Source organism: Streptomyces sp. NPDC026673 (assembly GCF_040638135.1).
Taxonomy (GTDB): Bacteria; Actinomycetota; Actinomycetes; order Streptomycetales; family Streptomycetaceae; genus Actinacidiphila.
In genome coordinates this window covers 1-56,996 of record NZ_JBEZXR010000041.1, presented here as the reverse complement: position 1 = coordinate 56,996, position 56,996 = coordinate 1, and the positions used below count along the sequence as shown (strand labels likewise).

Genomic DNA, 56,996 nt, shown 5'->3' with positions numbered 1-56,996 from the left:
GGGTCCGCAAGGCCACGCCGAGCCGCGGCGCCCCACCCGGGGATCGGCCGGGGCGCCGGCACGCGTGGGGCCCGAGTGCCCGGTCAGCCTCCCGGCGCGACACGGCCGCGCCAGGCCCCGGTCTCGCTGCCGCGTTCCTCGATGAAGTGCTTGAAGCGCCGCAGGTCGCCCCGCGCCCGCCGGTCCACGACGCCGAGCGCGTCAGCCGCCTTCTCCGCGAGGCCGGAGGTCTCGAGCTCCATGGCCAGGTTCACCCGGGTGTGCGAGGCGTCCAGCTCCTGGAAGGTCACGACACCGCGCTGGCGTACGTCACCGGTGATGGTGCGCCATGCGACCCGCTCGTCCGGCAACTGGTCGACGATCTCCGTGTCGAATTCGCGGCGGGCACCGGCGACATTCGTCACCCAGTGGTTGTGCCGGTCGTCGACCTGGGTCACCTGTTCCACGCCCTCCATGAAATTCGGGAATTCCTCGAATTGCGTCCACTGGTTGTATGCCGTGTGCAGCGGGACGTCGACGTCGACGGTTTCGCTGATCGTGCCCATGAGTTCTCTCCTTCCGAGGAATCGTCGCTGGGTCGGCTTCCCGATGGCGATGTCCCTAACCGTCCCGATCCGCCGGGGCCGACCCCGCGCGGCGTCCACCCGGCGAGGGGATTGTGCGATGCTCGCAGAGTGAGCCACGACGGAGCCGTTTCCGCGCCCGGTGGCCGGCCGGAGGAGCGTTCCGCCGCCGACCAGCTGGCTCGCACCGTCGCCAGGCTGCGGGCCGAACTGGACGAGCAGCGGCTCGCCGCGCCCGGCCGGGCCGCGGTGGAACAGGCCAAGGGCGTGCTCATGGAACGTCTCGGGCTGGCCCCCGGAACGGCCCGCGAGGAACTGGAGCGGCGGGCGAACAGGGCCGGACGCGGCGTGCTGGAGGAGGCCTGGGCGCTGCTGGGCGAGATGCCCACCGGACGCCCCCCGTCCGCCGCGCCGCGCGGGGAACCCGACGCCGAGACCACGATCGGGACCGGCGTCCGCCCGGTCGCACCGGGCGCGGACATGCGCTCCGTCTTCACTTCCTCCCGCTACACCTCCCGCTACACCTCCCGCTACACCTCCCGGTACCGCCGCGCCGCGCCGAACCCCCGCGGACTCGGCGGCGTCCTCGCCGCGGCGGGAACCTCGGAGGAACTGGCCTGGCTGCTGGTGGAGCAGCTGGGGGAGACGGCGGACGTCGATGCCGTCCTGCTCTACGCCGGGGCACCCGCGGGCGGACTGGACCTCGTCGCGCACGCCGGAGTCGACGCGGGCACCGCGGCCGCCTGGGGCCATGTGCCGCCGCTGTCCGGACTGGCACCCGTGGAGGCGGCGCGCCTCGGCCTGCCGGTGTGGCTCCGCGGCCTCGACGAGGACGGTGCCGACCGAGCCCTCCTCGGCGACCGTTCCGGCATGTGGGCCTCCCGGGCCTGGCTGCCGCTGCGTCGCGGCGAGGACGTCGTGGGCGTGGCCGGCTTCCTGCGCCGATGTCCGGACGACTTCGGCACCGCCGACCGCGCCCTGCTCACCGCCGCCGCACGGGCCTGCGCCACCTGCCTGTCGCCCGCCCCCGCCGCCGCGTGGTCGGCGACCGTCCAGGCCGTACTCGACACGCTGTACGAGGCGGCCGTCCTGCTGGTCCCCGTACGCGGCATCGAGGGCGAGGTCACCGACTTCCGCGTCGAGGCGGCGTCCCCGGCGTCGGTGGACGTGGCGGGCCGCACGGGACGCGAACTGGTGGGCCGGCGCGTCCTGGAGTGCTACCCGACCGTGGCCGGCACCCCGCTGTGGCAGGGGTACCTCGACGCGCTGGCGACCGGAGAGCCGTACGAGAGCGAGCCCTTCGAGTACCACGAGGTGGCGGCGGGCGTCCCGCGCAGCTCGACGTACTCGGTGGCCGCGGTGCGCCTCGGCGACGCGCTGGTCGTCTCCTGGCTGCGGCACGACACCGCCGACCGCGAGGCGGCGTGGCTGCGCCGGCTCCAGCACCTGGGCAACCTCGGATGGGCCGACTGGGATCTGGCCTCCGACACCCTGAGCTGGTCGCCGCAGGTCTACACGGTCTTCGACCGCGACCCGGCGCTCGGGCCGATGCCGCTCGACGAACTGCCGCAGCACCTCTTCCCCGACGACGTGCCCGCCGTCGGCGCCGCCGTACGGGCGCTGCTGGAGCGGGGCGAGCCGGTCGACGTGCCGTTCCGGATCCGCACCGGCCACGGCACCCGCCACCTGAGGATGGTCGGCGAGGCCGTCGCCGACGCCGAGGGCACCCCGGTGGTCGTGCACGGCTTCTTCCAGGACCTGACCGCCCTGCGGCACGGGCAGATCGCCCTCGACGAGGCCCAGCGGGCGTTCAGCTCGCAGCAGCGGACCCTGAACGCCGAGCACATCCTGGCGCGGCGGCTGCAGCGCGCACTGCTGCCCGTCCCCGAGGAACCCTTCCGGCTGCGCGGCGTGAGCTGCGACGTCTCCTACCTCCCGGCCGAGGGCACCATCCAGATCGGCGGCGACTGGTTCACCGCGGTCGAACTGCCCGACGACTCCGTACTGCTCGGGGTGGGCGACGTCGCCGGCCACGGCGTCGAGGCGGCCGCCTCGATGGCCGGGCTCCGCTACGGCGCGGAGGCCATGGCCCTGAGCGGCACACCCCCGCACCGCCTGCTGGAGCGGCTCAACCAGGTGCTCATGAACACCGGCTCCGCCACCGCCACCATGGTGCTGGCCCACTACCGCCCCGCCGACGGCGCCCTCACCTGGGCACAGGCCGGGCACCTCCCGGTACTCCACCTGCGCGACGGCCGCGCCGACTACCTCGAGCGGCCCGAGGGGCGGATCCTCGGCGCGGACCGCGAGAGCCGCTACGGCCTGTGCGAGACCCGGCTCCGCCCCGGCGACCGGCTCTTCCTCTTCACCGACGGCCTCATCGAGCGCCGCGGCCAGGACCTCGACGCCGGTCTGGAGGACCTCGCGCGCGTCGCCGAGCGGGTCGCCTCCGAGGACTGCACGACGGTGGCCGCCGTGCTCACCCACGCCCTGGGTCCCGCCAACCCGCGCGACGACACCTGCCTGCTCTGCATCCGGATCTGCGACTGACGGGCCGGGCGCGGGTGGCCGGGACGGGGCGGCCGGATACCGCCTGCGTCGGCGGACCCTGTAGGTTCTTGCGCTGTGGAGGAGCTGGACAGGCAGATCGTGGAACTTCTCGTGGCCGACGGGCGCATGAGCTACACCGACCTGGGCAAGGCCACCGGCCTGTCCACCTCCGCGGTGCACCAGCGCGTCAGGCGCCTGGAGCAGCGCGGGGTGATCCGCGGGTACGCGGCGATCGTGGACCCGGAGTCGGTGGGACTGTCGCTGACGGCCTTCATCTCGGTGAAGCCGTTCGACCCCAGCGCCCCGGACGACATCGCCGACCGCCTCGCCGAGGTCCCCGAGATCGAGGCCTGCCACAGCGTGGCGGGCGAGGAGAACTACATCCTCAAGGTCCGGGTCGCGACCCCGATCGAGCTGGAGCACCTGCTCGCCAAGATCCGCACCCTGGCCGGTGTCTCGACCCGCACCACGGTCGTCCTCTCCACCCCGTACGAGGCGCGCCCACCACGCGTCTGAGGCCCCCGCGGCCCCGACCCACCGCACCACCCCGTCCCCTCGCCCCCACCGGGGCCACGGACGGGCCCACCATCACATCGCGAGGCGAAACCCAGTGCCGCACACCACGAACGAGCCGACCACCAGCGGATCCGGCGCGAGCCGCACCGTGCTGCTGCGCGGCGGCAACGTCTACAGCCCCGCCGACCCCTTCGCGACGGCCATGGTCGTCGAGGGCGGCACGGTCGCCTGGCTCGGCTCCGAGGGCGCCGCGGACTCCTTCGTGGCCGGCGTCGACGAGGTCGTCGACCTCGCCGGGGCGCTCGTCACCCCCGCCTTCACCGACGCCCACGTGCACACCACCGCCACCGGCCTGGCCCTCACCGGCCTCGACCTGGCCCCCGCCCGGGACCTCGCCGACGCCCTCGCCCGGGTCAGCGCGTACGCGCACGCCAACCCCGGAAACCGGGTGCTACTCGGCCACGGCTGGGACGAGAGCCGCTGGCCCGGCCGGCGCCCGCCGACCCGCGCCGAGCTCGACACGGCCACCGGCGGCCGCCCTCTGTACCTGACCCGCGCCGATGTCCACTCGGCGGTCGTGACCACCGCCCTGCTGGCGCTGGTCCCCGGTGTCGAGGGCCTGGCCGGCCACCACCCCGACGAGCCGCTCACCCGCGACGCCCACCACGCGGTCCGGCGCGCCGCGTACGCCGCGGTCACCCCCGAGCAGCGGGCCGCCGCCCAGCGTGCCGCCCTGGCCCACGCCGCCTCCCTCGGCATCGGCGCCGTCCACGAGTGCGCGGGCCCGGAGATCTCGTCCGAGGACGACCTCACCGCGCTGCTGCGGCTCGCGGAGGCCGAGCCCGGCCCGCGCGTCTTCGGCTACTGGGCCGAGGCCGTCACCGGCGCCGGGGACCTCGAGCGGATCCGGGACCTGGGCGCCGTCGGCGCGGGCGGCGACCTCTTCGTCGACGGCTCCATCGGCTCCCACACGGCCTGTCTGCACGCCCCGTACACCGATGCGCCCGCCGGCAGCGGCACGGCCTACCTGGACGCGGCCGCGATCGCCGACCATGTGGCCCTGTGCACCGAGGCCGGTGTGCAGGCCGGTTTCCACGCCATCGGCGACGCCGCCGTGTCCGCGGTCGCCGAGGGGGTGCGCGAGGCCGCCCGCCGGGTGGGCCTGGACCGGGTGCGCGCGCTGCGGCACCGCGTCGAGCACGCCGAGATGATGACCCCGCAGACCGTCGCCGCCTTCGCCGAGCTGGGCCTGGTCGCGTCCGTGCAGCCCGCCTTCGACGCCGCGTGGGGCGGCGAGGACGGCATGTACGCGCAACGTCTCGGCGCCGCGCGGGCCCGCACCCTCAATCCGTTCGCCGCCATGACCCGCGCCGGTGTGCCCCTCGCCCTGGGGTCCGACAGCCCTGTCACGCCGCTGGACCCCTGGGGCACGGTGCGCGCCGCCGCCTTCCACCGCACCCTGGAGCACCGCATCTCCGCGCGCGGGGCGTTCAACGCCCACACCCGCGGCGGCTGGCGCGCCGTGGGCCGCGACGAGGCGGGCGTCCTCGTCCCCGGCGCCCCCGCCGACTACGTGGTGTGGCAGGCCGGTGACCTCGTCGTCCAGGCCCCCGACGAGCGGGTCGCCAACTGGTCCACCGATCCGCGCTCCGGCACGCCCGGCCTGCCCGACCTGACCCCCGGCCTCCCGCTGCCGACGGCCCTGCGCACGGTGGTCGGCGGCCGTACGGTCTTCGCGCGGCCGAAGGAGTGACGGGTCAACCGCCGATGCCTCCGAACGGTTCTCCGTCGGGATGGCGTGGAACTTTCCCCGGCCTCGCGTTGACCTGCTGATTTGGTCAATCGGCGCAGGTCAAGCGGGTGTTGACAGGCGGCGGTCGGGGGCGAGTAGGTTCGGCCGGGTCCACCACCGGACGTCCGACCGGATTTCCGTGCGCCGACGGCCGCAGCTGGGCCACGGGGCGTCGCGCCGCACGGCGCGCGCCACTGGCAGCCAGGTCCAGCGCTCGCGGCACGGAACGCGGTCCGCCTCCCCGAGAGGCTCCGCCCGGTCGGCAGGTGTGACCCGGGAGGGGCCCGGACGCCCAGTAGACAACGGCCTTGTCGCCGATCCGCAGCCAGCGGGTCCCAGGTCGGCCCGAAGGGCGTTCCGGGCCCCGAGCAGTCCCCCGATCGGCCCCGAAGCGCACGCCGCGACCGCCGCACCCGCGACCGGGCACACGGGGGTACGACCCCCCGGGGGTACGCGAACGCCCCCGTCCCCGTGGCGAAAAGGGGCCCGGGGGCGGCCGAAAGGCGCGGCCCGGAACGCCGCCCCGGCACGCCCCACGACCACCGCCCGGACGCATCCCGCCCGCGGCGCGAGGTCCCGGCCGGGGCGGCTCAAGGGCCGGCGCCCGCGCGGCAGCGGCCCGCCGCCGTGCGGCGAGCGGTCCCGGCGTCCAGGCTTTGCCCGCCCGGGGTCCGCAGGTGGGGCCGTTAGAGGTACGGTCACTCTCACACAGTGACCACCTGCAGGAAGGCCGCGAACCTTGCGACCGCGCTCCGACGCCGCACCGGCTCCCGCCGCGCCGCCGGCGACGTCCGAAGAACCGCTGCCGCCCCCCGCCCCCCGGCCCGGTCGTGCGGCGCGCACGCTGGGCGCCGTGCGGGCCAACGCGCGGCGGTCGGCGCTCGCCGCGCTGTGCGGTCTGGCACTGGCGGCCGCGTTCCCCCCGTACGGGGTGTGGCCGCTGTCGATCGCGGCCGTGGCCGGACTCGCGCTGCTGACCCGGGGCCGCACCGCCCGTCAGGGCGCCTGGCTGGGCTTCGCCTTCGGGCTGCCGTTCTTCGTGTGGCTCCTGGTGTGGCTGCGGGTCATCGGCTGGGACGCCGTCGTGGGCCTGTCGGTCATCGAGGCGCTGTTCGTCGCCGTCCTCGGCGCGGGCCTCGCGGTCACCTCGCGGCTGCGCGCCTGGCCGCTGTGGGGCGCCTGCCTGTGGGTGGCGGAGGAACTCGCCCGCGACCGGCTGCCGTTCGGCGGCTTCCCGTGGGGCCGGCTGGCCTTCGCGAACACCACCACGCCGTTCACCCCGCTCGCCGCGCTGGGCGGCGCGCCGCTGGTGACCTTCGCCGTGGCGCTGTGCGGTTCGCTGCTGGCCGCGTTCGCGGTCGCCGTGTGGCGGCTGCGCAAGGGCCCGGTCGTGTTCGGCAGGCGCCGCTTCGTGCCCGCCGCGGGGGCCGCGGTCCTGGCCGTCGCGACCTGCGCCGCGGGCTACGCCGTGCCGGTGCCCACCAAGGCCGACGACACCGTCCGGGTCGCCATCGTGCAGGGCAACGTCCAGCAACCGGGCATGCACTTCCTCGGGCGGCCCCTGAAGATCCTCAACAACCACGTCGAGGCGACCCTCAAGCTCGCCGAGGACGTCAAGGCGGGCCGCACGCCCAAGCCCGATCTGGTGATCTGGCCGGAGAACTCCTCCGACATGGACCCGTTCGCCGAGCCGCAGGCCTACGCCCTGATCACCAAGGCGGTCCAGGCCGTCGGCGTCCCCGTCCTCGTCGGAGCGCTGGTCGACGGCCCGGACGAGGACCATGTGCAGAACGAGGGCATCGTCTGGGATCCGCAGACCGGCCCCGGCGACCACTACACCAAGCAGCACCCGGTGCCCTTCGGCGAGTACGTGCCCTTCCGCAAGCAGCTCACCAAGGTCATCAAGCGGCTCGACCAGGTCCCGCGCGACTTCTACCCCGGCAAGGGCAGCGGCGTCCTGCAGATCGGCCCGGCGAAGCTCGGTGACGTCATCTGCTTCGAGGTGGCGTACGACGGCATCGTCCACGACACCGTGACCGCCGGCGCCCGCGCCCTCATCATCCAGACCAACAACGCCACCTACGGCCGCACGGGCCAGCCCGAGCAGCAGCTGGCCATGTCGCAGCTGCGCGCCGTGGAGCACGGCCGCGCCGTGGTGACGGCCGCGACGAGCGGCATCACCGCGGTCGTGGCCCCGGACGGCCGGATCGAGCAGCGCACGCGGGAGTTCACACAGGACGTGCTCAGCGCGCGGCTCCCGCTCCGCGACGATCTGACGGTCGCCGACCGCGTCGGCTCCGCGCCGGAATGGACCCTCGCTATGGTGGGCCTCCTGTCCTGGGCCGCGGCGATCGCGCTCGGCAGGCGAGGACGCACACAGACGAAGGAGCAGCAGTGAGCGATGGCGGTGGGGTGACCCGTGGCACGGCCCAGGATCGGGCTTTCGGGCCGCTCGGCACGGTTCTCGTGATCATCCCGACGTACAACGAGGCCGACAACGTCAAGCCGATCGTCGCCCGGGTCCGGGCGGCCGTGCCCGAGGCGCACATCCTCGTCGCCGACGACAACAGCCCCGACGGGACCGGCAAGCTCGCCGACGAACTGGCCGCCACCGACGACCACGTCCACGTGCTGCACCGCAAGGGCAAGGAGGGCCTCGGCGCCGCCTACCTGGCGGGCTTCCGCTGGGGCATCGAGCACGACTACGGCGTGCTCGTGGAGATGGACGCCGACGGCTCGCACCAGCCGGAGGAACTGCCGCGCCTGCTCACCGCGCTCAAGGGCGCCGACGTGGTGCTGGGCTCCCGGTGGATCCCCGGCGGCCGGGTGGTGAACTGGCCCAAGTCCCGCGAGTTCCTGTCACGGGGCGGCAGCACCTACTCGCGGCTGCTGCTCGACGTGCCGCTGCGCGACGTCACCGGCGGCTACCGCGCGTTCCGCCGGGAGACGCTGCAGGGCCTTGGCATGGACGAGGTGGCCTCCCAGGGCTACTGCTTCCAGGTCGACCTCGCGTGGCGCGCGGTGAAGTCCGGCTTCCACGTCGTCGAGGTCCCGATCACCTTCGTCGAGCGGGAGCGCGGCGACAGCAAGATGAGCCGGGACATCGTCGTGGAGGCGCTGTGGCGGGTCACCGCCTGGGGCGTCGGCTCGCGCGTGAAGCGCCTGACCGCCGGCCGGCGCCGGGGCTGACCGCCCCTCGGGACTCCGGCGGGGAGCAGGCACAATGGTGCTTATGACGATCAGCTCCCCGCCACCGGCCGGTCCGCGGCAACCGGGCGGCGACCCGCGCCGGCGGCGGCGCTCACGCGCCGGAACATGGATACCGCTCGGTGTGGCCGCCTACGCGCTGCTGGAGATCTGGCTGCTCATCCTGGTGGCCGGGGCGGCCGGCGGACTGACCGTCCTCCTGCTGCTCGTGGCCGGCTTCGCGGGCGGGGCCCTGGCCGTGCGGCACGCCGGCCGCAGCGCCTGGCGTGCGCTGAACGCCGCGATGCGCTCCGGGGGGCCGGAGCAGGAGCGGGAACGCGGCGCTTCCGGCGGCGAGAACGGCGGCGGAGCGGCGCCGGTCATGTTCGGCGGACTGCTGCTGATGGTGCCCGGACTGATCTCCGACCTGGCCGGGCTGCTGCTGCTCTTCCGGCCGACCCGGTCCCTGCTGACCAGGGCGGGCGGACGGTTCCTGGACCGCAAGGCCGCGGCCCCGCGCGAGCAGGGCTCGCTCGGCGACCTCTTCGCCCAGGCGCGCGCCGCCGACCAGCAGATCCGCATCCACCGCCCCGACGGCAAGGTCATCCGGGGCGAGGTGGTCGACCCCGCCCCGGAGCGGGACGACGAAAACCCCGGGCCGCGGCACTGAGGCCACGCTCGCCCGGGGCGCACGTCTGAACGGGCCCGCCCCTCACGGGCCCACTTCCTTCTGTCAGGCGGTCTTGCGGTTGTCGCGCGGATGCACCGCGATGTTCATGGCGCCGGAGCGCAGGACGGCCAGCCGCTCGGCCAGCACTTCCTCCAGCTCCTCGAGCGTGCGCCGCTCCATGAGCATGTCCCAGTGCGTACGCGCGGGCTTGCTCGTCTTCTCCTCCGGGCCCTCTCCGTCGACCAGGAGCGCGATCTGGCCGCAGGCGCGGCACTCCCACTCCGGCGGAATCTCGGCCTCCACCGAGAACGGCATCTCGAATCGATGTCCGTTCCGGCATGCGTACTCAACGGTCTGGCGCGGTGCCAGATCGATGCCGCGGTCGGTCTCGTAGCTTGTCGCCCCGAGTCGCGTGCCGCGGAGAGCTCGCTCACTCATGAATCGTGCCTCCCGGGCTGTGTCGCCCACAGGACAGGTGTCGCTGTCGTCGTCATCCGGTCAACGTCCGGTCGGCGGTGAAGATTCCCGTAGTCGGGAGGTGCGTCGCCCGTCGTGCCGCCCCTTTTTGTACCCATCGACGCCCGTTTTGTCACATCTAGCGAGAGATGTCACCCTGCGTTCTGGTATCTTTAGCGCGCAGTAACGGTCCATCCGACGGCCAACGGCGTACACTACCGCGCCGCGCCCATTCGCACTAAATCGTCTCGGGGACCGGATTGCCCGCGGCCGCCACCGCCCGCCGCATCGGCACCCTCGCCAACAGCACGAAGCCGATCACGAAGAACGCCACCAGCGACACGATCGCGTACCGGTAGCTCCCGGTCAGCTGGTACGTCAGGCCGAACAGCAGCGGCCCCAGCCAACTGGTGCCCCGGTCGCTGACCTCGTACACCGAGTAGTACTCGGCCTCCTTCCCGCGCGGGATGAGGTGCGAGAACAGCGAGCGCGACAGCGCCTGGCTGCCGCCCAGGACCATGCCGATGGCCGCGGCCAGACAGTAGAACGCCACCGGTTCGCCGGCCGGGAGGAAGAAGCCGGCCCCGATCGTCAGCGTCCACGCCACCAGGGAACCCAGCACCGTCCGGCGCGCCCCGTACCGCGCGGCCAGCCGGCCCAGCAGCAGGGCGCCGAACACGGCCAGCACCTGCACCAGGAGGATCGCGCCGATCAGTGCTGTCTCGTCCAGCTCCAGTTCCTTCGAGCCGTAGAGCGAGGCCTGGGAGATCACGGTCTGGATGCCGTCGTTGTAGATGAGGTATGCCAGCAGGAAGCCGAGGGTGAGCGGATGGCGGCGCATGTCCCGCAACGTGTCGGCGAGTTGGCGCCAGCCCTGGCGGAGCGACCCCCGGCGCCCGGTGGCGTTCCCGGTGGCGTGCCCGCCTGGCGCCCTGTCGCGCAGCCGTATGAGGGGGACAAGCGTGAAGGCGGCCCACCACAGGCCGGCCGAGGCCAGGCAGATCCGCACCGCCATGCCCTTGGAGATCCCGACGGCGTCATGGCCGAGGAACAGCGCCAGGTTGGCGACCAGCATCAGCGCCCCTGCGGCGTATCCGAAGGCCCAGCCGCGTGACGAGACCGCGTCCCGCTCGTGGGGTTCGGCGATCTCCGGAAGGAAGGCGTTGTAGAGGACCATGGCCGCCGCGAAGGCGACGTTGGCGACGATCAGCAGGGCGCCGCCGAGGAGATAGCGGTCCCCGGTCACGAAGAACATCGCCGTCGTCGCCGCCGCGCCGAGATACGCGAACGCCCCGAGGAGCGCCTTCTTGCGCCCCGTCCGGTCGGCGATCGCCCCGGCGAGCGGCATCACCAGCACCGACAGCAGGACGGAGGCGGACACCACGTACGCGAAGTACGCCCCGGCACGCACCGGGATCCCGAGCGGGTGGACATAGCCGTCCGGACCCGCGGCGGTCTCGGCGATGTCGGTGAGGTACGGGCCCAGGAAGACCGTGATCACACTGGTGGAGAAGACCGAGTTGGCCCAGTCGTAGAAGTACCAGCCGCGCTGTGCGCGCCGCCGCTCGTGGGCCGGGGTGGCGGTACCGCCGTGCACCGCCATGTCCTGCGCCTCACCCGTGGTCACCCGTTGTTCCCGCCGATCCGTGTCCGTGCGCCGTGCCGATGTGATCGGTCATGATGCCATCCGCGGCCGGAGCGGGGGAGAGGGATGATCCGCTTGGTTCGTCCGTTCATCCGGCGGACGCCTTCCGTCCGCCTTTCCCGCGCAGGGGACTGCCCCCGGGCGCCGCGCGGGCGGCCCGGGGGCAGTGCGTTGTCTCACTTGTATCGCGTGTATCGCGGAAGCCCGCGAGGATCAGGCCTTGCCGCCGTTCGCACGCCGGCGACGCAGCATGTAGACGCCGCCACCGGCACCGGCGACCAGGAGCGAGGCGCCGAGCAGGGTCTCCGGGGCGTTCATGCCGATCGAACCACCGAAGCCGGTGTCGGGGCCGCCGCCGTTGCCGCCGCCGCCGCCACCGCCGCCGCCGTTGCCGCCACCGCCGCCGCCGTTGCCGCCGCCGTAGCCACCACCGCCGCCGCCACCGCCGTGGCCGCCCTTGCAGCCCTTGTTGCCGCGGCCGTAGCCACCGCCGTTGTCACCGCCGCGACCGCCGCCGCTGCCCCACGAGTCGTCCATGTTGCGGCCGTCGTCGGACGAGGAGCCGAAGCTCTGGGCGGTCAGGTCGTCGTTGTTGTCGTTGTTGCTGTTGCCGTTGCTGTTGTTCCCGTTGCCGTTCTCGTTGTTGCCGTTGCCCTCACGGTCGTTGCCGCCGCCGCCGTTGCCGCCGCCGTTGTCACCGCCGCGACCGCCGCCACCGCCGCCGCCGTTGTCGCCTCCACGACCGCCGCCACCGCCGCCGCCGTTGTCGCCTCCACGACCGCCGCCGCCGTTGTCACCGCCGCCGTAGCCGCCGCCACCGCCGCCGTGGTCGTCGTCGCCCTTGTCGCCCCACCACGACTCGCAGCGGTCGTCGCCGCCGTAGCCACCGTGGCCGCGGCCGTAACCGCCGTGGCCGCCCTTGTTCCCGTGGCCGCCGCCGTAGCCGCCCCCACCGCCGTAGCCGCCACCGCCGCCGTGTTCGCCACCGCGACCCTCACCGTCACGGCCTTCGCCGTCACGGCCCTCGCCGTTGCCGTCAACGCTGACGATCACGGACTTTGTGACAGAGTTGGGGCTGGTGGTGCCCGCCGGCTCCGTGCAGGTCAGCTTGACCTCGTAGGTACCCGCTGGCGTGTTCTCATCCACCAGGAGTCGGAATTTGGTGGCCGAGGCCGAGCCCACCGGTGCCGCATCCGGAAGGGTGGTCACGTAGGTCGGCGCTTCGATGCAGCCGGCGAGCGTGAAGGTGACGACATCGCCCGGTGTGACACGGCCGTTGTCGGAGACGGAGACGATCGGCTCTGCGGCCGCCACACTTGCCGGCAGGACGACGGCGGCAACCGTCATCGCCGCCGCTGCGAGAATGCGTGAACCACGCATGGGGGGAACCTCCTTGCGGACGGGGCAGGCGGGATTGGCTTTCCCTCGACACGAACTGCGACCGCGTCCTTGAGATCCATGGCACGAGGGCGGGGATCTTCACGCACCTCGGAAACTGCACATGCCATCCTCCGGACGGAGGATCAGAGATCCGGCCGGAATGGCGTTGTCGCAGGTCGGAGCCATACCCGCGGCCGCGTCAGAAAAATGTGAAGAGCTCGTCAAACGGGTGACCCACCGTCACGGGCAATCCGGGGTCGACGATGGCGGACGGATCGTCAGCCGATGCTCAGTCAGCCGCCGACCCATCAGGAGAAATGCCGTCAGCACCCGTCTGCTGCGGGGTGGCGACCGTGCACGTGGAGGTCGCGACACCTGAGAGGCGCGTATGAGTGTGGTCACCTCGCAGGAACGCCGGATTTTCAAGGGACATCTCACGCCGATTCACGAGAACGGCCCTACGAGGAAATTGACGCACCCCCTACTCGCGCAACGCGTTCACGCGGGCCTCCCATGGGCCGGGCCGTCCGGATGGTGCCGACGAACGCGACCGTCCATGCCGGGCCGGTGCTCCGCATCAGGCGGTTCAGGGTGCCGATGGTGAGGTCCGGTCGAAGGCGTGCAGGCCCGCCAGGGTGCCGGACCGCGTTCGTCTGCCGGCTCACCGCCACGCCCGGCGCAGGGGCGCGCCGCTCCACTCCACGTGTCCCCGCGCGTTGAGCCGCACCGCCGGCAGTACGGGGCGGGCGACCCGGGCGAACGCTGAACCGCACGCCTGCGGAGCGGTGTTGGCCAGATGCGCTCGCGCGGGCCGGCGCGCCCAGGAAGCCGCTCGGCAGCCACGGGGCGTGCGCGCGGTACACGACGACCGCGGTGGCGGCCAGCGCGTACGGGCCGTCGAGGTCCGGCGCGCACGAATGGTGAGGGTCCATCAGGCCACGGTCGGCATCATCGGCGCTCCATTTCGGCAACGCAGCGCCGGATTGCCTCCGCTGCCGCAGCGGCTCCACTCGATCGGGTGAGGAGTACATTGCCTGCCTGGCGCTGATCCGTCCGCGGTTGACGCATACTTCCGTTTAACATCATTTATGACGGACTGTCACTCATGACCGACCGGTCGGAGCTGAAGGACTGCGATGCTGCGAAACTCCGGGGATCACACCACCCCCGTGCCCTGGTACGGACAGCCCGACGCCTGGTACGGGCAGCCCGACCCCTGGTTCGGCCAGCCGTTCGTGCCCGGGCACACCGCCGACGCGGCACGGGCGCCCGGCCGGCCGGGCCGTACGCCCCAGCCGCCGGCCCGTGCCCGGCCCGCACCCGCCCCTGCCCCCGTGGAGAAGGCCGGAGCCGCGGCGAAGGGGAAGGCGAAACGGAAGCCGAAGGCCAAGGGGAAGCCGGCGCCGAAGGGGCAGACCCCGGCGGGCACCGCGGCGCAGGCCCCCGCGCAGGCCCCCGCGCAGGCCCCCGCGCCGGCCCCGGCCGGGGCGCCCCCGAAAGCTCCCCCGAAAGCCCTCCCGAAGGCGCCCCCCAAGGCGCCTCCCAAGGCCCCTCCGAGCACCCCGGCCCGGCCTCCGGCCAAGGAGGTTCGTCCGGCCGTCGGCACGGCTCCGGCCCGGGGCGGTGCCGCGGCGCGCGCCCGGCGGCAGCCGGCGCGTCCGCCCGGCCGTCCGGGAACCGGTGGCGCCGTCCGTCCCGCCGCCGGGCGGACGGGACAGGTGACGCTCACACGGCGCGGCCGTGGTGCCGTCGGGGTGCTCGTGTGCTCGGTCCTCGTGACCGGGGTGGTGCTGACCTTCCACGGCTTCATCGGTGGCGACGGTCCTCCCCAGCCGTCCGCCGCCTCCGCGGCGCTCCCCGACGGGGCCGCCGGGTCCATCAAGGTGCCGCCACCGCTGCCGCCCGCCCAGCCGACCCGCATCCGCGTCGGCTCCGTCAGCATCGACGCGCCGATCATGAACGTGGGCCTGGACAGCCGCGGCATCATCGCGGCGCCGCCGCCCGAGAAGGCGAGTGAGGCGGCCTGGTTCAAGGACTCGGTCAGCCCGGGGGCCCGGGGCGCCTCCGTCATCGTCGGGCACGTCGACAACGAGAGCGGCCCGGCGGTCTTCTACAGCCTCGGGGCGCTGAAGAAGGGCTCGACCATCGACGTCGTCCGCGACGACGGTTCCACGGCGACCTTCACCATCTACGGCATCGAGGTGTTCACCAAGGCCGAGTTCCCCGCCAAGCGGGTGTACGGGGACACCAAGGACCCCGAGCTGCGCGTCATCACCTGCGGCGGCACCTACAGCAGGGACGCCGGCTACTCCGGCAACGTCGTCGTCTTCGCGCGGCTGTCCAAGACCAAGACCGCCAAGGTGTGACGGGTGCCGGCCGGGGCCGGCGGCCCCGGCCGTCAGGTCCAGGCCCCGCGCGCGGTGTACACCTCGCGCAGGGCCTCCAGGCGGTCGGTCATGATCCCGTCCACGCCGAGGTCGAGCAGCGCGTGCATACGGGACTCGTCGTTGATCGTCCACACGTGCACCTGCAGACCCAGCCGGTGCGCCGTCGCGAGGAAGGCGGGGTCGACGACCCGGATGCCGTACGCCCGCTCGGGGACCTGCACGCACACCGCTCCACGCCGCCGCGCCGTGCGGAGGAGCAGCCATTCGGCCGCACGGCCGCCGCGGGACAGCAGGCGCAGATCGGCCACGCCCCGGGTGCCCAGCGACGTGGCCAGCCGGCTTCCGCCCAGTGCGCGCGCCCGGACCAGTCGGGGCTCGGAGAACGACCCCACGCACACCCGCTCCCATGCGCCGGCCCGGCGCACCGCCTCCACGAGCGGTTCGACCGCGGCGTCCACCTTGGCGTCCACGTTCCAGCGGACGTCGGGGAAGGCGTCCAGCAGTTCCTCGAACAGCGGCACCGGCTCGCGGCCGGCCACGCGGGCCCGGCTCACCTCGCTCCACGGCAGCTCGGCGATCCGCCCGCGGGCGTCGGTGACCCGGTCCAGGGACTCGTCGTGGAAGGCCGCCAGCACGCCGTCCGAGGTCAGATGGACGTCGGTCTCCATGTAGCGGTAGCCGAGGTCCGCGGCCCGCCGGAAGGCCCAGGCGGTGTTCTCCAGGCCGTCCGCCGTGCCGCCGCGGTGGGCGAAGGCGATGGGGGCCGGGCTGTCCAGATAGGGATGGCGTATGGCGCTCACTCCGGCAGTATGGCGCGACCGTCCGCGGCGTCCGCCACCGGCCGCCCCCCGCGGGTGACGACCACCGAGTCGTCCTCCGGCCGCGGCCGCGGCAGCTCGAAGACCCGCAGGAAGAACTGGGCCAGCGGGCCGATCGACACCGCGTAGACGACCGTGCCGATGCCGACACTGCCGCCCAGCACGAAGCCGATCGCCAGCACCGTCACCTCGATCGCGGTGCGCACCAGACGGATGGAGCGGCCCGTTCGGCGTTGCAGGCCGGTCATCAGGCCGTCCCGCGGGCCCGGGCCGTAGCGGGCGGTGATGTAGAGGCCGGTCGCCACGCCGTTGAGCACCACGCCCGCCACCAGCAGCGGGATCCGCGCGCCGAGGCCGTGCGGCTCGGGCAGCAGGGCGAGCGTGGCGTCCATCGACAGGCCGACGACGAAGACGTTGGAGACCGTGCCGAGGCCGGGGCGCTGGCGCAGCGGCCACCACAGCAGCAGGACGACCGCGCCGACGACGACCGAGACCAGGCCGATGCTGATGCCCGTGTGCCGTGAGATGCCCTGGTGGAGGACGTCCCAGGGGTCGAGGCCCAGCGCCGCGCGCACCTGCAGCGCCGCGCTCGCCCCGTAGAGGGCCAGTCCGGCGTAGAGGTGCAACAGGCGTCGTGCGGTGGTGGATTGGCCCTCCACGGGACCCCCCTCTGGCCATGACGAGTGGATGCGCGACACTATGTGGCATGGTCCTGGAGGAAATCCATGGCCAATATGCGAAAGGTGGACCGGAAACCATGTCGCAGTGGACCGCAACGGTAGGGGTCACTCATCTCGCCCGGCTCCTGGAGCCCCGCCCGCAGCGCGCCACCGGTCGCCGCGTCCCGGCCTACCGGGGGCTCGCCGACGGCATCCGGGTCCTGGTACTGGAGGGGCGGGTGCCGGTGGCCGCACGGCTCCCCGCAGAACGCGAGCTGGCGCTCGCCCTGGCCGTGAGCCGCACCACCGTCGCCGCCGCATACGAGGCGCTACGCGCCGAGGGGTTCGCCCGCTCGCGGCGCGGTGCGGGCACCTGGACCGCCGTCCCCGAGGGGCACGCCCTGCCGACCCGCGGACTGGAGCCGCTGCCCCCGGACGCCGCGGGCACCGTCATCGACCTGGGTTGCGCCGCGCTGCCCGCCCCCGAGCCCTGGCTGTCGCGCGCCGTCGAGGGCGCCCTCGCCGACCTGCCCTCCTACTCGGCGACCCACGGCGACTTCCCCGCCGGGCTGCCCGTCCTGCGCGAGGCCATCGCGGCGCGCTACACCGCCCGCGGCATCCCCACCCTCCCCGAGCAGATCATGGTGACCACCGGCGCCATGGGCGCCATCGCCGCCGCCGTACGCCGTCTCGGCGCGCCCGGTGAGCGCGTCGCCGTCGAGTCGCCGAGCTACGCCAACGTCCTGGAACTGCTGCGGGAGAGCGGCGCCCGGCTCGTCCCCGTCGCCATGCGCGAGGGTCTGGGCGGCTGGGACCTCGACGCCTGGAAGCGGGTGCTGCGCGACGCGGCACCGCGCATGGCCTACGTCATGCCCGACTTCCACAACCCCACCGGCACCCTCGTCCCCGACGACCAGCGCCGCGCCCTCGTCGAGGCCGCCCGGGCCGCCGGGACGGTCCTCGTCGCCGACGAGACCATGGCGGAACTGTCGTTGGACGGCGCGGCCGGACCGGCGCCGCGCCCGATGGCCGCCTTCGACCGCGGCGGCAGCGTCATCACCGTCGGCTCCGCGAGCAAGGCGATCTGGGCCGGGCTGCGCATCGGCTGGGTCCGCGCCGCGCCCGACGTCGTACGGCGGCTGGTCAGCGCCCGCGCCTACCTCGATCTCGGCTCGCCCGTCGTCGACCAGCTCGCCGTGGCCTGGCTGCTGCGCACGGGGGCCTGGGACGACGCCGTGGCCGCCCGCCGCGAACGTGCGCGCGCCCACCGGGACGACCTGGTCGACGCCCTCCGCGACCGCCTGCCGGACTGGGAGTTCGCCGTCCCCTCGGGTGGCATGACCATGTGGGTGCGCACCGCCGACGTGTCCGGGTCACGGCTCGCCGTGGCGGGTGAGCGCCTGGGCGTCCGCGTCCCCTCCGGTCCGCGCTTCGGCGTCGACGGCGCCTTCGAGGGCTACATCCGGCTGCCCTTCACCGTCGGCGGACCCGTGGCCCGCGACGCCGTCGACCGACTGGCCGCGGCCGCCCAGTCCGTCCGTGACGGGGGCGGCTCCGAGGGCGAGGGCGCGGGGCTGTTCGTGGCCTGAGGTCAGCGCCGCCCGGGCCCATCGAGGGAGAGCTCGATGCGGCGGCGCTCGAGGTCGACGTCGATCAGGGTCACCCGGACCTCGTCCCCGGCCGCGAGCCCGTCGCCGGCGCCCTCCCCGCCGGGGACGAGGCCCTCGATCCCCTTCGCCAGGCGGACGAACCTCCCGAACGGGACCTCCCGCGTCACCACACCGGACACCGTCGTGCCGACCGCGTGGGCGTCGGCGTACCTCTGCCAGGGATCGGGGAGCAGCGCCTTCGACGACAGGGCCACCTGCTCCCAGGCGTGGTCGACGTGGAGGACCACGGCCCGGATCTCCCGGCCCACCGGCGCGACGTCGTCGACCGAGTCGAACCACTCCCAGGACATCTCGGGGACGCGGAGGAACCCCAGGCCGCGGCCGAGGGGATGGTCGAGGTCGACGTGCACGCCGACGTCGTCGAGCCCGCTCGCCACGACGCCGCCGACGACGTCCCCGATCCGCAGGGAGTGGAGGAAGGCGCGGCGTTCCTCGGCAGGGGTCGGGTCCGTTCGCCAGCGGGCGCGCAGCACTCCGTCGGGATCCGGCGACACCGCCGCGAGCGGGGGACGGCGGTCAGCGGGTCCCAGCGGGACGAGCGCGGCGCGGTGGCCGGGCCCGGACGGGATCTCGGGATTCGGCACATCGGCCCGGCTCATCCGCGGTTCCGCGACGCGTTCGCGGTGGAATCCGCCGCCGGGGTACTGCCGCACGAGCAGCGCCGGACGTTCGTCGCGCAGGACGGCCGCGCGGACCGCCTCCGCGTCCTCGGTGAGATCCGGCCACACCGCCAGCCGTGCCCGCGGGGTCAGACGCCGGCGCACCTCGCGGACGTCGGCGGCCGAGGTGGGGCGGTGCCAGCGGTAGGCGTGGCCGACGGGGCGTTCCTCCAGCAGGACCCCGCCGTCGCGCCCGACGAGGGCCTCGACCTCGGCCCAGAAGGCGCCGTCGGCGGGCCGCTGCGGCTCGGTCGTGTCGAGCGCCGGGTCGTACGGGGACCGCTCGGCGCGCTCGACGAAGAGTCCCAGGCCCCGCGCACGGGCCACGGATCCGCCGTCGTGGTGGTCGGCCCCCACGTAGACGTCGTCCTGGGTTCCGACATGGACGAAGAAGCCGTTGTCCGCGTGCAGCCGGCACCACGGGCCGTGCCGCAGCACCATCGTCCGCACGAGCGCGAGACCGGTGGCGAGCGGCACGCGCGCCCCGTCGTGGTAGCCGTCCAGGTCGTGCGGGAAGAGCCCGTCGAGCCCTCCGGTTCCGCGGCCCTTCCTGACGGAGAAGGAGAAGAACCCCTCGGTCATGGGATTGTCGATCGTCAGCCGGGACACGCCCGCCGCCTGGGCGAAGTCCGCCACCGCCGCCGCGCAGGCCATCGCGGCGGTCTCCCGGGAGCAGAACGGGATGCGTGTGTCGCAGGGGCCGGGTTCCCCGGCCCCGTCGCCGGGATCGTACGGGGTGAGGCGGTGGACGACGAGGGGCATGTCAGTACCCCCGGCGGCTCGAAGTCGCCCTGGGGGCCGGTCGCGGGTGGACGGGGGAATCGGTCACCGGCGCAGCCTAGCCGTCGCGGCGGGCCGGACAGGAGGACGGGACGGCTTGCCGGGCAAGCCGTCCCGGGCGTCTCGACGCCGGTCGTTCAGCGGCCGTCGGGGAGCTCCGTGAGGCGGAGACGGAGTTCGACTTCCTGGTCGCCGGAGACCGAGCCCTGCTCCTCCAGGCGGAAGGAGTCGCTGAGCACCTTCTTGACCTCGCGCACGTGGCGCGGCCCGCCGGACAGGTCCGCGGTCAGGGCGCCGTCGAGGTGGACGGGTCCCAGTTCGTGCCCGTGGCTGCGGGTGTCGATGGAGGCGGCCCACACGGTCGGGTGGGCGGATCCGGGGCGGGGCTCGACGGCCTCGGTGAGCGATTCGCCGGGACGCGTCGGGAAGGCGGCCTCCAGCGCGCCGAGCACGGCTCCGGCGTCCTGACGCTCGCAGTCGGTGAGGAGGACGTCGACGTGGGAATTGGTGTGGTGATTGCTCATCAGCGGTTCTCCTCTCGCCGGAGGCCCGGCACGGTGCGGTGCCACCGCTCGCCGCGCCCCCTCTTCAGCGTAGGCCGGTGACGGGGTACCCGCAGCGGGCGCCGCCGGGGCCGGACTCGCGGGCGTCACCGGGGTCGGCCCGGCCCGCGGCGGGCGGTCGATCCCCGGGCGGGTTCGGCGGGCGCGGTGTCCGGGGTGCTCAGCCGTGGGAACAGCCGACGGCGACGGTTTCCCGCGTGCGCAACAGACGGCGCCCGCGGTATTCCGCCGGCGACCCCCGGGCGGGGCGGGGGCCGCCGGCGCGGGGATGGCTAGAAGGTCAGCTTCCAGCTGTTGATGTAGCCGGTGTCCTGGGCGGCGACGTCCTGCACGCGCAGTTTCCAGGTCCCGTTGGCGACCTCGCTCGAGGCGTTGACCGTGTAGGTGGCGATGACGTTGTCCGCGGAGTCGCCGCTGCTGGAGTTCTTCAGCCGGTAGGCGCTTCCGTCCGGGGCGACGAGGTCGACGACGAGGTCGCCGCGCCAGGTGTGCCGGATGTCGACGCCGACCGAGAGGGCAGCGGGGGCGTTGCCGCTGACGCCGCTGACGGTGATCGAGGAGGTCACGGCCGCGCCGTTGTCGGGGATGCTGACGTCGGCGGTGTTCTCGAAGACCGTGCCCGGCGGGGGAGTGGCGGCGGTGCCCAGGGTCCAGATCGCGTTGGCGATGGCGTCGCTGTTGTTGTCCAGCGCGGTGTCGTTGATGTTCGACGTCGTGTCGCAGGAGGAGTGGTAGCAGCGGTCGAAGGCCTGCCCCGCCGTGCCGCCCCACTTCTGCGCCTGGGCCGTGGTCTTGGTGTAGTCGGCGCCGGAGAACAGCCCGCCGACCGGGACGCCCGCGTTCTTGAAGGGCGCGTGGTCGGAGCGGCCGTCGCCCTCGGTCTCGATCTCGGTCGCGATCCCCCTGGCGGTGAAGAAGTCCTTGAAGACCTTCTCCAGCGCGGTGTTGTCGTCGTAGACGAAGTAGCCGGGGTTGGGCGAGCCGATCATGTCGAAGTTCAGATAGCCGTCGATCTTGGCCCGGTCGGTGGAGGCCAGGCCGTTGACGTACGCCTTGGAGCCGACCATGCCCAGCTCCTCCGCGCCCCACCAGCCGAAGCGCAGGTGCTTGGTGGGCTGCAGGTTCTCGCGCGCGACGGCCAGGGCGGTCTCCAGGACCGCGGCCGAGCCGGACCCGTTGTCGTTGATGCCGGGCCCCGCGGTGACCGAGTCGAGGTGGGCGCCCGCCATGATCACATGGTTGGTGTCACCGCCGGGCCAGTCGGCGATCAGGTTCCAGCCGGTGGCGCCGCTCGAGGTGAACTGCTGGAGCACGGTGGTGTAGCCGGCGGCGTCCAGCTTGGCCTTCACGTAGTCGATGGAGGCTCTGTAGCCGGCCCTGCCGTGGGCGCGGTTGCCGCCGTTGGCGGTGGCGATCGACTGGAGCTGGCTCAGGTGCGCCTTGACGTTCGCCACGGGGATGTCGGGTGCGGCGGCGAGCGCGGCGGGCCGTGCGGAGACGGGTGTCGCGGTGGCGGGTGTCGCCGACGCGGATGTCGCGGATGCGGTGAGCAGGGCCGCCGCGAGCGCGGTGGCGGCCCCGGCCGCGACGATCTTGAATGCGGGCACAGGTCACTCCGGTGTGTGGGGGATGGAGTTGCGCGGGACTGTGCTGGGACGGCGCGCACGCTTGACGTGTGCATGCCTGGGCGCATCCTGTGGCTCGCGGAGCCTTCCGTCAAGAGCGCATACCGGACGCCGCGTTCCGGGAACCGGGCGCGCTAAGGTCGTGACATGGCTGACGACGAGGGCCCCGTGCGGGTCGACGCCTGGATCTGGTCCGTACGGCTCACCAAGACGCGCTCCATGGCGGCCACCGCCTGCCGCGGCGGGCACGTGCGGGTCAACGGCGAGCGCGTCAAGCCCGCGCAGGCGGTCCGCCCGGGCGACGAGGTGCGACTGCGGGGTGTCGGCCGCGAACGGATCGTCGTCGTCACGCGCCTGGTGCGGAAGCGGGTCGGTGCCGCCGTCGCCGCGGAGTGCTTCGTCGACAACAGTCCTCCGCCGCCCGCCCCCGAGGAGACGCCGGCGCCCGTCATCCGCGACCGAGGCGCGGGCCGGCCGACGAAGCGGGAGCGGCGGGACATGGAGCGGCTGCGCGGCACGCGCTGAGGCGCACGCGTGCGCGGCCGGGCCACGGCCGGCCGTCCGCATCGGCGAGCGCCACCGCGCCCAGGCGGAGCCGGTACGGCCTGCGCCACTGGATGCCGCTGCTCGCTCAGCACGATGAGGGCCGCCTCGAACTCCCGGACCGCCGCGCCGTGGTCGTCCGGCAGGAGGAGCGGACAGCCGGGGTCCCGGCGGGCGTCGGCGGTCCCCGACCCGTCGTCAGGCGCCGCGAACAGGCGTGCCTCGGTACGGTGACGGGCCCGCGAGGTCTCCGAGTCTCCCCCTTGCGGGGCTCCGCGACGCGTCCGGGGCTCATGCGGCACCGCGATTGCGGGAAGGTGTCCCCGGGTCGCCGCCTCACATGCCCCGCGACCTCGGCGCCGTCGGTCGGGCCGGTGGCCCCGGTGCGTGGTCGCAGGGGGTCCGCGGCGGGGAAGGGGTCCGGGGTGGCGCGGCCGCGACGGGCGCCGTCGGCCCCGTACGGTGGCCCCTCCTGCCCCTCCTGCCCCTCCTGCCCCTCCTGCCGCTCGGCCTGGTCCTGAGCGCCGTGGCCCCGACCGCCCGCCGGACCCGGGCGGGTTCCCCGGTCCGGGCGGACGGGCGCCCGAGCCCAGTCCGGCGCGCGGGCATCCCGGAAAGCACCGCCCCGTCCGGCGGCGTGTGGCGGGGCAGCCTGCGCGTGCGGCCCACCGCCGGCTTCGGCCTGCTGTTCCTCGTCGCCGCCACCGACGTGCCCGCCGGCTCGCCGAGGGGGTGTGGCTGCTGCGCCCCGCCCGCGCCCGGGACATCGCGGACAGCCTGTGCGGGGCGGGTACCGGGCCCGCGTCCCCGGGCCGCTGAACGCGCCCGCGGGTCAGACGGGGTCCCCGGCCGGCACGCGTTCCGCCGGGGCGATGTGCCGGCGCCGGGGCAGCAGGAAGACGGTGCCCAGGATGAGCACCCCGGCGGCGGCGATGGCCGTCCGGAGACCGGCGAGGGTGGCGAGCAGGCCCCAACAGGCCGTCAGGGCCGCGATGGTGGCGCTGCTGGTGACGGACCACGCGGACAGGACCCGGGCGACCTGGTCCGCCGGGGTGTGTTCGAGCCGGTACGTCGCGAAGACGGGGTTGAAGACGCCCACGCACGTGATCAGGCCGAACTCGACGAGGACGAGGAACACCAGCCCCCACGGGCCGGGACGGACGAAGGCCAGGCCCAGCGGCCAGCAGGCCCGCAGGGCCCCGCCGACGACCATCACGCGCCGCTGCCCGTACCGGACGACCAGCCGCCGTGCCAGCCGCGAGCCGACGAGCCCGCCGAGGCACGGCACGCCGAAGGCCAGTCCGTACTGCCACGGCGTCAAACCCAGGTCGCGCAGGAGGAGCACGGCCAGCAGCGGCGCGGTCGCCATGATCAGGCCGTTGACCAGGGCGGTGTTGAAGAACAGCGCGCGCAGCGCGGGGTGGCCGAGGATGTGCCGCCAGCCGGCGACGAGATCCCCGGCGCGCAGCGGCCTTCCCGGCTTCGGCCGCGGTTCCCCGCCCGTCATCGCCCTGATCCCGAGCGCCGACAGCAGGAAGCTCGCAGCGTTCACCACGGTGGTCGCCATCGGCCCGAAGACCCCGACGGCCACGCCGCCCGACGGCGGCCCCAGCGCGGTCGCCGTCCACATGGTCGACTCGAACCGCCCGTTGGCCCGCAGCAGATCCTCCGGGGCCACCAATGCCTTGAGGTTGGCCCCGCTCGCCGCGGTGAACACCACGTTGGCGGAAGCGACGACCGTCGACACCAGGACGAGTTGAAGGAACGTCAGCCTTCCCGTCGCGTAGGCCACCGGGATCGTGAGCAGCGCCACGAACCGGAGCAGGTCCGTACCGATCATGACCGGCCGCTTGCGGCGGCGGTCCACCCACGGCCCGAGGGGGACGGCGATGAGCGCGGCTCCGGCCAGGCCCGCCGCGGACAGCAGGGACACCTGCGCCGGACTGCTGTGCAGCACACGGACGGCGATCAGCGGGAACGCGTCGAGCGCGAACCACGTCCCCATGGTGCTCGCGGCGTACGCCGCCCACAGCCACCCGAACTCCCGCCCCAGCGAACCCCTGCGCCCCACGACCTCTTCCCCGCTCCTCGTTCCCGACCGCAACCCGGTGTACCGGCGGGCTCAGGGCAGGGGTGCCACGTAGACCCACGCGCCCTCGTGGCGGATGAAGCGGCTGTGCTCCTCCATCGCGTCGTGTTCGCCGCGCAGGCTGTAGTGCGCGCGGAAGGCCACCGTGCCCTCGCTGTGGAAGGCGCTGCCGTCCGTCGTGGAGAGGATCTCCAGCCGCTCCCAGCGCAGGTGGCGGTCGAGGTCCAGATCCGCGGGCCGGGTCTCGGGATGCCAGGTGCGGAGCACATACGCGGCGTCGCGCACCGCGTAGGCGCTGTACCGGGAGCGCATCAGGGCCTCGGCGGTGGGGGCCTCGGCGTGGCCGGAGTGGTAGCGGCCGCAGCAGTCGCCGTAGGCGGCGGGCAGCCCGCACGGGCAGGGCGCGCCGGGGGAGTGCGGCACGGGCTGGGAGTGGGGGCGCGGGGCGGAGCGGCGGCCGGGGCGGGACTTGGGCATGCCGCCATTGTGCACGGTGGCCACGGGGGCATCGGGAGCCCCGGTGACCACCGGCGATTCCGCCGGGTAGCCTGCGACGCGAGCCGTCAGCCCGACCCCGAGGAGTCATCGTGCCGCAGCCGAGGATCGCCCTGGTGACGACCGCGCGCCTTCCGGAGGGCGCTGTCGACCGGGATCTGCCCCTGCTGCGGGACGCCGTCGTCGCCGCGGGCGCCGAGGCCGCGATCGCGCACTGGGACGACCCGGCCGTGGACTGGTCGGGATTCGACCTGGTGGTCATCCGCTCCACCTGGGACTACACCTGGCGCACCGAGCAGTTCCTGGCCTGGGCCGACCATTGCGGCGTCGTCACGACCCTGCTCAACCCGCCCGCGGTCGTGCGCTGGAACGCCGACAAGCGCTATCTGGGCGAGCTGGCCGCCCTCGGCGTACCGGCCGTCGCCACCCGCTATTTGCCGCCGGGCGTCACCGACGGGCTTCCCGGCGACCACGAGTACGTGATCAAGCCCGCCGCCGGCGCGGGCGCCCGCTATGCCGCGCGCTACCGCCCCGAGCAGCGGGAGGAGGCGCTGGCGCACGTGGCACGGATGCACGGCGAGGGCATCACCGCGATGATCCAGCCGTACATGCCCCGTATCGACAGCACCGGCGAACGTGCCCTGGTCTTCCTCGGCGGCCGCTTCCTGCACGCCATCGCCAAGAACGCCGTACTGTCCCCGGACACGCGGTACGACCAGCGCAAGGTCGCTCACCCCGGGGTACGTCCCTGGACCCCGACCGAGGCCGAACTGGCCACCGCCGAGCGGGCGCTGGAGGCGGTGCCGGGCAGGCCGGAGCTGCTCTACGCCCGGGTGGACCTGGTGGACGCCGAGGACGGCACCCCGCGCGTGATGGAACTGGAGCTGATCGAGCCCAATCTGTTTCTGACGGACCACCCCGACTCGCTGCCCGCGGTGGCCGGGGCGATCGTCGGCGCCGCGCGCTGAGACTCAGCGCGTCGCCGGCAGCCCGGCCCGCGCGGCCGCGGTCGCCAGGACGTCGCGCAGCATGGCGGGGGTGAGCCGGCCGGTGAAGGTGTTCTGCTGGCTGACGTGGTAGCAGCCGAACAGGTGCAGCGGCGGCTCTCCTTCGGTGGGCGGCGCCAGCTCCACGTGCGCGCCGTGCCCGAACCGGGGCAGCGGTCGCGGCAGCCGGTACCCCGCGCCGCCGAGTACGGGCAGCAGCGCCTGCCAGCCGAAGGCGCCGAGGACGACGATCGCCCGCAACGTCGGCCGCAGAAGCTCCAGTTCACGCACCAGCCACGGGCGGCAGGTCAGCCGTTCCTGCGGGGTCGGCTTGTTGGCGGGCGGCGCGCAGTGGACGGGCGCGGTGACCCGCACCCCGTACAGTTCCAGGCCGTCGCCGCGCTCGGTCGAGGTGGGCTGGGAGGCCAGGCCGACAGCGTGGAGGGCCTCGAACAGCACGTCGCCCGAGCGGTCGCCGGTGAACATCCGGCCGGTGCGGTTGCCGCCGTGCGCGGCGGGCGCCAGCCCGACGAGGGCCAGTGCGGCGTCCGGCGGGCCGAATCCCGGTACGGGGCGGGCCCAGTACTCCCACCCGGCGTAGGCCCGGCGGCGGACCCGGGCGGTCTCCTCGCGCCAGGCGACCAGCCGCGGGCAGGCGCGGCATCCGGTCAGCCGTTCGTCCAGCGCGGCCAGGTCCGCCGCCCCGGGCGCGGCGAGGGCGGGGAAGTCCGCCGATTCCTGCTGCACGGTGTGTGCCGTCCCTTCGGGGCCGTACGGGTGTCGCACGGTCCGCGGCCCACGCTACTCAGGCGCCGGCCCCGCCGCAGGGCGCGGCGGGGCCGGTGGTGGGGGGTCGAGGCGGCCCGGTGGTGGGGCCCGAGGCGGCCCGGTGGTGGTTCCCGTGGTGGGCCGGTCTGGGCCGCGCGGGCGGGCGGGCGCGGCGGGTCAGCCGCGGGTGGGCTCGAGTTCCGGCGCCGTGCCGGTCCGCTCCGCCGTGTCGTCCGCGCCCTCGTCGTCCCGGCCGGGGGCGCGCAGCCCCTCGCCCTCGACGTCGACGTTCGGCAGGATCCGGCCCAGCCACGCGGGCAGCCACCAGGCCCGGCGGCCGAGCAGTGCGAGCACCGCGGGAACGATGGCCATCCGCACGACGAACGCGTCGAAGAAGACGGCGGTCGCCAGGCCGAAGCCGATCGACTTGATCATCGCCTCGTGGGATCCGATGAATCCGGCGAAGACGGCGATCATGATGATCGCGGCGGCGGTGACGACCCGGGCACTGTGCCGGAAGCCGGTCACGATGGCCTGTCCGGGCCGCTCCCCGTGGACATGCGCCTCGCGGATGCGTGTGACCAGGAAGACCTCGTAGTCCATGGCGAGGCCGAAGACCACGCCCACCAGGAAGATCGGCATCATCGACATGATCGGGCCGGTCTGCTCGACCCCCAGCAGCGATCCGAGCCAGCCCCACTGGAAGACCGCGACGACCGCGCCGAGCGCCGCCATCACCGAGAGCAGGAAGCCGAGGGCGGCCTTCAGCGGGACGAGGACCGAGCGGAACACGACGATCAGCAGCAGGAAGGCGAGGCCGACGACGAGAGCCAGGTAGGGCAGCATCGCGTCGGTGAGCTTCTGCGAGGTGTCGATGTTGAGCGCCGTGGTGCCGGTGACGGAGACCTCGGCGCCGGTGCGGTCCGTGATCCCGTCGCCCGCGGCACGGATCGCGCCGACCAGGTCCTCGGTCTCGGCGCTGCTCGGCTTGGACGCGGGGACCACCGTGATGATCGCGGTGTCCCCGGCCTTGTCGAAGGTCGCCGGGGTCACGGCGGCCACGTCGTCGAGTCCCTTGAGGTCCGCGGCGACCTCCCGGACCGCGCCCCGCGGGTCGTCGGTGCCCTTGGCGTCGGTGACCACGACCAGGGGGCCGTTGAATCCGGGCCCGAAGCCTTCGGAGAGCAGGTCGTACGCCCGGCGCTGGGTCGTCGAGACGGGCTGTGTCCCGTCGTCGCCGAGGCCGAGTTCGATCGAGCCGGCGGGCACGGCCACCGCGCCGAGGGCCGCGACGCCGACCAGCAGGACGGCGACGGGGCGCCGGATGACGAACCGGGCCCATCGGGTGCCCATGTTGGGGCGCTCCTCGCGGGGCGCACGGTGGGCGTGCTGCTGGGCGTTCCCTCCGCGGCGGCGGAACAGGCCACCGGCGTCCGCGGGACGGACGCGCTTGCCCGCGAAGCCGATCAGCGCGGGCACCAGGGTGAGGGCGATGAGGACGGCGACGGCGACCGTACCCGCGGCGGCCACGCCCATCTTGGTCAGCATCGGGATGTCGACGACGGACAGGCCCACCAGGGCGATGATCACGGTCAGCCCGGCGAACACGACGGCGGAGCCCGCGGTGCCGACGGCGCGCCCGGCCGCCTCCTCGCCCCGTCGGCCCTCGGCGAGTTCGGCACGGTAGCGGGAGACGATGAACAGGGCGTAGTCGATGCCCACCGCCAGGCCGATCATCATGGCCAGGATCGAGGTGGTGGACCCCAGGTCCAGGGTGCTGGCGAGCGCGGTGATGGAGCTGACGCCGATCCCGACGCCGATCAGCGCGGTGATCAGGGGCAGCCCGGCGGAGACCAGCGAGCCGAAGGTGATCACCAGCACGACGGCGGCGACGGCGATGCCGATCACCTCGGTGGCCCCGGTCTCCGGCGCCGTCTGGAGCGCGTCACCGCCGATCTCCACGGTCAGCCCGCTGTCGCGGGCGTGCTCGGCGGCGGTCTCCAGGGCCTCGCGGGAGGAGTCCCGCAGTTCCATGCCGGGGACGTCGTAGGCCACCCTCGCGTAGGCGATCGTCCGGTCCTCGCTCACCGCCTTGGCGGTGTAGGGGTTGTCGACGGCGGCGACCTCGGAGCCCCGCCGCAGTTCGCCCACGGCCCGCTGGACGGCCTTCTTGTTGGCCGGGTCCGTCATCTTCTCGCCGGCCGGGGCCTGGAAGACCACACGCGCGGTCGCGCCGTCGGCGCCGGCGCCGGGGAAGCGCTCGTCGAGGAGGTCGAAGGCCTTCTGGGACTCGGTGCCGGGCACGGAGAAGGACGAACTGCCCGCCGCGGGGGCGTTGGCGGCGCCGACCCCGGCGAGGGCGAGCAGCGCCACCCAGATCAGGGCGACGAAGTGCCGCCGCCGGAAGGCGAACCGGCCGGTTCGGTAGAGGAATGTGGCCACGGGCCTACTCCCTGTCGGGTTCGTGGGTCGGTCGGGAACGGGCGCCGTCAGCGAGCGGGCGCGGGATCGGATCCGGGGCGGACGCCGAGCGCGGGCAGGATCACCGCGTCGAGGAAGCCGAGGAGATACGTCTGGGTGGGCGGGACGCCCTCGAGCACCTCGCGGGTGACGAAGGCGCCCATCAGCAGCTGGATGAGGTAGGGCAGCGCGGGGTTGTCGGCGCGGATCTCCCCGCGGTCTGCGGCCCGCCGCAGCAGGACGTCCAGGCCCGAGCGCTCCGGGCCGATCAGGACGTCCTGCAGCGCGTGCAGCAGGTCGGGATTGCCGTGCAGGGCCATGGCCAGCGCGCGCATGAGCGCGCAATCGCGCTCCATCTGCCGGTCGTCCTGGAGGGTCAGCAGGGCGCGGAGGTCGCCGCGGAGGCTTCCGGTGTCGATGTCCCCGGCGTTGACCGGCTTCTCGTGCCGCAGCGCCCGTGCGATCAGTTCGGCCTTGCCGCCCCACTGGCGGTAGAGGGTGGCCTTGCTGCAGTGGCCGCGGGCGGCGAGTCCGTCCATGGTCAGGGCCTCGTAGCCGACCTCGCGGAGCAGGTCGAGCACGCCTGTGTAGACCTCGGCCTCGCGCTCGGGGGTGAGGCGGCTGCCGCGGCGGACGGCGACCGGTGTGGGCATGGCGGCCCTCCGTTCTGAACGAAACGGTTTCGTACTCGTCGGGACGAGCATAGGGCCCGGGCTTAGCGAAACGAAACGGTTTCGTACGTGGCCTGTGTCACGCCGCCGACGGGAACTTCAGAACGCGTAGCGGATCCGGAGCCAGGGCGCGTGCTCCTCGGCCAGCGCCAGCAGCCGGCGCACGGACTCCGCCTTCCGCGCGGCGCGGTACCGGACGTTGAGGTCGCCGTTCTGCGAGCGCTTCGGCTCCTGCAGCTCGGGGCGCCACAGCAGCTCCTCGGCGCGGGGGTGCCAGCCCAGGTTGACCTCGTGCAGGCCGGCGTTGTGGGTGAGCATGATGACCTCGGCGGCCGCCTGGGCCTTGACCGCCGCCGGAAGGACCCCGTCGAGGTGCCGGAACAGCTCGGCCCACGCGGACTGCCAGCCCGGGCGGACGACGACCGGGGACAGATTGAAGTGCACCTCGTACCCCGCCTCCAGGAAGTCGCCCGCGGCGGCGATCCTTTCGGCCACCGGACTGGTGCGGATGTCGAGCAGCCGGGAATCCTCGGGAGGCATCAGGGAGAAGCGGATCCGCGTGCGGCCCCGGGGGTCGAGCCGCAATAGGTCGGGGTTGACGAACTTGGTCGCGAAGGACGCCTTCGCGGTGGGCCAGTGCCGGAACGCCGTGACGAGGTCCGCGGTGTTCTCGCTGATCAGGGCGTCCACCGAGCAGTCGCCGTTCTCGCCGATGTCGTACACCCACGCCCGCGGGTCGCAGCTGTTGGGCGTGGGCTTGCCGCCCCGGGCGGCCACGTGCCGGGCGACACGATCCACGATGCGGTCGATGTTGGTGAACGTGGTGACGGGGTTGGCGTAGCCCTTGCGCCGGGGGACGTAGCAATAGGCGCAGGCCATCGCGCAGCCGTTGGAGGCGCCGGGCGCGATCCAGTCGGCCGAGCGGCCGTTGGGGCGGACGGTGAGCGTCTTCCGCACCCCGAGGACCAGGGTCTCGGTCTTGACCCGGACCCAGCGGGCCGCGTTGCCGTCGTTGCCGTGCAGGCCGGGGATGCGCCAGTGCGACGGCACCTCCACGACCCGCGCGCCCGGGAAGCGGGCCAGGATCTCGCGGCCCCGCGCGGAGGCGGCGGCCTCCGGCTCGGCGTAGACGGTGCGGATGTCGAGCAGCCGTGCGGCGGCGGGGGAGTCGCGGAAGGGCGTACCGCCGTCCGCCGTCCCACCGCGGCGGGGCAGGACGTCCTCGAGCGGAAAGAGCCCGTCCGGTTCCGGTGCCACCCCGCCGACCCTACCCGGACGGCGGGGCCCGTCCGTTCAGACCGCGCGCAGCGTCGCGGTCACCTCGCGTCCCGGTTGCAGGGTCAGGCCGGGGCGGGGCGGAAGGTCACCGGGATCGACGTCGACGTGGAACCGCCGGGCGAGCGTGGCCAGCACGAGCACCGCCTCCACCATCGCGAAGCGGGCGCCGAGGCAGGCCCGGGCACCGCCGCCGAACGGGAACCAGGCGTGATCGGGCAGCGCGGCCGCCTCCTCGCCCTCCCACCGCTCGGGCCGGAACTCCCCGGGCGCCGGGAACCAGCGTGCGTCGCGGTGGGCGCTCCACTGGCTGGACCACAGCACGGTGCCCTCCGGGACCGGTCGCCCGCCGAGTACGGAGTCCTCCTTGGCGATGACCGTCATCAGCCACACGGGTGGGTACAGCCGCAGCGTCTCCTTGACGACCTGTTCCGTCCAGCGGAGTTCCTTGAGGTCCTCGAAGTCCGGGTCGCGGTCGCCGAGCACCCGGTCCAGTTCCGCGGTCAGCCGCTCGCGGGCCGCGGGGTTGCGGGCGAGCAGGTACCAGGCCCAGGTGAGGGTGGTGCCGGTGGTCTCGTGGCCGCCGATGTAGAGGGTGACGGCCTCGTCGCGGACCTCGCGGTCGGTGAGCGGGCGGCCCTCCTCGTCGACGGCCGCCAGCAGCCGGCTCAGCAGATCGTCGCGGTCCTCGCCGCTCCGCCGCCGGGCCTCGGTGACCCGGCCGACCTCCGCGTCGATCACCCGGACCGCCGCCCGAAGCCGCCTGCGCCCGGGTGTCGGCACCCACGGCGGCAGGAAGAGCGTGACGCCCCGGAACTCGTCGCCGATGGCACGCTGGGCGACGTCCATCGCCCGCCCGATCACGTCCTCGCGTCCCGCGGTGTCCGCGCCGAACAGGGTGCGCACCGCGATCCGCTGGGTGAGCGCCAGCATCTCGCGGCGTACGTCGATCCGCTCTCCCGCGCGCCAGCGCCGCGCGACGGCCGTCGCGCACTCCGCCATGGTGCCCGCGTACGAGCGGACCTGGCGGGGACGTACGGCGGGCTGGACGAGCGCCCGCTTGCGGCGCCACGCGGCGCCCTCGCTGGTGACCACGCCGTCCCCGAGGACCAGCTTGAACGCCCAGCCGAGTTCGGGGTGGTGGAAGACCGTCTCGACGCCGGTCAGCAGCTCGCCGATGTGCTCGGGCCGGGAGAGGAACAGGGCGCGCTGCGGGCCGAGCCGCCAGCGCACCAGGTCGCCGTGCCCGCGCAGCGTGACGAAGAAGGCGAGCGGGTCGCGGGCGAAGGCCGGCAGGCTGCCGAGCAGCGGCAGTCCGCGCGGGCCGGGGACGGGTAAGACGCCCGCTGCGGCGTCCTCGGGCTGTGCGGCGGTCTCCGCGGTCATGTCGTCCTGTCCTCGGGGGCTCGACGGTCGTGGCGGTGGCGGCGGTTGGCAGAGTGGTCCGGACCAGCAAAGCGCCGTGGCGCGCCGCGCGCCAGAGGGCGTCGGGCGCGGACGGTACCGATGGCTCCGCCGGACGCTACCGACGGGGGCGTCGCCGCCTTCGTCCCCCGAGACGTCCGAGCCGGCCCGGTCCCCGGCCGGCGCCGTCCGCGTATGGATTCCGCCGGACGGGGCGGTGCTTTCCGGGATGCCCGCGCCGGTCCGGGGAACCGGCCCGGGGCTGGTGGGCGGCCGGGGCTATGGCGTTCAGGATCAGGCCGAGCGGCAGCCCGCACAGGCTGTCCGCGGTGTCCCGGGCGGGGGTGGGGCGCAGCAGCCACATTCCCTCGGTGAGCCGGCGGGCACGTCGGTGGCGGCGACGAGGAAGAGCAGGCCGAAGCCGGCGGTCGGCCGCACGCCGCCGGACGGGGCGGTGCTTTCCGGGATGCCCGCGCCGGTCCGGGGAACCCGCCCGTGTCCGGTGGGCGGCCGGGGCCATGGCGCTCAGGATCAGGCCGAGCGGCGGCCCGCACTGGCTGTCCGCGATGTGCCGGGCGCGGGTGGGGCGCAGCAGCCATGTTCCCTCGGTGAGCCGGCGGGCACGTGGGTGACGGCGACGAGGAAGAGCAGGCCGAAGCCGGCGGTCGGCCGCACGCCGCCGGACGGGGCGGTGCTCTCCGGGATGCCCGTCGGCCCGGACCGGGGAACCCGCCCGTGTCCGGTGGGCGGCCGGGGCTATGGCGTTCAGGATCAGGCCGAGCGGCGGCCCGCACCGGCTGTCCGCGATGTGCCGGGCGGGGGTGGGGCGCAGCGGCCACATCCCCTCGGTGGGCCGGCGGGCACGGCGGCGGTGGGCCGCACGCGCAGGCTGCCCCGCCACACGCCGCCGGACGGGGCGCCGGGCACGGTGGTCATCGGATCCGGTACCCCACTCCCGTGACGGTCTCCACGACCCCGGGTTCGCCCAGCTTGCGCCGCAGACCCCGGATGGTGACCCGGACGATCGTCGTGAACGGGTCGATGTTCTCGTCCCACACCCGCTCCAGCAGCGACTCGGCCGACACCGGACCGCCCTGGGCGCGCAGCAACTCCTCCAGCACCGCGAACTCCTTGCGGGACAGGGAGACGAAGCGGCCGTCGCGGTAGGTCTCCCGCAGGTGCGGGTCGAGCCGTATCCCGGCGCGCTCCAGCACCGGTGGGGCGGGGGGCCGCACCCGGCGGCCCAGTGCCCGGATCCGGGCCACGAGTTCCGCGAAGGCGAACGGCTTGGCCAGGTAGTCGTCGGCGCCCAGGCTCAGCCCGGCCACGCGCTCGGCGACCGTCGTGGACACGGTCAGCATCAGGATCCGCACGTCGGCCCCGTCGGTGGCGGTGCGCCGGCACACCTCGTCGCCGTGCACCTTCGGAAGGTCGCGGTCCAGGACCATCACGTCGTACTCGTTGACCGACAGCCGCTCCAGCGCCGACTCGCCGTCATGGACGACGTCGACCGCGAACGCCTCCTGCCGAAGGCCCTCGGCTATCGCGTCGGCGAGCATCTCCTCGTCCTCCACGACCAGCACCCGCACGTCACACCAACCCCACTCGCGTTGTCGTACCCGGACCCGCAGGTCACAGGCGGGTTTGTCCCCAGTATGCGGGGCCGATGTGAACCGGAGGTGAGGGACGGTGCCGCGGGCGGGGGACGCGGGCGCGGGCCTGGTCGAGGCCCGCGGCCCGGGAGTCCTGCCGGGGCCGTCACCCCTCCCGCGCCCCCGCCAGCCGGGCCTCGGCGCTGTCCAGGAGCATCTCCAGGGCGGTGGGGTAGGCGCTGCGGTTCATGCGGGCCACCAGCAGGTGCGCGGTGGCGGCGATGTGCGGATGGGTCCGGGCGGGCAGCCGCGCGTACGTCTCCCGCCAGACGTCCCGGTCGGCGGCCCGGGCGGCCTCCGGGAGGGCCAGGGTGGCCGCGTCCAGGGCCGCGAAGGCCAGGGCCTGGTCGATGAAGGCCTGGTAGATCGCGACCGCGGCGGGATCGGGGAAACCGGCGGTGCGCAGCGTGCCGAGGACCGCCTCGTCGGCCGCCGTCTCGTGGGCCCGTCCGGAGACGCGGCTGGCGGTGAGCACCGCGGCCTGCGGATGGGCGAGGTACGCCGTGTGGATGCGCAGTCCCAGGTCGCGCAGGTCGTCCCGCCAGGCGCCGGTGGACCGCCGGCCCTCCATCGCCCGTCCCATCAGGTCGTCCGCGATGGCCAGGGTGAGGTCGTCCATGCCGCGGAAGTAGCGGTACAGGGTGCTCGGGTCCGCGCCGAGCGCCGTGCCCAGCCGCCGTACGGACAGTCCCGCCGGGCCGTGCTCGCGCAGCATCCGCAGCGCGGTGTCGACGATCAGCCGGTGGGACAGGACCGCCCCGCTGCCGGTGGGCCGGCGGCGCCGGCGTGCCGCCTCCTGGATGACCTTCTTGGGCACGTGGCCCTCCCTTCCGGCCGGTCCCGGCCTTATGCCAACACCATTGACCATAAGTCGAGCGGCGGCGTTTCATCCCTGGGCAGAGGCGCCACCGCCTCGGAACGGAGACTTGTCTGCCATGCGTGTACTGCTTGTGGGAGCCGGCGGGGTGGGTACCGCGATCACCCGGATCGCCGCCCGTCGCTCGTTCTTCGAGGCCCTGGTCGTCGCCGATCGGGACCTCGCCCGCGCCGAGGCCGCCGTCGCGGCCGTCGCCTCCGCCGGCGTGGGCGACGGCCGGTTCTCCGCCGTCCGTGTCGACGCCTCCGACGAGGCGGCGGTCACCGCGCTGCTCACCGAGCGGCGCTGCGACGTCCTGCTGAACGCCACCGACCCGCGTTTCGTGATGCCCCTGTTCGGCGCCGCCCTTGCCGCCGGGGCCGACTACCTCGACATGGCGATGTCGCTGTCCCGCCCGCATCCGGAGCGCCCGTACGAGGAGTGCGGGGTGAAGCTCGGCGACCACCAGTTCGAGCGGGCCGCCGAGTGGGAGGAGGCCGGGCGGCTGGCCCTGGTCGGCATGGGCGTGGAGCCGGGCCTCTCCGATGTCTTCGCCCGCTACGCCGCCGACGAACTCTTCGACGCGATCGAGGAGATCGGGGTGCGCGACGGCGCCAACCTCACCGTCGACGGCTACGACTTCGCGCCGTCGTTCAGCATCTGGACCACCATCGAGGAGTGCCTCAACCCGCCGGTGGTCTACGAGGCCGGACGCGGCTGGTTCACGACGGCGCCCTTCAGCGAGCCCGAGGTCTTCGACTTCCCCGAGGGGATCGGCCCCGTCGAGTGCGTCAACGTCGAGCACGAGGAGGTGCTGCTGATGCCGCGCTGGGTCGACGCGCGGCGCGTCACCTTCAAGTACGGCCTGGGGGAGGAGTTCATCGGGACCCTCAGGACCCTCCACCGGCTCGGTCTGGACGGCACCGACCCCGTCGCGGTGAGCGGCGACCTGGGAACGGTCCGGGTCAGCCCGCGGGACGTCGTGGCCGCCTGCCTGCCCGACCCGGCGACGCTCGGCGACCGCATGCACGGCAAGACCTGCGCCGGGACGTGGGTGAAGGGCACCAAGGACGGCCGTCCGCGCGAGGTGTACCTGTACCACGTCGTCGACAACCAGTGGTCGATGCGCGAGTACGGCTCGCAGGCCGTCGTCTGGCAGACCGCCGTGAACCCGGTGGTGGCCCTGGAGCTGATGGCCGCGGGCACCTGGGCGGGCAGCGGCGTCCTCGGCCCCGAGGCCTTCGCGCCGCGCCCCTTCCTGGACCTGCTGACCTCCTACGGCTCCCCGTGGGGTGTACGCGAGTCCTGACCGCCGGCCAGCCAGCCCGCGATGGCCGCGGTGATGGGCTGCCCGGTCGCCAGCTCGACGAAGCCGAACTGCCCGCCCTGGTTGCATTCCAGGAACCACCAGGTGCCGTCGCCGTCCTCGGCGAAGTCGAAGGCGCCGTAGGCGAGTCCGGCCGCGGACATGTACTCCCGCACCGCCCGTGCGATGCGGGCCGGCGGCTCGACGGGCTCCCAGTCGGCGCCCTCCGGGCTGCCGAACCGGCCGTCGACCTGGCCGGGACCGGACTTCTTGCGGGCTGCGAACAGCCCCGTCCCCACACAGGTCAGCCGGATGTCCGCGGCCTTGGGTATGTACTGCTGCAGCAGCGTCGGCCCGGCCGCCACCGCGGAGAAGTCGGCGTCGGGGGCGACCAGCGTGGTCGGCAGCGCCATCGGCGGATCGCCCGGGTGCGTGCCGGAGACGGACTTGACGACCAGCTGCGGATACTGCTCGGCGAACTCCCTCGCCGCCTGCGGGAAGGTGGTGATCAGCGTGGCGGGCACCGCGAACCCGGAGTGGTGCGCGGTGAACAACTGCCATGGTTTGTAACGGGCCTGCGCCGCGGCGGCCGGGTGGTTCATCCACCGGGCCCGCACGCAGCGCAGCGCTCCGTACAGCGCACCGCCGGCCTCGGCGGTCAGCCACTCGGACTGCTCCGCCGCGCCGGTGCCGGGTGTGCCGGGTCTTCGGATCCAGATGGAGCGCAGGCTGTCCATGCTCACCATGCGCTCCTGGACCGACAGATAACCGTGCACGTCCCCGCGCACGTACTCGGCCGACATGGACACCTCACCCGGATGGTCCGCGGGGTCCAGGCGCACCACCGGGGTCCCGCGGTCGTGCAGCGCCGCCACCACCAGGTCGGCTGTGACGTCCTCGGGAGAGGTGAGGATCAGGACGGTCATCGGGTTCGGAGGGCTCAGTCGTCGAAGTGCGTCTTGGAGCCTGCCGTGGAGACGGTGGCGGCGGTCGCGAGCAGCAGCGCGCGGTCGGTGATGACGGGGCGTCCGTCGGGGAGGACGTTCATCTGCAGGGCGGAATCGTAGGTGTACGGCGCGACAAATGTTTCGGGTGTGGCCGGCCGGGCATGAATCAGCGCGAACGGTCGCATGGCTTCTCCTCACTACTCCTGCGCGTCGGGCAGCAACCAGCGCCAGTGCCCAACTGCGGCCCTACGTATGAGACTCACGTGGTGCCCTGAACCGTTCCCTGTTACTGGTGTGACGCAGGTAACTATACGTGGCTGAAGTGCGGGAAGTTGTCACTCTGTGTAGTCGGTTGACTCTCGTTCGTGTCCGATGCGGAGGGGCATCTGTCTTCGGATACCCACTGCGCGGCCGGGATCGCTCACCGTCACGGCGGTTGCCGTCGCTCCTTCTCACGCGCGAGGACCTCGGGCAGGTTCCCGAGCCGCTCCAGACCCCTGACCGCCCTCGCCGTACGGGGGTTGGCGGCCAGCAGGTCCCGATGGCGGTGCACGAAGGACCAGTAGCCGGTCGTATAGGGGCAGGCGCGGTCGCCGGTCCGGTCGGCGGGCCGGTAGGCGCAGCCGTCGCAGAGGTCGCTCATGCGGTGGATGTAGGCGCCCGCCGAGGTGTACGGCTTGGTCGTCATCAGCCCGCCGTCCGCGTACTGGGACATGCCGATGACGTTGGGCGCCATGACCCAGTCGTACCCGTCGACGAAGCAGCGGTGGAACCAGTCCGTCAACGCGCCCGGGTCCCAGCCGCGTTGGAGGGCGTGGCTGCCCAGCACCATGAGCCGCGGGATGTGGTGCGTCCATCCGGTGTCCCGGACCTGGGCCAGCACCGTGGACAGGCACCGCGCCCGCACCGCGTCCGCGTCCAGTTCGAGGAACCAGCGCGGCAGCGGGAGATGGTGGCCGAGCTCGTTGCGGTTGCGGTAGTCCGCGCCGAAGTGCCAGTACACCTGCCGTACGTACTCGCGCCACCCGGCGATCTGCCGGACGAAGCCCTCCACGCTGTTCAGCGGCGCGTGGCCGGAGCGCAGCGCGTGCTCCGCCCGCTCGACGCACTCGGCGGGATGGAGCAGTCCCAGGTTGAGGGGAGCGGAGAGCAGGCTGTGGCTCATGACCGGGTCGCCGGCGAGCATGGCGTCCTCGTAGCGCCCGAACTCCGGCAGCCGGTGGCCGATGAAGGAGCGCAGCGCGGACAGCGCCTCGCGCCGGGTCGCGGCGAACAGCCGCGGGCCGTCGCGTCCCACGAAGCGCACCCGGCCCTCGTGCTCCCAGCGGTCCAGGTCGCGCCGCACCTCCTGGTCGATCTCGTCCTCGTGCGGCCGCCAGGGCGGCGGGACGTCGAGCCGCTCGCGGTCGCGCGGCGGCGGCTCGCGGTTGTCGTGGTCCAGGTTCCAGCGGCCGCCGGCCGGTTCGCCGCCGTCCATCAGCAGGTCGTGCGAGCGGCGCACCCAGCGGTAGAAGTCCTCCAGGCGGAGGTGCCCGCCGGCGCGTCCGTCCAGCCAGTCGGCGAACTCCCCGCGGGACACGAGGAATCCGCGGTCGGGCAGCACCTCGACCTGGTCCAGCGCCCCGACCAGCCGCAGCGCGGCCCGCGAGGTCGGACCGCAGACCGTGACCCGCGCGGTCCCGACGGCCTCGCGCAGCCCTTCGCGGTAGGTCTCGGCCCGCACGTAGCGCACGCGGTCGCCGAGTTCCGCCGCGCGGTGCCGCATCGCGGACAGCACGAGATGGGCCTTGGCCCGGTGGAACCGGCGCCGTGCGAACACCGAACGCGCCTCGACCATCACCACCGGCACGTCGGCGTCGAGGAAGTGCGGCCCCAGCTGATCGCCGAAGAGCCAGTGCGGACGTGGCGCCATGCGGGTTACCTCCGGGGCCTATGGCGGGACGTAGCGGGATGTTCCGGGCGGTGGACATCCTTCATCACGCCGGTGGCCGACGCCCGCACCGGCGCCCGCGGGGTTCGCCGGTGTCGTCGCACCGGAGGACAAGGATGCGCGGGGCGCCAGGGGAGCCCTTCCGCCCGCTTCCGAGGCCGGTCGCGCGGGTCCCTCCGCGGAGATCCGGGGGCGGCTCGACACCGGGTCCACGATGATCCGCTTTCCTTGACCAGCCGGGTCGCGCTGCGCAGCGCCTGCGTCGGGAGCGCTCCGCCCGGCAGATCGAGCTGCTCGTCCAGGCCGGCATCAGGCCATCGCGATGTTCATGCCCGTCATCGCCATCAGGCTGGGCACGATGTGGTCGACGTGGCCGGGGTCGGCGCCGTGAAGCCGGAGGGCGGCGAAGCCGCCGCGTCCGCCGAGTCCGCCGGAGCCGCCTTGTCGCCGGGCATGTGAGCACGGCCGTGTCCGGCACCCGTGCCGCCCGCGCCCGTCCCGTGCCGCGCGCCCGCCGGGACGCCGTGCCGTGCGCCCGCCGGGACGCCGTGCCGTGCGCCCGCCGGGACGCCGTTCCGGACGCCCGACGGCCGGCCCGCCCCCGCCGGGTGGCTCAGCCCCGTGGGGGGTGGGAAGGGGGGATGTCCCGCTGCCAGCGGGTCTCGCCGTCGACGACGACGGGCGTGGGGGCGAGACCGGCTGCCGCGGCGACGGAGCCGGACGCCGGATGCGCGGGATGGACGTGGGCGATGACACGGTCGACGGGAAGCGCGGCGAGCCGGTCGACGAGGGCGACGGCCGCCTCCTTGGCGACGCCCCGGCCCTGCCAGGGGGTGCCGACCACCCAGGCGACCTCCGCGACCGCGCCCTCCGGTGTGTCCCAGGCCACCGTCGCCTGGACGGTGCCCGCGAGGCGGTCGTCCGCGCGAAGCCGGATCACCCAGTTCCACCATGACACCGCGGGGTCCCCGGAGCCTGCGACCAGACGGGTGTAGCGGGCGCGCAGGCCCGGCGCGTCGTACGGCGTGCCGCCGATGAACTCGTGGAGCCGGGGGTCGGAGAGCACGGCGGCCATCTCCTCGGCGTGCTCCACCCGCAGCGGTTCGAGCACGAGGCGGCGCGTGGCGATGGGCCCGGGACCGGCGGGCGCCGTCGGCGGCGTCATCCCGTGAGCCCGAAGAGCCGGACGGCGTTGCCGTGCAGGACGGCCCGGGTCCAGGTGTCGCCCAAGTCCAGCCGCGTCAGCGCCTCCAGGGCGTGCGGGTACGCGTACGGGATGTTGGGGAAGTCGCTCCCGAACAGGACGCGTTCCCCGAGGTCCGCCAGCCGCTTGCGTTCCGGGGGCGGGAAGGGCGCGTCGGCCTCGCTGAAGTCCGTGAAGGCCATCGTCGTGTCCAGGTGCACCCCCTCGTACCGCTCGGCGAGATCCAGGAACGCCCCGTACTCGGGCATGCCCATGTGGGCGACGACCAGCCGCAGCCGGGGATGCCGGGCCAGCAGGCGCGCGATCGGGCCGGGGCCGGTGTGGCGGCCCGGGACGGGACCCGAGCCGCAGTGGGTGACGACGGGGACGCCGGTCTCGGCGAGCAGGCCCCAGACGGGATCGAGCAGCGGGTCGTTGGGGTCGAAGGCCCCGACCTGGATGTGGCACTTGAAGACGCGGGCGCCCGCCTCGACCGCCTGCCGGACGTAGGCGGCGGCCTCCGGCTCCGGGAAGAACGTCGCCGTGTGCAGGCAGTCGGGCGTCCGGGCGGCGAAGTCCGCGGCCCAGGAGTTCAGCCAGGCGGCCATCGCGGGCTTGTGCGGGTAGAGCATCGCGGTGAAGGCGCGTACCCCGAACGCCCGCAGGGTGGCCACCCGCGCGTCCTCGTCGGTGCGGTAGGCGATGGGCCAGGGTCTGCCCGTGAGCGGCCCGGCGGAGTCGAAGTACGCCCAGACCTTGGCCATGACGCGGTCCGGCATGAAGTGCGTGTGCACGTCGACGATCCCCGGCAGCGCCAGCCCCTGCCAGAGCTCCCTCACCCGTATGCCGTCGTCCGGCGGCGCCACGTCCGTCACCTCTGCCACTGTGCCTCCTCCATGGCGGTGATCCTCACACGAACCGCGGCCCGCGCGCCCTGCGGCCCTTGTCAACGGCATCGCGCATCCATAGCATCCCCAGTGTTACAGCAATACTGTCATGCTCGTTCGGAAGCCGGAGGCCCCGATGACCGAGGCGGGAACGCGACCGGGGGAATCGGCCTCCGCGATCGGGCCGCTCGCCGGAGTGCGCGTGGTGGAATTGGCCGGCATCGGCCCGGCCCCGTTCGCCGCCATGCTGCTGGCGGACCTCGGCGCCGACGTCGTCCGCGTCGACCGGCCGGGTGGCTCCCGCCTCGGCATCGATCCCGCGCACGACGTCACCAACCGCAACAAGCGCTCGGTCGTCGTGGACCTCAAGAGCCCGGAAGGCGCCGGTCTGGTCCTGGACCTCGCCGCCCGCGCCGACATCCTGCTGGAGGGCAACCGCCCCGGCGTCGCCGAACGCCTGGGCGTCGGTCCCGCCGACTGCCACGCCCGCAACCCGCGTCTGGTCTACGGCCGGATGACCGGCTGGGGCCAGGACGGGCCGCTCGCCCCGCGCGCCGGGCACGACATCGGCTACATCGCCGTCGCCGGGGCCCTCGGGATGATCGGCTCCGGCGACGGACCGCCCGCGATCCCGGCCAACCTGCTCGGCGACTACGCAGGCGGCTCCCTCTACCTGGTCACCGGCGTCCTCGCCGCGCTGCACCACGCCCGCGCCGGCGGCACCGGGCAGGTCGTCGACACGGCCATCGTGGACGGCGTCGCCCACCTCGGCGCGATGATCCGCGGCATGGTCGCCGCCGGCGGCTGGCAGGACCGCCGAGGCGCCAACCTGCTGGACGGCGGCTGCCCCTACTACGCCGTCTACGAGACCGCGGACGGCGGCTGGATGGCCGTCGGCGCCCTGGAACCCGCCTTCTACGCTGAGTTCGCCCGGCTGGTCGGACTCCCCGACGACGCGCCGGACCGGGGCGACCTCGGGCGCTGGGACGAACTGCGCGCCGTGATCGCGGCCCGCTTCAAGTGCCGTACCCGCCAGGAGTGGACCGAGGTCTTCCAGGGCAGCGACGCCTGCACGGCGCCGGTGCTGTCGCTGGCCGAGGCCGCGGCCCACCCGCACCTCGCCGCCCGCGCCACCTTCACCGACACCGGCGGCATCACCCAGCCGGCCCCCGCCCCGCGCTTCTCCGCCACCCCCGGCGCGCTGCGCCTTCCGCCCGCGATGCCCGGGGCGCACACCGCCGAGGTCGCCCGCGACTGGGACCTGCCGGCGCTGGACCCCGGGGCCGCGACGCCCACCACCCCTCTCGTCGAGCAGGCCGGGGACCGGCTCCCGTAGCCGGGCCACCCGGCGGAAGGCAGGCAGCAGCATGCAGCGCGACCTCTTCACGGCCGAGCACGAGGCGTTCCGGGAGACCGTGCGGACCTTCCTCGCCAAGGAGGTGCTGCCGCACCACGAGCGCTGGGAGAAGGCCGGCATCGTCGACCGGGGGGCCTGGCTCGCCGCCGGACGCCAGGGCCTGCTGGGCCCCGCCGTCCCCGAGGAGTACGGCGGCGGGGGCAGCGACGACTTCCGCTACGCGGTCGTGCTGGCCGAGGAGTTCGCCCGCGCCGGGGCGCACGGGCTCGCCCTCGGCCTGCACAACGACATCATCGGCCCGTATCTGACGGGGCTCGCCACCGAGGAGCAGAAACGCCGTTGGCTGCCCGGCTTCTGCAGCGGCGAGACCATCACGGCCATCGCCATGACCGAACCCGGCGCGGGCTCCGACCTGCAGGGCATCCGCACCACCGCCGCGGACGCGGGCGACACCTACGTCCTCAACGGGTCCAAGACCTTCATCTCCAACGGGATCCTCGCCGACCTCGTCGTGGTGGTCGCCCGGACCACCCCCGAAGGCGGCGCGCGGGGCCTCAGCCTGCTCGTGGTGGAGCGCGGCATGCCCGGCTTCGAACGCGGCCGCAACCTGGACAAGATCGGCCAGAAGGCCCAGGACACCGCCGAGCTCTTCTTCCACGACGTGCGGGTGCCCAAGGAGAACCTGCTCGGCGGCGAGAACCAGGCGTTCTTCCACCTCATGGCGAACCTCGCCCAGGAGCGGCTCACCATCGCCGTCGCCGCGGCGGCGGCCGCCGAGCACCTGCTGGAGCTCACCACCGCCTACGTCAAGGAGCGCGAGGCCTTCGGCCGGCCGCTCGCCCGGCTTCAGCACATACGGTTCGAGATCGCCGAGATGGCCACCGAATGCGCCGTCACCCGCACCTTCGTCGACCGCTGCGTCACCGAACACGCGGCGGGCCGGCTCGACGCGGTGCACGCCTCGATGGCCAAATGGTGGGCGACGGAACTGCAGAAGCGGGTCACCGACCGCTGCCTGCAACTGCACGGCGGATACGGCTACATGACCGAGTTCCCGATCGCGAAGGCCTTCACCGACGGACGCATCCAGACCATCTACGGCGGCACCACCGAGATCATGAAGGAGATCATCGGCCGTTCACTGCTCGGCTGACCCCGTCCCACCCCGCCCGTCACCCACACCCACACCCTCACCCTCACCCACGCCCTCACCCGTACCCTCATCGAAAGGCACCCGACGTTGAGCACCGACGCCTACGTCTACGAGGCCATCCGCACCCCGCGCGGGCGCGGCAAGGCCAACGGCTCCCTGCACGGCACCAAGCCCGTCGACCTGGTCACCGGGCTCATCGACGAACTGCGCCGCCGCCTGCCCGGCCTCGACCCCGCCGCGATCGACGACATCGTGCTCGGCGTCGTGACCCCGATCGGCGACCAGGGCTCCGACATCGCCAAGACCGCCGCCATCGCCGCCGGGCTGCCCGAGACCGTGGCCGGCGTCCAGGAGAACCGCTTCTGCGCCTCTGGGCTGGAGGCCGTCAACATGGCCGCCGCCAAGGTCCGTTCCGGCTGGGAGGACCTGGTGCTCGCGGGCGGCGTCGAGTCGATGTCCCGCGTCCCCATGGGCTCCGACGGCGGGGCCTGGGCCATGGACCCGATGACCAGCTACACCACCGGCTTCGTCCCCCAGGGCGTCGGCGCCGACCTCATCGCCACCATCGAGGGCCTCAGCCGCCACGACGTGGACTCCTACGCCGCCGAGTCGCAGGCCCGTGCCGTGGAGGCGTGGAAGGAGGGCCGCTTCGACCGCTCGGTCGTCCCCGTCCTCGACCGCAACGGCCTGGTCGTCCTCGACCGCGACGAGCACATCCGGCCCGGCACCACCGCCGAGAGCCTGGCCGGGCTCAAGCCGTCCTTCGCCGCGATCGGCGAGGCGGGCGGCTTTGACGCGGTCGCGCTGCAGAAGTACCACTGGATCGAGAAGATCGACCATGTGCACCACGCGGGCAACTCCTCCGGCATCGTGGACGGCGCCGCCCTGGTCGCCATCGGCAACCGCGAGACGGGCGAGCGCTTCGGCCTGACCCCGCGCGCCCGCATCGTCTCGGCCGCGGTCTCCGGATCCGATCCCACCATCATGCTCACCGGTCCCGCCCCCGCCTGCCGCAAGGCGCTCGCCAAGGCGGGGCTGACCATCGACGACATCGACCTCGTCGAGATCAACGAGGCCTTCGCCGCCGTCGTCCTGCGCTTCATGCGCGAGATGGGCCTGAGCCACGACAAGGTCAACGTCAACGGCGGAGCCATCGCGCTCGGCCACCCCCTCGGCGCCACCGGCGCCATGATCCTGGGCACGCTGATCGACGAGCTGGAGCGCCGCGACCAGAGGTACGGACTCGCCACGCTGTGCGTCGGCGGCGGCATGGGCATCGCCACCGTCGTCGAACGCCTCTGACCGGCCTCGCCGTCACTCCCCGTCCCGCTTCATCCCGCAACGGAGCCGACCGACCATGACCGCTCTTCCGACGAACACCACCATCCGCTGGGAACAGGACGAGACCGGCGTCGTCACCCTTGTCCTCGACGACCCGAACCAGTCCGCCAACACCATGAACCAGGCCTTCAGGGACTCCCTGCGGGCCGTCGCCGACCGCCTGGAGACCGAGCGCGAGTCCGTCCGCGGCGTCATCGTCACCTCCGCCAAGAAGACCTTCTTCGCCGGCGGCGACCTCAAGGACATGATCAAGGCGGGTCCCGAGGACGCCCCGCAGATCTTCGAGGCCGGCATGGCGATCAAGCGCGACCTGCGCCGCATCGAGACCCTCGGCAAGCCCGTCGTCGCCGCCGTCAACGGCGCCGCGCTCGGCGGCGGTTACGAGATCGCGCTCGCCTGCCACCACCGTGTCGCCCTCGACGCGCCCGGCTCGAAGATCGGCCTGCCCGAGGCGACCCTCGGCCTGCTGCCCGGCGGCGGGGGAGTGGTGCGCACGGTGCGGCTGCTCGGCATCACCGACGCCCTGCTGAAGGTGCTCCTCCAGGGCACGCAGTACGACCCGAAGCGCGCCTTGGAGAACGGCCTGATCCACGAGGTGGCCGCCGACCGCGACGACATGCTCGCCAAGGCGCGTGCCTTCATCGACGCCCACCCCGAGTCCGCGCAGCCCTGGGACACCAAGGGCTACCGCATCCCCGGCGGCACCCCCAGCACCCCGGCCTTCGCCGCGAACCTGCCGGCCTTCCCCGCCAACCTCAGGAAGCAGCTCGCGGGCGCGCCCTACCCGGCCCAGCGCAACATCCTGGCCACCGCCGTGGAGAGCGCCCAGGTCGACATCGACACCGCCTTCACGATCGAGGCCCGCTACTTCACCGAGCTGGTGACCGGTCCGATCGCGAAGAACATGATCCAGGCCTTCTTCTTCGACATGCAGGCCGTCAACTCCGGTGCCAGCCGCCCCAAGGACGTGCCGGCACGCACCGTCACCAAGGTCGCCGTCCTCGGCGCGGGCATGATGGGCGCGGGCATCGCCTACGCGTGCGCCAAGGCGGGCATCGAGGTCGTCCTGAAGGACGTCACCGCCGAGGCCGCCGAACGCGGCAAGGCCTACTCCGCGGGAATCCTCGACAAGGCCCTGGCCAGGGGCCGTACGACCCAGGAGAAGCGGGACGCGCTGCTCGCGCGCATCCACCCCACCGCCGATCCCCAGGACCTGGCGGGCTGCGACGCCGTCATCGAGGCGGTCTTCGAGGACCCGGCCCTGAAGCACAAGGTCTTCCAGGAGATCGAGGGCGTCGTCGCCCCGGACGCCCTGCTGTGCTCCAACACCTCCACCCTGCCCATCACGCTGCTGGCCGAGGGCGTGCAGCGCCGAGAGGACTTCATCGGCCTGCACTTCTTCTCGCCGGTCGACAAGATGCCGCTGGTCGAGATCATCAAGGGCGCCCGCACCGGGGACGAGGCGATCGCCCGCGCCTTCGACCTGGTCCGGCAGATCCGCAAGACCCCGATCGTCGTCAACGACTCGCGCGGCTTTTTCACCTCGCGGGTCATCGGGCACTTCATCAACGAGGGCGTCGCCATGGTCGGCGAGGGCATCGACCCCGCCACCGTGGAGCAGGCGGCCGCCCAGGCCGGCTACCCGGCCAAGGTGCTCTCCCTGATGGACGAACTGACCCTCACCTTGCCCCGGAAGATCCGCAACGAGTCGCGGCGCGCGGTGGAGGAGTCCGGCGGCAGCTGGCAGCCGCACCCGGCCGACGCCGTCATCGACCGCATGGTCGAGGAGTTCGGTCGCCCCGGACGCAGCGGCGGCGCCGGCTTCTACGACTACGCGGACGGCAGGCGGGCGGGTCTGTGGCCGGGGCTGCGCGAGCACTTCACCACGCCGGAGGCGGCGGCCGTCCCCTTCGAGGACCTCAAGGAGCGCATGCTCTTCGCCGAGGCCCTGGACTCCGTGCGCTGCCTGGAGGAGGGCGTCCTGACCTCCGTCGCCGACGCCAACATCGGCTCCATCCTGGGCATCGGGTTCCCCGCCTGGACCGGTGGCGTCCTGCAGTACGTCAACGGCTACGCCGGTGGTCCGGCCGGCTTCCTGGCCCGCGCCGAGGAGCTGAGGGCCACCTACGGCGAGCGCTTCGCGGCACCGGAGCTGCTGGTACGGAAGGCCGAACGCGGCGAGACCTTCAGCGACGGCTGACCCGTACGACCGGCCCGTACGACTGGCCCGTACGACTGGCCCGTACGACTGGCCCGTACGACTGGCCCGTACGACTGGCCCGTACGACTGGCCCGGGCGACCGGCCCGGGCGATGGCGCCGCGGCCCCCACGCAGGGGGACCGCGGCGCCGTCGTACGTCTCACTCCTCGCCGCGCCCCCGGTCGCCGAGCCCGGCCGCGGTGGCGCGCAGCTCCTCGGCGAGCGACCGCTGGAAAGCGGTCACCAGGGCCTGGACGACCATCGGCTGGAGATCGTCGGTGAGCCTGCGCATCCGGGCCCGCTCCTCGGGCGCCGGGCGCCCCGCCACGTACGGCTGCCACACCTCCTGCTGGAACAGCCGGTGCAGTTCGTGGGCGACCGCCCGGGCGTGCTTCAGCACGATCTCCCGCGTGGCGAGCAGGGTCTCCAGCGGGATCGGCACGTCCAGCAGACGCACGCCCAGGTGCAGCAGCGCCGGGTTCACCAGGAGGACGCCGGGGTCGGCGGTGGGGTGCAGGACGCCCATGGCCGCGAGCCGGTCCAGGTCATGGCCGCTCAGTGGCCGGCCCGCCCGCTGCTCCAGCCTGTCGCGGGCCAGCTCCTCCGCGGCGTCCGGCATCCACGTCGCCACCAGCGCCCGGTGCAGTGCCAGGTCCTCGGGCGTGATGTCGGCGGGCAGCTGGTCGAGGTAGCGGCCGATGGCGGCCAGCGTCAGCCCCTGCCGCTGCAGCTCCTCGATCAGGGCCAGGCGGGCGAGGTGGTCCGGTCCGTACAGACCGACCCGCCGGGTTCCGAGTTCCGGCGGCGGCAGCAGGCCCTTGGCGCTGTAGAAGCGGATGGTGCGGACCGTCGTTCCGGCCCGTGCCGCGAGCTCGTCCACCGTCAGGCGCGGCTCCTCGGCCGCCGGCGCGGTCTGCCGGGCGGGGGACTGCGTCATGCGCCGGATCTCGCTCTCTGCCTCGCCGCGCTGGTCATGCCACCAGTATGACCGGTCAGGATACGGAGCCGGGGCGGACGGAGTCCATGATCGCCCCCCCTGGCGGCGCACCGGCCGCGCGGCCGGCCGGCGGCTCCGCCGGCACCGTGCGCGCCCCGTTCGGCCGCTGCCGTCAGGACTCCGCGGGGCGAGGGGAGTCCCGGCCCGTGTCGAGCGCGCCCGCGAAATGGCCCTCCAGCCCGGTGACCTTGACGACCCGCAGCACACGGGGCGGCAGGGAGGCGAGACGCAGCGCCGTGCCGGCGGCCGTCGTCCTGCGCAGGGCGACGATCAGGGCCGACAGCCCCGAGGAATCGCACACGGCGACACCCGCCAGGTCCAGGACCAACTCGGCGGGCGGGGCGCCCCCGGCGAGTTCGTCCGTCACGGCGTCCAGCAGATCCGGCGCCGTCTCGTGGTCGAGGTCGCCGGTCACGCGGAGGACCACGGTGCCGGTGCCGGAGCGCTCGGTCCTCAGGTACAGGGGTGGCAGGTGCGGGTGCGTCATGCGGTGTTCGCCGATCCCTCCGGACCGGTCGCCTCCTCCGCTCGTCGGATCGCGGCGACGCCCGAGTCGAGGAGCGCGAGCGTCCGGGGGAAGTCGCGCAGAGGCGCGGCCATCAGTCGCAGGCTCACGGTCAGCGCGGTCGCGGGAACGCCGCGGGCCGTCAGGATCCGTGCCGTCCAGACGAGGAAGTCGGTGAACAGCTCGGCGTCGTCGACGTAGAGGGCGGCCGCCAGATGGTCGGTGATGTGCCCCAGGTCCTCGGCGGTGTGGTCCAGTTGGAGCGGCGTGTACGAGCGGCTCGCCGGGAGGACGCCGGGGAGCGCGGCCATGGTCTCGGCGACCAGCCGGGATCTGGCCCGCACCACCAGGGTGTACTCGTCGTCGGCGAGATGGGCGAGCGTCTCGTGCGGCCGCCGGACCTCCGGCGGCCAGGCCCGGCCCAGCCGGTCTGCCGCCTCCGTGGCCGACGCGGCCCAGGCGTCCGCGCCCAGTTGGAGCGCGTACCGGCCGTCACGGCCGAATCCGCGGCCGCCGGCGAGCACCGCCACGCCCGCCGCCTGGCAGGCGGTGATCGTGGCGTGCGCCTTGGGCAGCCGTACGGAGAGCGACGAGCTCAGCGCCACGGCGTCGGGGCCGGTCGCGTGCAGATGGGCCACCAGATGGCGGGCGGGGACGTGGGCGCCGAGGAAGTCGACATGCCAGCCGCGCAGCCGCAGGGTCTCCGCGACCAGCCGCGCGGGCATGGTGTGCCACTCGCCGTCCACGCAGGCGACCACCACGCGCCCCAGGGGAGGTGAGGTGCGCCGGCCGGGCGGGGCGCCGGTGAGCGCCGCGATGGCGCGTTCGCTGATCGCGGTCGCCGCGTGCTCCTGCCCCACGGTGATCCGTCCCGCCGCCCACTCGGTGCCGATCCGCCGCTGCGCCGGGGCGATGATCTCCTGCAGGATCCGCTCCGGGCGGACGCCCTCGCCCACGGCGGCCTCGACGACGGCCACGGCGGCGTACTCGTCGCCGCCCGCTATGGCGGCGAACAGGGCGTCCGCGCGGTCGTCCGACGGCCCGGCCGCTGCCGGGCGGGTGCTCACGGTGCTCATCCTGTGAACCTGCCCGGTCCGTGGCCGTTCACCGCGCTCAGATGGGTGCCGCGCGGGGCGGCCACGCCGACCAGCGCGATGTCGTCGTGCGGGCGGTCGGCGAGCCACTCCGCGGTCCGCATCTCCACATGCTCGACGAGCGCCTCCACGGGCATGCCCACACAGCCCGCCACCGTCGTCTTCAGACGCTCGGAGCCGAAGAACTCACGGCCCGTCACCCCGCCGCGGGCCTCGGTGACGCCGTCCGAGTACAGCAGACAGCTCTCACCGGGCTGCAGCACCGTGGTGAACGTCGTGGCCCGTACGTCGGGGACCGCCCCGATCAGCGTGCCCGACGTGTCGGCCTCCTCCACCTCGCCGGTGGCCCGCAGGATGAGCGGGGCCGGGTGGCCGCCCGCGGTGAGCCGCAGCCGCACCTGGCCGTGGCCCAGCGGGGTGACACCGGCCAGCACCATGGTGGCGAAACGGGCGTGCGAGGTGTTGAGCAGCGCGTGGTTGAGCAGCCTCAGCAACCGGACGTGGTCCTTCTCGACCAGACGGAGGGCGCTGAGGGTGTTGCGGATCTTGCCGGTGAGGACGGCCGCCTCCAGGCCCTTGCCGCATACGTCCCCCAGCACCACGGTGCTCTCCCCGTCGGAGTCCTCCGCCGGGTACGCGTCGTAGAAGTCCCCGCCCACGCGCAGTGTCTCGCGGGCCGGCCGGTAGGAGCCCGCGACCTCCGTGCCCCTGATGGGCTTGAGGCGGGGCGGCAGCAGATCCTCCTGCAGCAGGGCGGCGCTGCGCGCCTGTTCGGTGTAGAGGACGGAGGCCGAGATCGCGGCGCCGGCCCGGGCCGCGAACACGCGGGCGAAGGTCTCCTCCTCCACCGTGAACGGGCCGCCCTCGCGCCGCATCAGGATGAGCGCCCCCGCCGGGACGCCGTTTCCCGGCAGAGGGGTCACCAGCAGCGACACCGGAGCGCCGAAGTCCGCCGGGACGAGCCAGTCAGGGGCCTGCGCGGGGTCGATCCAGCGGGACGGCACGGGAGGGAAGCCGGCCAGCGCCTCCGCCAGCCCCGGCACCTCGGCCGGGTCGGCGGGCAGGGCGCACTCCTCCACCCCCGGGCGGCCGGCGACGGCCCGGGTCAGCCGCAGCCGCCGTCGGTCGGGCGGGGTGATGACCACCGCGGCGTCCGCGAGCCGCGAGGCGGCCAGTTCGGCCGTGGCGGCCACACATTTGCGCGGGTTGAGCGAGGAGAGCAGCCGCGCGGACGCCTCGGCCAGGAACTCCGTACGGCCGTGGGCCAGCCGCAGTTCGCGGTCCGTGGTGCGGGCGGCCGTCACATCGGTGAGGTACCAGGCGTGGTGCCCGCCCGGGAGGTCGGCGCGGCGTGCCGTCACCTGTCGGCACCCGACGCCGCCGTGGGCGGTGGGCGTCGCCGAGGTGTCCGCGGCCGTGAGCCACTCGGGGGCGACGTCGGCGAGCCGGCGGCCGGCCGCCAACTCCGGTGCCCAGGAGGTGATGACGGCGTTCACGGCCCGGATCACCCCGGCGCGGTCGCACACCACGACGGCGGTCTCGGTCAGGGAGTCGACCAGCGCGCGCAGCACCCGCTGCCCGATCCGGGCGGAGGTGCCTGACCCCTGCGTTCGAGCCACTGGTGAGCGTGGAGGCGGGAGAGACGTCACAATGCGGTAGGCGCGAGTCCGAGGCCCCTGCGGGACCGTGGGGCTCGCTCCGGTCACCCTCTCGTACCTGGACGAAGGTTGGCTGGGGAAACAGTTGCGCTGCGGCAAGAGTCTTCCCCATCGCAGGTCGGCAGGCAAGCTCGTGCCCGCGGTTCACCGCCAGTCCAGGCACATGGCCAGCGCGTCGTCCGCGGCCTCGGGCAGCACGCGGTGGCCCGGGAGTTCGCCCAGGACCGCTCGCGGCACGTCCGCGGCCGGAAGCAGCCGGGTGGCCAGCATCGCGCGGGCCAGCGCCCGTTCGCCGTACGACTCGCCGGTCGGCGAGGCGGTCTCGTACACCCCGTCGCTGACCACGAGGAGCCGGTCACCGGAGGCCACCTCGAACCGCTGCGGGACGTACGGGGTGTCCTCGAACATCCCCAGCGGCAACTGCGCCTCGAAGTCGATCGCCTCCACCGTCGATCCGCGCAGCCGGTACACACGCGGCGAGCCGGCGTCGACCACCTCGACCGCGCCGGTCGCCAGGTCGAAGCGCATCAGCAGCACCGATACATACTGTTCGCCCCGGTACCGGGCGTAGACGGCCTGGTCGGCCAGGGCCGCCTGGTCGGCGAGGGGGATGCCCGCCCGCCGGGCGTTGCGGAGCGCGTTGACGGTGAGGCTGGTGAGCAGGGCGGCCTCGATGCCCTGGCCCATGCCGTTGGTGACGGTCAGCGTGAGGTCCCGCTCGGAGGCCGACCAGTCGAAGTGGTCGCCGTGGATGTCGTAGGCGGGCTCCAGATGGGCGCCGAGCGCGTACTCGGGGCGGGCGCAGGCCCGGCCCGGCAGCAGTTCCCACTGCACCTCGGCGGCGAGGGTGAGCCGGTCCCGGCGGCGGGCGCGCAGGAAGCGGTCGGTGTCGCGGTCGGCCACCAGGAGGTGGTGGCCCAGGATCTCCGCGATCTCCGCGAGGTCGCGGACCTCCTCCGGCGACGGCTTGGCGGGCAGCGTCACACTCAGCACACCGATCCGGTCGCCGCGCACGCTCACCGGCAGGTGCAGCCGTACGCGGCCGCCGGCCGTCGCCTCGGCGAAGGGCTCCTGGGCGCCGAAGGCCCGGCCCTCGGGGGTTCCGGCGACGGGCACGGCCGCGTCGGCGGGCTCCGGCGCCGAGACCGGCTGGAGCACGGTGAGGCCGTAGTCGGCGAGCAGGAGCTCCACGGAGACAGCCGCGCAGTGGGTGCGCAGGACGTCGGTGAGGGCGGCGGGCAGGTCATGGGGCGCCGATCCGCGCAGGGCGCGTTCGGCGGCGAGCGGGGCGTTGGGGTTCACCGGGTCGCGACGGTCCTTCTGGGCGAGGGGCTGGGTCGGTTAGCGTGGTGGCGCGCCGTCCGGCGCACCCTGTCCTGTATTCGTCTACCCGCTCGCCGGTGGGACCCCGCGAGCGGCGCGCCGCGAGGAGGTCGCCTTGCCCGCCACCGCCGGATCCCAGCCGGACGCAGCCGTGGCCGCGGCGGCGTCCGTGGTCGAGGCACTGGAGGTGCTGTGGGGCCGCGGCCGCGACGCGGGTGACCCGCCGGTACCGCCCTCGCAGTTGCGCCTGCTGTTCGCGCTGGAGGGCAACGAGGGAATCAACCTGCGGACCCTGTGCGACGCGCTCGGCGCCGCCCCGCCGGCGGTGAGCAGGCTCTGCGACCGTCTGCAGGCGGTGGGGTACCTGACCAGGGACACCAGCCCGACCTCGCGCCGGGAGGTGTGCCTGTGGCTCACACCGCGCGGCGCCGCCTTTCTCGCCGAGCTGCGGGAGCGCAGGGAGCGGGAGCTGGCGACGGTCGTCGCCGCGATGCCCGAACGGGCCCGGCGCGCGCTGCTGGAGGGGCTGACCGCCTTCCGCTCCGCCGCCGAGGCCACGGGGCTCGGTGCCGTACGGCCGCTGCCCGGCGGACGTTCCCATACCGCCTAGTCACCGGCCGCCTCCGGGCCCCGAGGGGGTGTTGGCCATCGGGCCCTCGTTCGTGCAATTGTTGCGTTCGAACACTGTTGCCAAACGGCAATGATCGAGGTTGATCGCCAGTGTCCCAAAGGGCATCCGGCCAGGATGCCGTTCGCGTACGATCCCTTCGCCCCACCAGGGGCACCGCAGGGGTGGGGAGACGATGTGGAAGGCAACACGCTGACGCCGCCCGAAGGCGTGATCCCCAGACAGGGGGACGGCCGGCGCCGGCTCTCCGTCCTCCTCGTGGAGGACGACGCGGGGGACGCGCTCCTCGTCGAGGAACTGGTCGCCGACAGCGGCGTCCCCGTCGACCTGCGCTGGGTGCGCACGCTGGCCGAGGCCGGTACGGAACTCGCCGCCCGCCCGGCCGACTGCGTGCTGCTCGACCTGCACCTGCCCGACGGCCAGGGCCTCGACGCCCTCGGCAGTGCCCTGGCGCTCACCGACCGGGCCGCGGTCGTCGTGCTGACGGGGCTCGCCGAGGAGCGCACGGGACTCGCCGCGCTCTCCGCCGGGGCCCAGGACTACCTGGTCAAGGGCCGCGTCGAAGGCGAACTCCTGGGCCGCGCGCTGCGCTACGCCGTCGAGCGCAAGCAGGCCGAACGCGCGGCCCTCGCCCTGCGGGCCAGCCAGATGCGGGCTCAGGAGAACGCGCGTCTTGAGCGCGGACTGCTCCCGCTGCCCATGCTCCGCACCAAGGACGTCATCGTCACCCCCCGCTACCGCCCCGGGCGGGCGGACGCGCTGCTCGGCGGCGACTTCTACGACGTCGTGGAGACCGCCGAGGGGGTCGTCCACACGCTCATCGGCGACGTCTCCGGGCACGGGCCCGACGAGGCCGCGCTCGGCGTGGGACTCCGCATCGCCTGGCGCACCCTGGTACTGACCGGCGTCGAGGGCGCCCGGCAACTGGCCCTGCTGGAGCAGGTCCTGGTGGCCGAACGCGCGGCCCCCGAGATCTTCGCCACCGCCACCATCCTCGCGCTCGCCCCCGACCGCCGCACGGCCCGGGTGTGGCGGGCGGGCCACCACGGGCTGCTCAGCCTCACCGCCGACGGCACCGTCGAGTACACCGAGCCGCCCCGCGGGCCCGCGCTGGGGGTGGTGCCCGGCGTGGGGGCCTGGCCCGAGGGCAGGCTGGAGTTGCGCCCCGGCCAGTCCCTGATGCTCTTCACGGACGGGCTGTTCGAGGGCCGCACCGAGCGCGGACGCCTCGGCGAGGAGGGGCTCCTCGCCCTGGCCAGACAGCACGCCACCCTGCCCGCCTCGGAGTTCGTCGACACGCTGATCGCCCGTGCCGAGGCCCTCGCCGCCGACCAGGGGGGTCTGGACGACGACCTCGCCGTGGTCCATCTCACCTGGAGCGGCTCCTCGTGACCGCCGCCCGTTCGCGGCCGCGCCGTGGAGGAGGACGCCGCCCACGGCGGCCCGGGCATCGGCCCGGCACCGGGCAACAGGATCGTCGAGCACCACGGCGGCCGGATCCGGCTCGACCCGGTCGCCCGGAGGGCACCCGCATCCGCTTCACCCTGCCGGCGGCCGCCGAGCGGGATCCCGCACCGGAGGAAGGCCCCGAGTGAACCCGCAGGAATCCGAACCGATCATCGTCCTGCTGGTCGAGGACGACCCCGGCGACGAACTCATGACCCGCGAGGCCTTCCAGGAGAACAAGGTCCGCAACGTCCTCCACGTCGTACGGGACGGCGAGGAGGCCCTGGACTTCCTCAACCGGCGCGGTGCCCACGCCGGCGCGCCGCGCCCCGGACTGATCCTCCTCGACCTCAACCTGCCCCGCTTCGACGGCCGTCAGGTGCTCGCCGAGATCAAGGCCGACGCCGACCTGTGCACCATCCCGGTCGTCGTCCTCACCACCTCCGAGGCGGAGGAGGACATCCTGCGCAGCTACAAGCTGCACGCCAACGCCTATGTGACCAAGCCCGTGGACTTCGAGCGCTTCATCGAGGTGGTGCGGCAGATCGACGACTTCTTCGTCACGGTGGTGAAGCTGCCGGGCCGCTGAACGGCGGTCGGCGCCCTCCGCGTTCCGCCCGCTCAGACCCTTCGCCAGCGGGCCATCGCCCAGGAGAACACCCCGAACAGGGCCAGGCCCGCCGCGATCGCCGCCAGCAGCCACGGCCCGGCCGGGGTGTCCCGGAACGTGCGAAGGGTGTCGTCGAGACCCTTCGCGCGGTCCGGGTCGAAGCGCACCGCCGCGGTGACGACGAAGCAGCCCGCGGCGGCGAACACCACGCCCCGGCTGGCCCCTCCGGCCACCCCGAGGAAGTCCACCACGCTGCGGACCCGCGGTGACATCGCCCCCGTCCGCAGGTGCTTGCGGAACTTCCGCAGCAGGGCCCGCACCGCGATCCACCCGCCCGCGCCCGCCAGGACCAGGCCCGCGGCCCCCACCAGCCAGCGGCCCATGGGCCAGTCCAGGGCGTGCGCGGTGACGTCCTTGGAGGTCTTGTCGCTCGACCCGCCCGCGGAGGAGCCGTCCACCGCGAAGGTCACCACGGAGTACGTCACGAAGGCGTAGAACACCGCCCGGGCCGCGCACATGAGCCGCTTGCCGGCCTTGGCCCCGTCCGGTCCCGCCGCGCCGAACGCGGCCTCGGACAGCCGCCACAGCGTCATCCCGGCGAATCCCACCGCCAGGGCCCAGACCAGGAACCCGCCGAAGGGCTGCGCCGCCAGCCGGGCCACGGCGCCGCCCCGGTCGGCCTGTTCCGGGGACCCGTCGAAGGCGATCCGCAGCGCCAGTACACCGAGCAGCGCGTAGACGACCCCGCGCGCGGCGAGGCCCGCCCGCGCCCCGGCGCGGATGGCCTTCCTCCCCTGCGTCCCGGGCCGTACCGCGCCCGCACCCGACGTCGTGTCCACACCGGCCTCCCTGCCCCGACTGTCCTCGGTCCACCGGGTGCCCCGTCGCGGGCGGAACACACCGGCAGACAGCGGGGTGCGCGACTGCGTGGTGCGTACGGCCGGGGGTATCCGCGTGGTGCGAACACACTTCCGGCCAGGGGCCGGACGAGGCTGGGGTTGAGGTGGAGATGGAGATCTCGAGCATCATCAGTGCCATCGTGATCGGTCTGATCGTCGGTGTGCTGGGGCGTCTGGTGGCGCCGGGGCGGCAGCCGATCGGAGTGCTGTGGACGATCGTCGTCGGCATCGTGGCGGCCTTCATCGGCAGCGCGATCGCCCAGGGGTTCGGCGTCGCCGACACCGACGGCGTCGACTGGATCGAGTGGCTGATACAGATCGGTCTCGCGGCCGTCGGAGTGAGTTTGCTGTCGCGGAGCAAGGCGCGGCGGTGAGCGCCGCGGTCCGGCCGCCCCCGTCCGGGGGCGGCCGGAC

48 protein-coding genes are annotated in these 56,996 nt (G+C 73.9%); 19 read left to right on the top strand and 29 right to left on the bottom strand.

The features are described from left to right. Nucleotides 1-83 precede the first annotated feature (83 nt). On the bottom strand, nucleotides 84-545 hold the full coding sequence (locus AB0F62_RS25740; protein WP_361803605.1) for an SRPBCC family protein: 462 nt from the start codon (nucleotides 543-545) through the stop codon (nucleotides 84-86). A 129-nt stretch (nucleotides 546-674) separates the two neighbouring features. Here AB0F62_RS25740 and AB0F62_RS25735 point away from each other — a divergent pair, with 129 nt between their 5' ends. The 6 genes from AB0F62_RS25735 (at nucleotide 675) to fxsA (ending at nucleotide 9,277) form a co-directional block, all read left to right on the top strand. After that, nucleotides 675-3,113 (top strand): SpoIIE family protein phosphatase, encoded by a 2,439-nt coding sequence (locus AB0F62_RS25735; RefSeq protein WP_361803602.1) that lies wholly within the window; start codon nucleotides 675-677, stop codon nucleotides 3,111-3,113. Nucleotides 3,114-3,188: 75 nt separating this feature from the next. Continuing rightward, nucleotides 3,189-3,629 (top strand): Lrp/AsnC family transcriptional regulator, encoded by a 441-nt coding sequence (locus tag AB0F62_RS25730; RefSeq protein ID WP_361803599.1) that lies wholly within the window; start codon nucleotides 3,189-3,191, stop codon nucleotides 3,627-3,629. A gap of 202 nt (nucleotides 3,630-3,831) precedes the next feature. Further along, entirely contained in the window at nucleotides 3,832-5,382 is a 1,551-nt protein-coding gene (locus tag AB0F62_RS25725; RefSeq protein ID WP_361803684.1) for an amidohydrolase, read from the top strand. A gap of 892 nt (nucleotides 5,383-6,274) precedes the next feature. Continuing rightward, entirely contained in the window at nucleotides 6,275-7,819 is a 1,545-nt protein-coding gene (lnt, locus tag AB0F62_RS25720; protein ID WP_361803596.1) for an apolipoprotein N-acyltransferase, read from the top strand. Beyond that, nucleotides 7,816-8,610: a polyprenol monophosphomannose synthase gene (locus tag AB0F62_RS25715; RefSeq protein WP_361803593.1), complete on the top strand. Its 795-nt coding sequence runs from the start codon at nucleotides 7,816-7,818 to the stop codon at nucleotides 8,608-8,610. The genes lnt and AB0F62_RS25715 overlap by 4 nt, the downstream gene beginning before the upstream one ends. Before the next feature lie 43 nt (nucleotides 8,611-8,653). Beyond that, nucleotides 8,654-9,277 carry an FxsA family membrane protein gene (gene fxsA / locus AB0F62_RS25710; protein ID WP_361803590.1) on the top strand — a complete coding sequence of 208 codons (624 nt, stop codon included), beginning with the start codon at nucleotides 8,654-8,656 and terminating at the stop codon, nucleotides 9,275-9,277. A gap of 63 nt (nucleotides 9,278-9,340) precedes the next feature. Here fxsA and AB0F62_RS25705 read toward each other — a convergent pair whose 3' ends face one another. The 3 genes from AB0F62_RS25705 to AB0F62_RS25695 all read right to left on the bottom strand — a co-directional run bounded on the left by AB0F62_RS25705 (nucleotide 9,341) and on the right by AB0F62_RS25695 (nucleotide 12,758). Continuing rightward, the gene (locus AB0F62_RS25705) at nucleotides 9,341-9,715 is read right to left on the bottom strand and encodes an RNA polymerase-binding protein RbpA (RefSeq protein ID WP_361803587.1); all 375 of its coding nucleotides are present in this window, start codon (nucleotides 9,713-9,715) and stop codon (nucleotides 9,341-9,343) included. A 256-nt stretch (nucleotides 9,716-9,971) separates the two neighbouring features. Next, complete coding sequence (locus AB0F62_RS25700; protein WP_361803681.1) at nucleotides 9,972-11,336, bottom strand: MFS transporter; 1,365 nt, start codon at nucleotides 11,334-11,336, stop codon at nucleotides 9,972-9,974. Nucleotides 11,337-11,591: 255 nt separating this feature from the next. After that, nucleotides 11,592-12,758: a hypothetical protein gene (locus AB0F62_RS25695; RefSeq protein WP_361803584.1), complete on the bottom strand. Its 1,167-nt coding sequence runs from the start codon at nucleotides 12,756-12,758 to the stop codon at nucleotides 11,592-11,594. A gap of 1,136 nt (nucleotides 12,759-13,894) precedes the next feature. On the opposite strand from AB0F62_RS25695, the gene AB0F62_RS25690 reads away from it, so the two are divergent. Beyond that, nucleotides 13,895-15,124, top strand: a complete 1,230-nt coding sequence (locus AB0F62_RS25690) for a class F sortase (protein ID WP_361803581.1) — start codon at nucleotides 13,895-13,897, stop codon at nucleotides 15,122-15,124. Nucleotides 15,125-15,156: 32 nt separating this feature from the next. Here the strand turns inward: AB0F62_RS25690 and AB0F62_RS25685 are convergent, their stop codons facing one another. Both AB0F62_RS25685 and AB0F62_RS25680 read right to left on the bottom strand, forming a co-directional pair. Further along, nucleotides 15,157-15,945: a glycerophosphodiester phosphodiesterase gene (locus AB0F62_RS25685; RefSeq protein ID WP_361803578.1), complete on the bottom strand. Its 789-nt coding sequence runs from the start codon at nucleotides 15,943-15,945 to the stop codon at nucleotides 15,157-15,159. After that, nucleotides 15,942-16,622 carry a hypothetical protein gene (locus AB0F62_RS25680; RefSeq protein WP_361803575.1) on the bottom strand — a complete coding sequence of 227 codons (681 nt, stop codon included), beginning with the start codon at nucleotides 16,620-16,622 and terminating at the stop codon, nucleotides 15,942-15,944. The genes AB0F62_RS25685 and AB0F62_RS25680 overlap by 4 nt, the downstream gene beginning before the upstream one ends. A 98-nt stretch (nucleotides 16,623-16,720) precedes the next feature. Here AB0F62_RS25680 and AB0F62_RS25675 point away from each other — a divergent pair, with 98 nt between their 5' ends. Beyond that, complete coding sequence (locus AB0F62_RS25675) at nucleotides 16,721-18,211, top strand: PLP-dependent aminotransferase family protein (protein WP_361803572.1); 1,491 nt, start codon at nucleotides 16,721-16,723, stop codon at nucleotides 18,209-18,211. A 2-nt stretch (nucleotides 18,212-18,213) separates the two neighbouring features. On the opposite strand, the gene AB0F62_RS25670 is transcribed toward AB0F62_RS25675, so the two are convergent. The 3 genes from AB0F62_RS25670 to AB0F62_RS25660 all read right to left on the bottom strand — a co-directional run bounded on the left by AB0F62_RS25670 (nucleotide 18,214) and on the right by AB0F62_RS25660 (nucleotide 21,901). Continuing rightward, entirely contained in the window at nucleotides 18,214-19,713 is a 1,500-nt protein-coding gene (locus tag AB0F62_RS25670; RefSeq protein ID WP_361803569.1) for a S1 RNA-binding domain-containing protein, read from the bottom strand. Between the two features lie 155 nt (nucleotides 19,714-19,868). Then, nucleotides 19,869-20,255 (bottom strand): hypothetical protein, encoded by a 387-nt coding sequence (locus AB0F62_RS25665; RefSeq protein ID WP_361803566.1) that lies wholly within the window; start codon nucleotides 20,253-20,255, stop codon nucleotides 19,869-19,871. A gap of 311 nt (nucleotides 20,256-20,566) precedes the next feature. Further along, on the bottom strand, nucleotides 20,567-21,901 hold the full coding sequence (locus tag AB0F62_RS25660) for a M28 family metallopeptidase (protein WP_361803563.1): 1,335 nt from the start codon (nucleotides 21,899-21,901) through the stop codon (nucleotides 20,567-20,569). Between the two features lie 165 nt (nucleotides 21,902-22,066). Here AB0F62_RS25660 and AB0F62_RS25655 point away from each other — a divergent pair, with 165 nt between their 5' ends. Then, entirely contained in the window at nucleotides 22,067-22,444 is a 378-nt protein-coding gene (locus AB0F62_RS25655; protein ID WP_361803560.1) for a S4 domain-containing protein, read from the top strand. An 850-nt stretch (nucleotides 22,445-23,294) separates the two neighbouring features. On the opposite strand, the gene AB0F62_RS25650 is transcribed toward AB0F62_RS25655, so the two are convergent. Then, entirely contained in the window at nucleotides 23,295-24,533 is a 1,239-nt protein-coding gene (locus tag AB0F62_RS25650) for an MFS transporter (RefSeq protein ID WP_361803557.1), read from the bottom strand. Nucleotides 24,534-24,584: 51 nt separating this feature from the next. After that, nucleotides 24,585-25,028: a YchJ family metal-binding protein gene (locus AB0F62_RS25645; protein WP_361803554.1), complete on the bottom strand. Its 444-nt coding sequence runs from the start codon at nucleotides 25,026-25,028 to the stop codon at nucleotides 24,585-24,587. 107 nt (nucleotides 25,029-25,135) lie between these two features. Between AB0F62_RS25645 and AB0F62_RS25640 the strand changes: the two genes are divergently transcribed. Further along, the gene (locus AB0F62_RS25640) at nucleotides 25,136-26,014 is read left to right on the top strand and encodes a hypothetical protein (RefSeq protein WP_361803677.1); all 879 of its coding nucleotides are present in this window, start codon (nucleotides 25,136-25,138) and stop codon (nucleotides 26,012-26,014) included. Nucleotides 26,015-26,017: 3 nt separating this feature from the next. Here AB0F62_RS25640 and AB0F62_RS25635 read toward each other — a convergent pair whose 3' ends face one another. The 7 genes from AB0F62_RS25635 to AB0F62_RS25605 form a co-directional block, all read right to left on the bottom strand. Then, a complete protein-coding gene (locus AB0F62_RS25635) occupies nucleotides 26,018-26,779 on the bottom strand; it encodes a uracil-DNA glycosylase (RefSeq protein ID WP_361803551.1) in 762 nt (253 codons plus the stop codon). Nucleotides 26,780-26,977: 198 nt separating this feature from the next. Next, the gene (locus AB0F62_RS25630) at nucleotides 26,978-29,242 is read right to left on the bottom strand and encodes an MMPL family transporter (protein WP_361803548.1); all 2,265 of its coding nucleotides are present in this window, start codon (nucleotides 29,240-29,242) and stop codon (nucleotides 26,978-26,980) included. Between the two features lie 47 nt (nucleotides 29,243-29,289). Then, entirely contained in the window at nucleotides 29,290-29,913 is a 624-nt protein-coding gene (locus AB0F62_RS25625; RefSeq protein WP_361803545.1) for a TetR/AcrR family transcriptional regulator, read from the bottom strand. 117 nt (nucleotides 29,914-30,030) lie between these two features. After that, on the bottom strand, nucleotides 30,031-31,188 hold the full coding sequence (locus AB0F62_RS25620) for a spore photoproduct lyase family protein (protein ID WP_361803542.1): 1,158 nt from the start codon (nucleotides 31,186-31,188) through the stop codon (nucleotides 30,031-30,033). A gap of 36 nt (nucleotides 31,189-31,224) precedes the next feature. After that, nucleotides 31,225-32,592, bottom strand: a complete 1,368-nt coding sequence (locus tag AB0F62_RS25615) for a cytochrome P450 (RefSeq protein WP_361803539.1) — start codon at nucleotides 32,590-32,592, stop codon at nucleotides 31,225-31,227. A 950-nt stretch (nucleotides 32,593-33,542) separates the two neighbouring features. Further along, the gene (locus tag AB0F62_RS25610; protein WP_361803536.1) at nucleotides 33,543-34,199 is read right to left on the bottom strand and encodes a response regulator transcription factor; all 657 of its coding nucleotides are present in this window, start codon (nucleotides 34,197-34,199) and stop codon (nucleotides 33,543-33,545) included. 169 nt (nucleotides 34,200-34,368) lie between these two features. Beyond that, nucleotides 34,369-35,079: a helix-turn-helix domain-containing protein gene (locus AB0F62_RS25605; RefSeq protein WP_361803533.1), complete on the bottom strand. Its 711-nt coding sequence runs from the start codon at nucleotides 35,077-35,079 to the stop codon at nucleotides 34,369-34,371. A 118-nt stretch (nucleotides 35,080-35,197) separates the two neighbouring features. Here AB0F62_RS25605 and AB0F62_RS25600 point away from each other — a divergent pair, with 118 nt between their 5' ends. Beyond that, nucleotides 35,198-36,427, top strand: coding sequence for a saccharopine dehydrogenase C-terminal domain-containing protein (locus AB0F62_RS25600; protein ID WP_361803530.1), 1,230 nt, complete (start codon nucleotides 35,198-35,200; stop codon nucleotides 36,425-36,427). Here AB0F62_RS25600 and tgmB read toward each other — a convergent pair. From tgmB to AB0F62_RS25575, 5 genes are all read right to left on the bottom strand, one after another. Further along, entirely contained in the window at nucleotides 36,394-37,350 is a 957-nt protein-coding gene (tgmB, locus tag AB0F62_RS25595; RefSeq protein WP_361803527.1) for an ATP-grasp ribosomal peptide maturase, read from the bottom strand. The two genes, AB0F62_RS25600 and tgmB, sit on opposite strands and share 34 nt — an antisense overlap. A 14-nt stretch (nucleotides 37,351-37,364) precedes the next feature. Further along, nucleotides 37,365-37,556 carry a putative ATP-grasp-modified RiPP gene (gene tgmA / locus AB0F62_RS25590; protein WP_361803524.1) on the bottom strand — a complete coding sequence of 64 codons (192 nt, stop codon included), beginning with the start codon at nucleotides 37,554-37,556 and terminating at the stop codon, nucleotides 37,365-37,367. Nucleotides 37,557-37,798: 242 nt separating this feature from the next. Continuing rightward, the gene (locus AB0F62_RS25585; protein WP_361803521.1) at nucleotides 37,799-39,283 is read right to left on the bottom strand and encodes a cryptochrome/photolyase family protein; all 1,485 of its coding nucleotides are present in this window, start codon (nucleotides 39,281-39,283) and stop codon (nucleotides 37,799-37,801) included. A gap of 631 nt (nucleotides 39,284-39,914) precedes the next feature. Further along, nucleotides 39,915-40,466 carry a GNAT family N-acetyltransferase gene (locus AB0F62_RS25580; protein ID WP_361803518.1) on the bottom strand — a complete coding sequence of 184 codons (552 nt, stop codon included), beginning with the start codon at nucleotides 40,464-40,466 and terminating at the stop codon, nucleotides 39,915-39,917. Continuing rightward, a complete protein-coding gene (locus AB0F62_RS25575; RefSeq protein ID WP_361803674.1) occupies nucleotides 40,463-41,359 on the bottom strand; it encodes an amidohydrolase family protein in 897 nt (298 codons plus the stop codon). Before AB0F62_RS25575 ends, AB0F62_RS25580 begins: the two co-directional genes overlap by 4 nt. 148 nt (nucleotides 41,360-41,507) lie before the next feature. On the opposite strand from AB0F62_RS25575, the gene AB0F62_RS25570 reads away from it, so the two are divergent. The 4 genes from AB0F62_RS25570 to AB0F62_RS25555 all read left to right on the top strand — a co-directional run bounded on the left by AB0F62_RS25570 (nucleotide 41,508) and on the right by AB0F62_RS25555 (nucleotide 47,422). Further along, nucleotides 41,508-42,707 (top strand): CaiB/BaiF CoA-transferase family protein, encoded by a 1,200-nt coding sequence (locus AB0F62_RS25570; RefSeq protein ID WP_361803671.1) that lies wholly within the window; start codon nucleotides 41,508-41,510, stop codon nucleotides 42,705-42,707. Nucleotides 42,708-42,738: 31 nt separating this feature from the next. Next, nucleotides 42,739-43,881: an acyl-CoA dehydrogenase family protein gene (locus AB0F62_RS25565; RefSeq protein WP_361803515.1), complete on the top strand. Its 1,143-nt coding sequence runs from the start codon at nucleotides 42,739-42,741 to the stop codon at nucleotides 43,879-43,881. A gap of 87 nt (nucleotides 43,882-43,968) precedes the next feature. Next, nucleotides 43,969-45,183, top strand: coding sequence for an acetyl-CoA C-acetyltransferase (locus AB0F62_RS25560; protein ID WP_361803512.1), 1,215 nt, complete (start codon nucleotides 43,969-43,971; stop codon nucleotides 45,181-45,183). A gap of 55 nt (nucleotides 45,184-45,238) precedes the next feature. Continuing rightward, nucleotides 45,239-47,422: a 3-hydroxyacyl-CoA dehydrogenase NAD-binding domain-containing protein gene (locus AB0F62_RS25555; RefSeq protein WP_361803509.1), complete on the top strand. Its 2,184-nt coding sequence runs from the start codon at nucleotides 45,239-45,241 to the stop codon at nucleotides 47,420-47,422. Nucleotides 47,423-47,582: 160 nt separating this feature from the next. Here the strand turns inward: AB0F62_RS25555 and AB0F62_RS25550 are convergent, their stop codons facing one another. The 5 genes from AB0F62_RS25550 to AB0F62_RS25530 all read right to left on the bottom strand — a co-directional run bounded on the left by AB0F62_RS25550 (nucleotide 47,583) and on the right by AB0F62_RS25530 (nucleotide 52,978). After that, nucleotides 47,583-48,359 (bottom strand): MerR family transcriptional regulator, encoded by a 777-nt coding sequence (locus AB0F62_RS25550; protein ID WP_361803506.1) that lies wholly within the window; start codon nucleotides 48,357-48,359, stop codon nucleotides 47,583-47,585. Between the two features lie 172 nt (nucleotides 48,360-48,531). Then, the gene (locus AB0F62_RS25545; RefSeq protein WP_361803503.1) at nucleotides 48,532-48,906 is read right to left on the bottom strand and encodes an STAS domain-containing protein; all 375 of its coding nucleotides are present in this window, start codon (nucleotides 48,904-48,906) and stop codon (nucleotides 48,532-48,534) included. Then, on the bottom strand, nucleotides 48,903-50,000 hold the full coding sequence (locus tag AB0F62_RS25540; RefSeq protein ID WP_361803500.1) for a cobalamin-dependent protein: 1,098 nt from the start codon (nucleotides 49,998-50,000) through the stop codon (nucleotides 48,903-48,905). Before AB0F62_RS25540 ends, AB0F62_RS25545 begins: the two co-directional genes overlap by 4 nt. Further along, nucleotides 49,997-51,637, bottom strand: a complete 1,641-nt coding sequence (locus AB0F62_RS25535; protein WP_361803497.1) for a PP2C family protein-serine/threonine phosphatase — start codon at nucleotides 51,635-51,637, stop codon at nucleotides 49,997-49,999. The genes AB0F62_RS25540 and AB0F62_RS25535 overlap by 4 nt, the downstream gene beginning before the upstream one ends. A 183-nt stretch (nucleotides 51,638-51,820) precedes the next feature. After that, nucleotides 51,821-52,978, bottom strand: coding sequence for a PP2C family protein-serine/threonine phosphatase (locus AB0F62_RS25530; RefSeq protein WP_361803494.1), 1,158 nt, complete (start codon nucleotides 52,976-52,978; stop codon nucleotides 51,821-51,823). A gap of 136 nt (nucleotides 52,979-53,114) precedes the next feature. On the opposite strand from AB0F62_RS25530, the gene AB0F62_RS25525 reads away from it, so the two are divergent. The 3 genes from AB0F62_RS25525 to AB0F62_RS25515 all read left to right on the top strand — a co-directional run bounded on the left by AB0F62_RS25525 (nucleotide 53,115) and on the right by AB0F62_RS25515 (nucleotide 55,662). Then, nucleotides 53,115-53,609, top strand: a complete 495-nt coding sequence (locus AB0F62_RS25525; RefSeq protein WP_361803491.1) for a MarR family winged helix-turn-helix transcriptional regulator — start codon at nucleotides 53,115-53,117, stop codon at nucleotides 53,607-53,609. Nucleotides 53,610-53,819: 210 nt separating this feature from the next. Further along, nucleotides 53,820-55,019 (top strand): fused response regulator/phosphatase, encoded by a 1,200-nt coding sequence (locus AB0F62_RS25520; protein ID WP_361803668.1) that lies wholly within the window; start codon nucleotides 53,820-53,822, stop codon nucleotides 55,017-55,019. 199 nt (nucleotides 55,020-55,218) lie between these two features. Next, entirely contained in the window at nucleotides 55,219-55,662 is a 444-nt protein-coding gene (locus AB0F62_RS25515; protein WP_361803488.1) for a response regulator, read from the top strand. A 32-nt stretch (nucleotides 55,663-55,694) separates the two neighbouring features. Here AB0F62_RS25515 and AB0F62_RS25510 read toward each other — a convergent pair whose 3' ends face one another. Then, nucleotides 55,695-56,522, bottom strand: coding sequence for a DUF1206 domain-containing protein (locus AB0F62_RS25510; protein WP_361803485.1), 828 nt, complete (start codon nucleotides 56,520-56,522; stop codon nucleotides 55,695-55,697). Between the two features lie 170 nt (nucleotides 56,523-56,692). Here AB0F62_RS25510 and AB0F62_RS25505 point away from each other — a divergent pair, with 170 nt between their 5' ends. Further along, nucleotides 56,693-56,956 carry a GlsB/YeaQ/YmgE family stress response membrane protein gene (locus AB0F62_RS25505; protein WP_361803665.1) on the top strand — a complete coding sequence of 88 codons (264 nt, stop codon included), beginning with the start codon at nucleotides 56,693-56,695 and terminating at the stop codon, nucleotides 56,954-56,956. Nucleotides 56,957-56,996: the final 40 nt, after the last annotated feature.

Bases quoted from the DNA above. Each gene is read 5' to 3' on its own strand.
- AB0F62_RS25555 (WP_361803509.1), top strand. From the start codon at position 45,239: ATGACCGCTCTTCCGACGAACACCACCATCCGCTGGGAACAGGACGAG.
- AB0F62_RS25655 (WP_361803560.1), top strand. From the start codon at position 22,067: ATGGCTGACGACGAGGGCCCCGTGCGGGTCGACGCCTGGATCTGGTCC.
- AB0F62_RS25615 (WP_361803539.1), bottom strand. From the start codon at position 32,592: ATGACCGCGGAGACCGCCGCACAGCCCGAGGACGCCGCAGCGGGCGTC.
- AB0F62_RS25550 (WP_361803506.1), bottom strand. From the start codon at position 48,359: ATGACGCAGTCCCCCGCCCGGCAGACCGCGCCGGCGGCCGAGGAGCCG.
- AB0F62_RS25540 (WP_361803500.1), bottom strand. From the start codon at position 50,000: ATGAGCACCGTGAGCACCCGCCCGGCAGCGGCCGGGCCGTCGGACGAC.
- AB0F62_RS25740 (WP_361803605.1), bottom strand. From the start codon at position 545: ATGGGCACGATCAGCGAAACCGTCGACGTCGACGTCCCGCTGCACACG.
- AB0F62_RS25580 (WP_361803518.1), bottom strand. From the start codon at position 40,466: ATGACGCCGCCGACGGCGCCCGCCGGTCCCGGGCCCATCGCCACGCGC.
- tgmA (WP_361803524.1), bottom strand. From the start codon at position 37,556: ATGCGACCGTTCGCGCTGATTCATGCCCGGCCGGCCACACCCGAAACA.
- AB0F62_RS25600 (WP_361803530.1), top strand. From the start codon at position 35,198: ATGCGTGTACTGCTTGTGGGAGCCGGCGGGGTGGGTACCGCGATCACC.
- AB0F62_RS25725 (WP_361803684.1), top strand. From the start codon at position 3,832: ATGGTCGTCGAGGGCGGCACGGTCGCCTGGCTCGGCTCCGAGGGCGCC.
- AB0F62_RS25695 (WP_361803584.1), bottom strand. From the start codon at position 12,758: ATGCGTGGTTCACGCATTCTCGCAGCGGCGGCGATGACGGTTGCCGCC.
- fxsA (WP_361803590.1), top strand. From the start codon at position 8,654: ATGACGATCAGCTCCCCGCCACCGGCCGGTCCGCGGCAACCGGGCGGC.
- AB0F62_RS25585 (WP_361803521.1), bottom strand. From the start codon at position 39,283: ATGGCGCCACGTCCGCACTGGCTCTTCGGCGATCAGCTGGGGCCGCAC.
- AB0F62_RS25705 (WP_361803587.1), bottom strand. From the start codon at position 9,715: ATGAGTGAGCGAGCTCTCCGCGGCACGCGACTCGGGGCGACAAGCTAC.
- AB0F62_RS25570 (WP_361803671.1), top strand. From the start codon at position 41,508: ATGACCGAGGCGGGAACGCGACCGGGGGAATCGGCCTCCGCGATCGGG.
- AB0F62_RS25700 (WP_361803681.1), bottom strand. From the start codon at position 11,336: ATGGCGGTGCACGGCGGTACCGCCACCCCGGCCCACGAGCGGCGGCGC.
- tgmB (WP_361803527.1), bottom strand. From the start codon at position 37,350: ATGACCGTCCTGATCCTCACCTCTCCCGAGGACGTCACAGCCGACCTG.
- AB0F62_RS25665 (WP_361803566.1), bottom strand. From the start codon at position 20,255: ATGAGCAATCACCACACCAATTCCCACGTCGACGTCCTCCTCACCGAC.
- AB0F62_RS25690 (WP_361803581.1), top strand. From the start codon at position 13,895: ATGCTGCGAAACTCCGGGGATCACACCACCCCCGTGCCCTGGTACGGA.
- AB0F62_RS25565 (WP_361803515.1), top strand. From the start codon at position 42,739: ATGCAGCGCGACCTCTTCACGGCCGAGCACGAGGCGTTCCGGGAGACC.
- AB0F62_RS25625 (WP_361803545.1), bottom strand. From the start codon at position 29,913: ATGCCCACACCGGTCGCCGTCCGCCGCGGCAGCCGCCTCACCCCCGAG.
- AB0F62_RS25545 (WP_361803503.1), bottom strand. From the start codon at position 48,906: ATGACGCACCCGCACCTGCCACCCCTGTACCTGAGGACCGAGCGCTCC.
- AB0F62_RS25675 (WP_361803572.1), top strand. From the start codon at position 16,721: ATGTCGCAGTGGACCGCAACGGTAGGGGTCACTCATCTCGCCCGGCTC.
- AB0F62_RS25670 (WP_361803569.1), bottom strand. From the start codon at position 19,713: ATGCCCCTCGTCGTCCACCGCCTCACCCCGTACGATCCCGGCGACGGG.
- AB0F62_RS25505 (WP_361803665.1), top strand. From the start codon at position 56,693: ATGGAGATCTCGAGCATCATCAGTGCCATCGTGATCGGTCTGATCGTC.
- AB0F62_RS25645 (WP_361803554.1), bottom strand. From the start codon at position 25,028: ATGCCCAAGTCCCGCCCCGGCCGCCGCTCCGCCCCGCGCCCCCACTCC.